This is a genomic window from Lacticaseibacillus sharpeae JCM 1186 = DSM 20505 (assembly GCF_001436225.1).
Taxonomy (GTDB): Bacteria; Bacillota; Bacilli; order Lactobacillales; family Lactobacillaceae; genus Lacticaseibacillus; species Lacticaseibacillus sharpeae.
On the sequence record NZ_AYYO01000044.1, the window covers coordinates 37,063 to 92,541 of the forward strand.

The 55,479-nt window shown below is 54.3% G+C and carries 64 protein-coding genes, 1 other RNA gene and 1 pseudogene (1 of these 66 only partly in view); 47 read left to right on the forward strand and 19 right to left on the reverse strand.

The window, feature by feature from the left end:
• The 11 genes from FC18_RS12330 to glmM form a co-directional block, all read left to right on the forward strand.
• Positions 1-415 (forward strand): DHHA1 domain-containing protein (locus FC18_RS12330; RefSeq protein WP_235804220.1); only part of this gene is annotated, 415 nt, incomplete at its 5' end.
• Between the two features lie 69 nt (positions 416-484).
• Positions 485-745: an IreB family regulatory phosphoprotein gene (locus FC18_RS08530; RefSeq protein WP_054677212.1), complete on the forward strand. Its 261-nt coding sequence runs from the start codon at positions 485-487 to the stop codon at positions 743-745.
• A complete protein-coding gene (gene ruvX / locus FC18_RS08535) occupies positions 746-1,180 on the forward strand; it encodes a Holliday junction resolvase RuvX (protein ID WP_054677214.1) in 435 nt (144 codons plus the stop codon).
• Positions 1,181-1,250: 70 nt separating this feature from the next.
• Positions 1,251-1,562: a DUF1292 domain-containing protein gene (locus FC18_RS08540; RefSeq protein ID WP_054677216.1), complete on the forward strand. Its 312-nt coding sequence runs from the start codon at positions 1,251-1,253 to the stop codon at positions 1,560-1,562.
• Positions 1,563-1,686: 124 nt separating this feature from the next.
• On the forward strand, positions 1,687-2,484 hold the full coding sequence (locus FC18_RS08545) for an alpha/beta hydrolase (RefSeq protein WP_235804222.1): 798 nt from the start codon (positions 1,687-1,689) through the stop codon (positions 2,482-2,484).
• A gap of 153 nt (positions 2,485-2,637) precedes the next feature.
• Positions 2,638-3,516 carry a UDP-N-acetylmuramate dehydrogenase gene (gene murB / locus FC18_RS08550; protein ID WP_054677430.1) on the forward strand — a complete coding sequence of 293 codons (879 nt, stop codon included), beginning with the start codon at positions 2,638-2,640 and terminating at the stop codon, positions 3,514-3,516.
• A gap of 92 nt (positions 3,517-3,608) precedes the next feature.
• On the forward strand, positions 3,609-5,672 hold the full coding sequence (locus FC18_RS08555; protein ID WP_056976079.1) for a cation:proton antiporter: 2,064 nt from the start codon (positions 3,609-3,611) through the stop codon (positions 5,670-5,672).
• Positions 5,673-5,841: 169 nt separating this feature from the next.
• Entirely contained in the window at positions 5,842-7,008 is a 1,167-nt protein-coding gene (locus FC18_RS08560) for an MFS transporter (RefSeq protein ID WP_056976081.1), read from the forward strand.
• A gap of 78 nt (positions 7,009-7,086) precedes the next feature.
• The gene (gene cdaA / locus FC18_RS08565) at positions 7,087-7,941 is read left to right on the forward strand and encodes a diadenylate cyclase CdaA (protein ID WP_056976083.1); all 855 of its coding nucleotides are present in this window, start codon (positions 7,087-7,089) and stop codon (positions 7,939-7,941) included.
• The gene (locus tag FC18_RS08570; RefSeq protein WP_054677220.1) at positions 7,938-8,996 is read left to right on the forward strand and encodes a CdaR family protein; all 1,059 of its coding nucleotides are present in this window, start codon (positions 7,938-7,940) and stop codon (positions 8,994-8,996) included. The genes cdaA and FC18_RS08570 overlap by 4 nt, the downstream gene beginning before the upstream one ends.
• Positions 8,997-9,039: 43 nt before the next feature.
• Positions 9,040-10,392: a phosphoglucosamine mutase gene (gene glmM / locus FC18_RS08575; protein WP_056976085.1), complete on the forward strand. Its 1,353-nt coding sequence runs from the start codon at positions 9,040-9,042 to the stop codon at positions 10,390-10,392.
• Between the two features lie 87 nt (positions 10,393-10,479).
• Here the strand turns inward: glmM and FC18_RS08580 are convergent, their stop codons facing one another.
• The gene (locus FC18_RS08580; protein WP_056976087.1) at positions 10,480-11,283 is read right to left on the reverse strand and encodes an HAD family hydrolase; all 804 of its coding nucleotides are present in this window, start codon (positions 11,281-11,283) and stop codon (positions 10,480-10,482) included.
• A gap of 637 nt (positions 11,284-11,920) precedes the next feature.
• Between FC18_RS08580 and FC18_RS08585 the strand changes: the two genes are divergently transcribed.
• The 13 genes and pseudogenes from FC18_RS08585 (at position 11,921) to FC18_RS08650 (ending at position 23,186) form a co-directional block, all read left to right on the forward strand.
• Positions 11,921-12,592, forward strand: coding sequence for an EAL domain-containing protein (locus FC18_RS08585; RefSeq protein ID WP_054677223.1), 672 nt, complete (start codon positions 11,921-11,923; stop codon positions 12,590-12,592).
• 314 nt (positions 12,593-12,906) lie between these two features.
• Positions 12,907-14,718, forward strand: coding sequence for a glutamine--fructose-6-phosphate transaminase (isomerizing) (glmS, locus tag FC18_RS08590; RefSeq protein WP_056976088.1), 1,812 nt, complete (start codon positions 12,907-12,909; stop codon positions 14,716-14,718).
• Between the two features lie 153 nt (positions 14,719-14,871).
• Positions 14,872-15,402 carry a VanZ family protein gene (locus FC18_RS08595; protein WP_056976089.1) on the forward strand — a complete coding sequence of 177 codons (531 nt, stop codon included), beginning with the start codon at positions 14,872-14,874 and terminating at the stop codon, positions 15,400-15,402.
• 186 nt (positions 15,403-15,588) lie between these two features.
• Positions 15,589-16,323 carry a YebC/PmpR family DNA-binding transcriptional regulator gene (locus FC18_RS08600; RefSeq protein ID WP_054677229.1) on the forward strand — a complete coding sequence of 245 codons (735 nt, stop codon included), beginning with the start codon at positions 15,589-15,591 and terminating at the stop codon, positions 16,321-16,323.
• Between the two features lie 145 nt (positions 16,324-16,468).
• Positions 16,469-17,524: pseudogene (locus FC18_RS12335) on the forward strand (ATPase, T2SS/T4P/T4SS family).
• Entirely contained in the window at positions 17,517-18,482 is a 966-nt protein-coding gene (locus FC18_RS08615) for a type II secretion system F family protein (RefSeq protein WP_054677236.1), read from the forward strand. The pseudogene FC18_RS12335 and the gene FC18_RS08615 overlap by 8 nt, the downstream one beginning before the upstream one ends.
• Positions 18,483-18,484: 2 nt before the next feature.
• On the forward strand, positions 18,485-18,823 hold the full coding sequence (locus FC18_RS08620; protein ID WP_054677238.1) for a prepilin-type N-terminal cleavage/methylation domain-containing protein: 339 nt from the start codon (positions 18,485-18,487) through the stop codon (positions 18,821-18,823).
• Entirely contained in the window at positions 18,824-19,285 is a 462-nt protein-coding gene (locus tag FC18_RS08625; RefSeq protein ID WP_054677240.1) for a type II secretion system protein, read from the forward strand. It abuts the gene before it with no gap.
• Complete coding sequence (locus tag FC18_RS08630; RefSeq protein ID WP_156300803.1) at positions 19,282-19,578, forward strand: hypothetical protein; 297 nt, start codon at positions 19,282-19,284, stop codon at positions 19,576-19,578. Before FC18_RS08625 ends, FC18_RS08630 begins: the two co-directional genes overlap by 4 nt.
• 73 nt (positions 19,579-19,651) lie before the next feature.
• Positions 19,652-19,987: a ComGF family competence protein gene (locus FC18_RS08635; RefSeq protein ID WP_225353663.1), complete on the forward strand. Its 336-nt coding sequence runs from the start codon at positions 19,652-19,654 to the stop codon at positions 19,985-19,987.
• Positions 19,988-20,526: 539 nt separating this feature from the next.
• Positions 20,527-21,537 (forward strand): class I SAM-dependent methyltransferase, encoded by a 1,011-nt coding sequence (locus FC18_RS08640; protein ID WP_056976090.1) that lies wholly within the window; start codon positions 20,527-20,529, stop codon positions 21,535-21,537.
• 9 nt (positions 21,538-21,546) lie between these two features.
• The gene (locus FC18_RS08645; protein WP_054677246.1) at positions 21,547-22,743 is read left to right on the forward strand and encodes an acetate/propionate family kinase; all 1,197 of its coding nucleotides are present in this window, start codon (positions 21,547-21,549) and stop codon (positions 22,741-22,743) included.
• On the forward strand, positions 22,743-23,186 hold the full coding sequence (locus FC18_RS08650; protein ID WP_054677248.1) for a hypothetical protein: 444 nt from the start codon (positions 22,743-22,745) through the stop codon (positions 23,184-23,186). The genes FC18_RS08645 and FC18_RS08650 overlap by 1 nt, the downstream gene beginning before the upstream one ends.
• Positions 23,187-23,276: 90 nt before the next feature.
• On the opposite strand, the gene FC18_RS08655 is transcribed toward FC18_RS08650, so the two are convergent.
• Complete coding sequence (locus FC18_RS08655) at positions 23,277-24,497, reverse strand: toxic anion resistance protein (RefSeq protein ID WP_054677250.1); 1,221 nt, start codon at positions 24,495-24,497, stop codon at positions 23,277-23,279.
• Positions 24,497-25,480, reverse strand: a complete 984-nt coding sequence (locus tag FC18_RS08660) for a 5-bromo-4-chloroindolyl phosphate hydrolysis family protein (protein ID WP_082620494.1) — start codon at positions 25,478-25,480, stop codon at positions 24,497-24,499. Before FC18_RS08660 ends, FC18_RS08655 begins: the two co-directional genes overlap by 1 nt.
• Positions 25,481-25,739: 259 nt before the next feature.
• Here FC18_RS08660 and FC18_RS08665 point away from each other — a divergent pair, with 259 nt between their 5' ends.
• From FC18_RS08665 to FC18_RS08700, 9 genes are all read left to right on the forward strand, one after another.
• Complete coding sequence (locus FC18_RS08665) at positions 25,740-25,997, forward strand: hypothetical protein (protein WP_054677253.1); 258 nt, start codon at positions 25,740-25,742, stop codon at positions 25,995-25,997.
• Between the two features lie 38 nt (positions 25,998-26,035).
• Positions 26,036-26,725 carry a 5'-methylthioadenosine/adenosylhomocysteine nucleosidase gene (locus tag FC18_RS08670; protein WP_054677255.1) on the forward strand — a complete coding sequence of 230 codons (690 nt, stop codon included), beginning with the start codon at positions 26,036-26,038 and terminating at the stop codon, positions 26,723-26,725.
• A gap of 69 nt (positions 26,726-26,794) precedes the next feature.
• A complete protein-coding gene (locus FC18_RS08675) occupies positions 26,795-27,955 on the forward strand; it encodes a cysteine desulfurase family protein (protein WP_054677257.1) in 1,161 nt (386 codons plus the stop codon).
• Between the two features lie 169 nt (positions 27,956-28,124).
• The gene (locus FC18_RS08680; RefSeq protein ID WP_054677259.1) at positions 28,125-28,469 is read left to right on the forward strand and encodes a DUF1831 domain-containing protein; all 345 of its coding nucleotides are present in this window, start codon (positions 28,125-28,127) and stop codon (positions 28,467-28,469) included.
• A 262-nt stretch (positions 28,470-28,731) separates the two neighbouring features.
• Entirely contained in the window at positions 28,732-29,346 is a 615-nt protein-coding gene (locus tag FC18_RS08685) for a DedA family protein (protein WP_054677261.1), read from the forward strand.
• Positions 29,347-29,403: 57 nt separating this feature from the next.
• Complete coding sequence (locus tag FC18_RS08690; RefSeq protein WP_054677263.1) at positions 29,404-29,988, forward strand: TetR/AcrR family transcriptional regulator; 585 nt, start codon at positions 29,404-29,406, stop codon at positions 29,986-29,988.
• 159 nt (positions 29,989-30,147) lie between these two features.
• Positions 30,148-30,276 carry a hypothetical protein gene (locus FC18_RS12405; protein WP_263849233.1) on the forward strand — a complete coding sequence of 43 codons (129 nt, stop codon included), beginning with the start codon at positions 30,148-30,150 and terminating at the stop codon, positions 30,274-30,276.
• 43 nt (positions 30,277-30,319) lie between these two features.
• Positions 30,320-32,035: an oleate hydratase gene (locus tag FC18_RS08695; protein ID WP_263849235.1), complete on the forward strand. Its 1,716-nt coding sequence runs from the start codon at positions 30,320-30,322 to the stop codon at positions 32,033-32,035.
• Positions 32,036-32,110: 75 nt separating this feature from the next.
• Positions 32,111-33,124: a serine hydrolase domain-containing protein gene (locus FC18_RS08700; protein WP_225353651.1), complete on the forward strand. Its 1,014-nt coding sequence runs from the start codon at positions 32,111-32,113 to the stop codon at positions 33,122-33,124.
• Between the two features lie 37 nt (positions 33,125-33,161).
• Here the strand turns inward: FC18_RS08700 and FC18_RS08705 are convergent, their stop codons facing one another.
• From FC18_RS08705 to comA, 6 genes are all read right to left on the reverse strand, one after another.
• On the reverse strand, positions 33,162-33,428 hold the full coding sequence (locus tag FC18_RS08705; protein WP_054677267.1) for a hypothetical protein: 267 nt from the start codon (positions 33,426-33,428) through the stop codon (positions 33,162-33,164).
• A gap of 250 nt (positions 33,429-33,678) precedes the next feature.
• Positions 33,679-35,079, reverse strand: a complete 1,401-nt coding sequence (locus tag FC18_RS08710; RefSeq protein WP_054677269.1) for a hypothetical protein — start codon at positions 35,077-35,079, stop codon at positions 33,679-33,681.
• A gap of 204 nt (positions 35,080-35,283) precedes the next feature.
• Positions 35,284-36,156 carry a DNA/RNA non-specific endonuclease gene (locus tag FC18_RS08715; RefSeq protein ID WP_054677271.1) on the reverse strand — a complete coding sequence of 291 codons (873 nt, stop codon included), beginning with the start codon at positions 36,154-36,156 and terminating at the stop codon, positions 35,284-35,286.
• Position 36,157: 1 nt separating this feature from the next.
• A complete protein-coding gene (locus tag FC18_RS08720; protein WP_054677273.1) occupies positions 36,158-36,829 on the reverse strand; it encodes a sunset domain-containing protein in 672 nt (223 codons plus the stop codon).
• A gap of 174 nt (positions 36,830-37,003) precedes the next feature.
• On the reverse strand, positions 37,004-37,654 hold the full coding sequence (locus tag FC18_RS08725; RefSeq protein ID WP_056976092.1) for a histidine phosphatase family protein: 651 nt from the start codon (positions 37,652-37,654) through the stop codon (positions 37,004-37,006).
• Positions 37,654-38,409 carry a phosphosulfolactate synthase gene (comA, locus tag FC18_RS08730; RefSeq protein WP_056976093.1) on the reverse strand — a complete coding sequence of 252 codons (756 nt, stop codon included), beginning with the start codon at positions 38,407-38,409 and terminating at the stop codon, positions 37,654-37,656. Before comA ends, FC18_RS08725 begins: the two co-directional genes overlap by 1 nt.
• A 283-nt stretch (positions 38,410-38,692) precedes the next feature.
• Between comA and FC18_RS08735 the strand changes: the two genes are divergently transcribed.
• Positions 38,693-39,955 (forward strand): helix-turn-helix domain-containing protein, encoded by a 1,263-nt coding sequence (locus FC18_RS08735; protein ID WP_056976094.1) that lies wholly within the window; start codon positions 38,693-38,695, stop codon positions 39,953-39,955.
• 97 nt (positions 39,956-40,052) lie between these two features.
• Here the strand turns inward: FC18_RS08735 and FC18_RS08740 are convergent, their stop codons facing one another.
• The gene (locus FC18_RS08740) at positions 40,053-40,544 is read right to left on the reverse strand and encodes a universal stress protein (protein ID WP_054677280.1); all 492 of its coding nucleotides are present in this window, start codon (positions 40,542-40,544) and stop codon (positions 40,053-40,055) included.
• Between the two features lie 129 nt (positions 40,545-40,673).
• Positions 40,674-40,949, reverse strand: a complete 276-nt coding sequence (locus FC18_RS08745; RefSeq protein ID WP_054677282.1) for a hypothetical protein — start codon at positions 40,947-40,949, stop codon at positions 40,674-40,676.
• Between the two features lie 400 nt (positions 40,950-41,349).
• On the opposite strand from FC18_RS08745, the gene FC18_RS08750 reads away from it, so the two are divergent.
• Complete coding sequence (locus tag FC18_RS08750; RefSeq protein ID WP_054677284.1) at positions 41,350-43,128, forward strand: hypothetical protein; 1,779 nt, start codon at positions 41,350-41,352, stop codon at positions 43,126-43,128.
• Between the two features lie 53 nt (positions 43,129-43,181).
• Here the strand turns inward: FC18_RS08750 and FC18_RS08755 are convergent, their stop codons facing one another.
• Entirely contained in the window at positions 43,182-43,619 is a 438-nt protein-coding gene (locus FC18_RS08755; RefSeq protein WP_054677286.1) for a YueI family protein, read from the reverse strand.
• Between the two features lie 115 nt (positions 43,620-43,734).
• Positions 43,735-44,235: a phosphatidylglycerophosphatase A family protein gene (locus FC18_RS08760; protein WP_054677288.1), complete on the reverse strand. Its 501-nt coding sequence runs from the start codon at positions 44,233-44,235 to the stop codon at positions 43,735-43,737.
• A 140-nt stretch (positions 44,236-44,375) separates the two neighbouring features.
• On the opposite strand from FC18_RS08760, the gene FC18_RS08765 reads away from it, so the two are divergent.
• Entirely contained in the window at positions 44,376-46,553 is a 2,178-nt protein-coding gene (locus FC18_RS08765) for a Tex family protein (RefSeq protein WP_056976096.1), read from the forward strand.
• Positions 46,554-46,603: 50 nt separating this feature from the next.
• On the opposite strand, the gene FC18_RS08770 is transcribed toward FC18_RS08765, so the two are convergent.
• Both FC18_RS08770 and FC18_RS08775 read right to left on the reverse strand, forming a co-directional pair.
• On the reverse strand, positions 46,604-48,034 hold the full coding sequence (locus FC18_RS08770; protein ID WP_056976097.1) for a sensor histidine kinase: 1,431 nt from the start codon (positions 48,032-48,034) through the stop codon (positions 46,604-46,606).
• Positions 48,031-48,756: a response regulator transcription factor gene (locus FC18_RS08775; protein WP_054677290.1), complete on the reverse strand. Its 726-nt coding sequence runs from the start codon at positions 48,754-48,756 to the stop codon at positions 48,031-48,033. The genes FC18_RS08770 and FC18_RS08775 overlap by 4 nt, the downstream gene beginning before the upstream one ends.
• A 228-nt stretch (positions 48,757-48,984) precedes the next feature.
• Here FC18_RS08775 and ssrA point away from each other — a divergent pair.
• Positions 48,985-49,349: a transfer-messenger RNA gene (ssrA, locus tag FC18_RS11965) on the forward strand.
• A gap of 62 nt (positions 49,350-49,411) precedes the next feature.
• Here the strand turns inward: ssrA and FC18_RS08780 are convergent.
• The 3 genes from FC18_RS08780 to FC18_RS08790 form a co-directional block, all read right to left on the reverse strand.
• Complete coding sequence (locus FC18_RS08780; RefSeq protein WP_054677292.1) at positions 49,412-50,593, reverse strand: site-specific integrase; 1,182 nt, start codon at positions 50,591-50,593, stop codon at positions 49,412-49,414.
• Positions 50,594-50,706: 113 nt separating this feature from the next.
• Positions 50,707-51,366: a DUF485 domain-containing protein gene (locus FC18_RS08785; protein ID WP_056976099.1), complete on the reverse strand. Its 660-nt coding sequence runs from the start codon at positions 51,364-51,366 to the stop codon at positions 50,707-50,709.
• A gap of 73 nt (positions 51,367-51,439) precedes the next feature.
• The gene (locus tag FC18_RS08790) at positions 51,440-52,156 is read right to left on the reverse strand and encodes a S24 family peptidase (RefSeq protein ID WP_054677298.1); all 717 of its coding nucleotides are present in this window, start codon (positions 52,154-52,156) and stop codon (positions 51,440-51,442) included.
• Between the two features lie 166 nt (positions 52,157-52,322).
• On the opposite strand from FC18_RS08790, the gene FC18_RS08795 reads away from it, so the two are divergent.
• From FC18_RS08795 to FC18_RS08805, 3 genes are read left to right on the forward strand one after another with little or no spacing between them, the layout of a single operon-like run.
• The gene (locus tag FC18_RS08795) at positions 52,323-52,559 is read left to right on the forward strand and encodes a DUF739 family protein (protein ID WP_054677300.1); all 237 of its coding nucleotides are present in this window, start codon (positions 52,323-52,325) and stop codon (positions 52,557-52,559) included.
• 50 nt (positions 52,560-52,609) lie between these two features.
• Complete coding sequence (locus FC18_RS08800) at positions 52,610-53,323, forward strand: phage antirepressor (protein WP_225353653.1); 714 nt, start codon at positions 52,610-52,612, stop codon at positions 53,321-53,323.
• A gap of 51 nt (positions 53,324-53,374) precedes the next feature.
• Positions 53,375-53,557: a helix-turn-helix domain-containing protein gene (locus FC18_RS08805; protein WP_162207891.1), complete on the forward strand. Its 183-nt coding sequence runs from the start codon at positions 53,375-53,377 to the stop codon at positions 53,555-53,557.
• Between the two features lie 106 nt (positions 53,558-53,663).
• Here FC18_RS08805 and FC18_RS08810 read toward each other — a convergent pair whose 3' ends face one another.
• Positions 53,664-53,912, reverse strand: a complete 249-nt coding sequence (locus FC18_RS08810; RefSeq protein WP_156300807.1) for a hypothetical protein — start codon at positions 53,910-53,912, stop codon at positions 53,664-53,666.
• Between the two features lie 126 nt (positions 53,913-54,038).
• Here FC18_RS08810 and FC18_RS08815 point away from each other — a divergent pair, with 126 nt between their 5' ends.
• The 7 genes from FC18_RS08815 to FC18_RS08835 form a co-directional block, all read left to right on the forward strand.
• On the forward strand, positions 54,039-54,242 hold the full coding sequence (locus FC18_RS08815; protein ID WP_054677307.1) for a helix-turn-helix domain-containing protein: 204 nt from the start codon (positions 54,039-54,041) through the stop codon (positions 54,240-54,242).
• A complete protein-coding gene (locus FC18_RS08820; protein ID WP_054677309.1) occupies positions 54,243-54,560 on the forward strand; it encodes a hypothetical protein in 318 nt (105 codons plus the stop codon). It abuts the gene before it with no gap.
• Positions 54,560-54,694: a hypothetical protein gene (locus FC18_RS12410; RefSeq protein ID WP_263849237.1), complete on the forward strand. Its 135-nt coding sequence runs from the start codon at positions 54,560-54,562 to the stop codon at positions 54,692-54,694. Before FC18_RS08820 ends, FC18_RS12410 begins: the two co-directional genes overlap by 1 nt.
• Positions 54,681-54,917 (forward strand): hypothetical protein, encoded by a 237-nt coding sequence (locus tag FC18_RS08825; protein WP_056976102.1) that lies wholly within the window; start codon positions 54,681-54,683, stop codon positions 54,915-54,917. Before FC18_RS12410 ends, FC18_RS08825 begins: the two co-directional genes overlap by 14 nt.
• A 65-nt stretch (positions 54,918-54,982) precedes the next feature.
• On the forward strand, positions 54,983-55,129 hold the full coding sequence (locus tag FC18_RS12460; protein ID WP_082620495.1) for a helix-turn-helix domain-containing protein: 147 nt from the start codon (positions 54,983-54,985) through the stop codon (positions 55,127-55,129).
• Positions 55,130-55,134: 5 nt separating this feature from the next.
• Positions 55,135-55,359, forward strand: coding sequence for a hypothetical protein (locus FC18_RS08830; RefSeq protein ID WP_054677311.1), 225 nt, complete (start codon positions 55,135-55,137; stop codon positions 55,357-55,359).
• 34 nt (positions 55,360-55,393) lie between these two features.
• Positions 55,394-55,479, forward strand: partial view of a siphovirus Gp157 family protein gene (locus FC18_RS08835; protein ID WP_054677313.1) — the 5' portion only. The gene runs 409 nt beyond the window's last position; only the first 86 of its 495 coding nucleotides appear in the window; it begins with the start codon at positions 55,394-55,396; its stop codon lies off the right edge, out of view.

The following is a 55,479-nucleotide window of genomic DNA, read 5'->3' on the forward strand; positions in this document are numbered from 1 at the left end:
ACTGCGCGACAGCCAGAAGCAAGTTGCTGCCCTCCAGAGCAAGATTGCCAGCCAGGCCGCAGCCAACATCTTCGACAGCGCCGAGAAGGCCGGAAACTTCACACTCATCGCCGCTTCCGTACAGGTAGCGGGGATGAACGAACTGCGCCAGCTCGCTGACCAGTGGAAGACCAAGGGCAGTTCCGACGTGCTCGTGCTCGCCACGGCCAACGACGGCAAGGTCAGCCTGCTGGTTGGTGCCAGCAAGGATGCCATTGCCAGCGGCGTGAAGGCCGGGAACCTGATCAAGCAGATTGCCCCACTTGTCGGTGGCGGCGGTGGTGGTCGGCCTGACATGGCCCAGGCCGGTGGTAAGCGTGCCGACGGAATTCCAGCTGCATTAGCAGAAGCAAAGAAATTACTAGAAAACGCTTAACTGAAGTTTGTACTTTTGCCGTCTTTACAGTAGAATAGGCGGTGAACTGAAAGAATAGAGGTGCATAGCATGAGTTCATTGGATGAAACTGTCCACTTTAATTTTCGCGATAACTCGCCAAAGAATGTCCGCGAATCACTGACTACGGTCTATGACGCGCTGAAGGAAAAGGGTTACGACCCGATTACCCAGCTCGTTGGCTACCTGCTGTCCGGAGATCCTGCATACATTCCGCGTTATAACGATGCCCGTAACATCATCCGGAAGCACGAGCGGGACGAGATCATTGAAGAACTCGTCCGCAATTACCTCGGAACCGAGAACAAGTAGATGCGTTTACTTGGCTTAGATATCGGAACCAAGACGGTTGGGGTAGCGATTTCCGATCCGTTCGGGTGGACTGCGCAGGGGCTTGAGATTATCCCCATTGATTCCGAGAAGGGCAACTTGGGGTTAGGCCGGGTCAAGAAGTTGGTTGCTGAACACGAGGTAACCGGCTTCGTTCTTGGCTTGCCCAAGAACATGAACAACACTGAAGGTCCGCGCGTGGCCGCATGTCGCGACTACGCAGAGCGACTGAAGGCGAAGTTCGGCCTGCCCGTTGATTTTATTGATGAACGCCTGACCACCGTGTCCGCGTACCGCATCCTAATCGACGAGGCTGACGTTTCCCGGAAGCAGCAGAAGAAGGTTATCGACAAGATGGCCGCGCAGTTTATTTTGCAGAACTACCTGGATAGTAAGGGTAAGTTAACCCAAGAATAGATAATGTGTGCCGCAACTTGGTGCGCGATTAAACAGCCCCGCTCTGGCGTGTGGCGAAGGGAGATACACAATGGCAAACGAAGAAAAGATTCACCCAGGCGAAAACGACCAGCAGATTACGCTGATTGACGACAAGGGTAACGAGGAATTGTACAACGTGCTGTTCACGTTCGATTCCGAAGACTACGGCAAGTCCTACGTCCTGCTTTACCCAGAAGGTGCAGCCGATGATGACGATGTCGAAATCGAAGCCTTCGCGTACACACCAGACGAGAACGGCGATGCCAGCTCCGGCGACCTCTTCCCAATCGAAGACGACGACGAATGGGCAATGGTTGAGGAAGTACTGAACACCTTCCTTGCTGACGACGACATGCAGTAAGAATGAAAAGGCCGGGCGTTAATGCCAGGCCTTTTTGTTTGCGCCCGCGCAAGGTGCTAGCGGGACCGTTCTACTTTTTGCCATGTGCAGTATAATGTGGCCAAGAGCAGAATGTTTGGTCAAGATGAAAGTGGTGGTGCAAATGCTGGAACAGGATATTCAATACGGCACGGATGCAATGCAGAAGCTCGATCTCTACACGCCAGCCAGCAGTAACGGTCGCAGCCTGGTGCTCATTCACGGCGGCGGCTGGTGGCAGGGCGATAAGCATAAGGAGATGAGCACCGCAGCCAGGTTTGTGGACATGGGTTACACGGTGGCGGCGATTAACTACCGGCTGGCCCTGGCGGCGACAAACCTGTTTCCGACGCAAAATAGAGACGTCCTGGCCGCGTATCAGTGGTTAATTGCCCATGAACCAAGCTTTACGGCGCAGAACATCGCCTTTATCGGCGGTTCCACCGGCGGCCATCTCGCGGCGTACCTGGGCTTAACCCTGGGCCGACCGTTTGTGAGCCTGTCCGGACTGTTTGATTTGGCCGGATTTTACGCGGCGCACCCAGACGTGACGCCGGTGCAGCGCATTTTTAGCAAGCACACCGCCAGCAGTGCCATTGACCAAGATGGCAGCGACGACGGCTATTACAAGTGGATTATTGAAAATCTGCTGCCAGAAATCACGCCGGCACAGCTTGATGCCGCGTCGATTTGGCGTTGGGTGCGGGCCACTAGCGGCCCGGGGTTGCTCATCAATTCACTGCACGAACTGGTGCCGGCTAGTGAGCCCTTGCAACTAGCGGGCTTGCTGCAAGCCAAGAGTGTGCCGGTTGAGACCATCTTGCTGCCGGGGACGCGTCACGGGGAGGCTTATTTGCCCGACGTAATCGGCAGCGTGCAGCAGTTCCTTGACCGCTATTTTTAACGTTGGCGTGAAGATTATGCGGAGGCACGCGTGAAGTGAACGGTTTGTGCTAGAATGATTATATTATAGATTGGGCTATACAGGATGTAGCCTATAGAACAGGATGTGTAAATAGTGGCAAGCACGCAGAAGACGATTGCTGGGGTGCCGGCAATGGTGAACGAACCGTTGTCGAACTATACGTTTACGAAAACTGGGGGTCCAGCCGACTTACTGACGTTCCCCGAAACCATTGCGCAAGTGCACGATTTGGTGGACTACGCCAAGGATAATGACACGCCACTGACCATCATTGGTAACGCCAGCAACCTGATTGTCCGCGATGGCGGAATTCGCGGCCTCGTCGTGATTTTGACGCACATGCACACAATCACGGTGCACGGCAACGAGGTCACGGCTGCGGCTGGGGCCCGGATTATCGACACTTCCGATGCTGCTGGTGCGGCGGGTTTGTCCGGCTTGGAATTTGCTGCCGGGATTCCCGGTTCTGTCGGGGGGGCGGTGTTCATGAACGCCGGTGCTTACGGCGGTGAGGTCAAGGATTGTGTGGCCAGTGTCGAGGTGATTACCCGCAGCGGTGAACTGCACACGTACACGAGTGATGACATGCACTTTTCCTACCGCCACTCCGTCGTCCAGGAGACGGGCGAAATTGTGCTCGGGGCAACCTTCAAGCTTGTGCCCGGGGACGCCAAGGCGATTCGGGCCGAGATGGACCACCTGAACGATCTGCGCCGTTCCAAGCAGCCACTGGAATACCCATCTTGCGGGAGTGTGTTCAAGCGGCCAACGGGGCATTACGTTGGCCCGATGATTCAGCAGGCCGGACTGCAGGGCCACATCATCGGTGGCGCGCAGATTTCGATGAAGCACGCCGGCTTCATCGTCAACATCAACCACGCGACAGCGACCGATTACCTGGACATGATTCATTACGTTCAGGTGCACGTGAAGGCCAAGTTCGACGTTGATCTAGAACCCGAAGTGCGGATTATCGGCGAACCAGTTGCGACGCCGGTAGCAGACAAATAACAAAATACTTGGAGGTTCTTTCAGAAATGAGGGAATCTCCTTTTGCGTTTTGGGTATAATGTTATTAGTATTTTGATTATGGAGGTGGGAAAATGACGATTGTTCAAGGGGTATTAATGATGGTGGCACTAGTACTGGTAGCCAACATTATTAGTCATTTCTTGCCGTTTGTGCCCGATGCGATTATCCAAATCGTCTTGGGGCTGATTATTGCGCTGGTGATTAACGTGCAGGTGCCGGTTGCGACCGACTGGTTCATGCTGCTGTTCATCGCGCCACTACTGTACAATGACGGGCGCCACTTCTCCCACCGCGCGCTCTGGGCATTGCGGGGACAAATCGTCAGTAACGCCGTCGTGCTCGTGTTCGCGACGATGTTCCTCATTGGCCTCCTCATCCACATTCTGGTGCCACCGATTCCACTGGCTGCCGCGGTGGCCCTGGCGGCACTGCTGGCGCCAACGGACGCGATTGCGGTTGAAGGTATTGCCGAACACTTACCGATGCCGAAAAAAGTGCTGCACTTGGTCGCCGGTGAAAGTTTGATTAACGACGCGAGCGGCCTGATTGGCTTCAAGTACGGGATTGCCGTGGCCCTGACCGGTGAGTTCGCGGCTGGGCACGCGGCACTTGATTTTCTGTATGTCAGTTTGGTCGGCGCTCTGGCCGGAGCGGTGCTCATGGGCATCATCAACTGGGTGCGCAAACTGCTGTTTAGCCAGGGGATTGGGGACGTGACGCTGCACACGGTGTTGCAGCTGATCACGCCGTTCATCATTTACCTGCTAGTAGATGAGGGCTTGCACGCTTCCGGGGTCATCGCCGTGGTCATCGCGGGGCTGCTCAGTAACAGCCGACGCAACAACTACGGCGCCGTGCTGCCGGAACTGAAGCTGGTCAGCGAACACGCCTGGTCGATTATGGTGTACGTGCTCAATGGCCTGATTTTCGTGCTGCTCGGGATTGAACTGCCCGTGGCGATGCGCGCGACGATTGCGAACCACGATGTCAGCACGTTGCAGGCGCTGGGCATTGTGGTCGTCGTGTTCGCGGCACTGCTGGCACTGCGCACCGCGTGGGTGTACAGCAGCAACCTGCTGACCGCTAAGCGCCGCAAGAAGCGGGCACCGAGCTTTGCCTCCGCGCTGCTCACCGGGATTGCCGGGGTCCGCGGGGCGATTACCGTCATTGGGGTGCTCGCAATTCCCGTGGTGACAACGACCGGCCAGCTTTTCCCCGAACGCAGCTTAATGCTGTTCATCGCGGCGGGCGTGACGCTTATGAGCCTGCTGGTAGCCACAATTGGCCTGCCCATTATGGCCCACCTGGCGCCCCAGCCGGATATTGCAGAGCACGTGGCGCCAGGCAAGCACCTCACCTGGAGTCAGGCGCAGGCATACGTTCTCAAGGTAGCCGTGCAGCGGCTGGAGACGGAGAAGAAGGAGGACAACCAGAAACCCGCGCTGGATCTCATCAGTGACTACCAGCGGCGCCAGCGCAAATTGCGGCTGGCGGCGGATACTAGCGACGGGATGCCCGTCATGTTGCGTGATGAACTCGAATTGAAAATCATGGGGACGACGGGGGAGCTGCAAGCCCTGAACGAACTACATGCAGCTGGCAAAATTCCGGAATCTTTGTACCGCAAATTGCACCACCGGCTGACGCTGAAGGTCCAGGACATGCGGTTGCTCATCGAACGCGACGGGCACCGGACGGTCGGGATGCGCTGGCGCCAGTTTGCCGGCAAGATGCGCCACCGCCTCGATTTTGTCCACGTGATTGGCCGGATGCGGCGGAATAATAATGAGTATCTCTTTGTGCTGAAGGCGACGGCCAAGGGCGCGCTGGCGAATATCAGCGCCACGCTCAAGAGTGACGAGTACAAGAACCGCAAGTTTGCCCGTTCGGTAATTAAGACGCAGATGACGCACTACCGCAGCCGGATTGCGACTGTCCACGCGGTGCACAACAACAAGTACGAGCAGTACCAGGCCGAGATGCAGCGGCTGCGGATGGTGGGCTTCACGGCCGAACGCGCCGCCGTGCACCAGCTGATGGAACAAGGGTACATCACGCCGCTAGTGGCCCAGAAGCTAAGCACCGACATTTCGTACAGCGAAAGTGCGATTACGTTATCGGCGCAGGAAGATTAATTGATTAATGCCAAATGCCTTACACCTGGGCACTTGGCTTTTTTTGTGGCCACGGCCGGCACGATGCGATTGGGCTCGCAATGCCCGCACGCACGGCATATAATAATTCAGGATAATACATAACATCCGTGCCCGATGTGGACCGGATTGAATCAGTGCGAGGAATAGTATGAAAGATTTTAAATTAGTTTGGTTACTGCTGGGCTCGCTGATCACGAACCTCGGGGGTAGCTTTATTTGGCCGCTCACCACGATTTACGTGCATGAGTATCTGAAAATGCCGCTGACAATGGCCGGTGTGGTGATTTTCCTGAACTGCATAGCCTCCTTGTGCGGCAACACCATTGGCGGCAATCTGTTCGACCGTTGGCAACCCATTGGCACGCTCATGGTCGGCATTAGTATCGACGTGCTGGCCGCCAGTGCGCTGATTTTCTTCCACGGCTGGCCAATTTACCCGGTGCTCTTGACGCTGATGGGCCTGGGCAGCGGGATGACCTTTACGTCAATTAACGGCCTCGCCACGAAGGTGCCGGGTCACGCAGCGAGTTACGCCTTTAACTTCCTGTACTTCACCAGCTCGCTCGGGGTGGCGGCGGGGACGCTCGTGGTCGGCAACGTGCTGGCTGCTGGTATCGGTTGGGTGTTCGCGTGTGCGGCGGTAATTTACCTCTTTTTTGCAATCATTGTGTTTACGATGTATCGGGGCCATAGGTTGCGGCAAAACGATGCGGAAGAAGCACCTGCAGAGCACGGCAAGTCTCGGGTTCGGCCAGAAGTGCTTGCCGTCCTGGTAGTCGTGTTTGTCGTCTGGTTCTTCTATGAGCAGTGGGATAGTAATTTGTCGTCGTACATGCTCAGCAAAAGCTTGTCGGTGCGTGAATACAGTTCGGTGTGGACGGTCAATGCCATTGTGATTTTGCTCGTGCAGCCCGTGGTCACGCGGATGGACACCTGGCTAACTAAGCACATCACGTTGCGGTTGTGCACGGGTCTTACCTTATTCACGCTCAGCTTCATCTGGTTGCTTGGCGCCCACACGTACTTGAGCTTTGTGCTCGCAATGGTGATTCTGTCACTTGGTGAAGTGCTGGCGATGCCGGCGATTTCTACCTACATCAACCTCTTCGCTACTGCCCACACGCGCGGACAGTACCAGGGGCTGGTGCAAGCGGGGGCATCCGCGGGGCGGGCAGTGGGCCCACTCTTTGGCGCCATGATTATCGAGGGCTTTTCCTACCACATTCTCTTCTTGCTTGCGATTGGCGGGTTAGCCGCCGTCATGGTTCTGTTCGCGGCGGTGAGTGCCCGGGCGCGCGCCAAAGCGCAGATGTAGGCAAAGTCTGCAATGCGCGGACAAATGGGCGCGAACCCTGTGGTATAATCGGGACATGAATTAAATGGGAGGTTACGCATGACACAAATCTTCGAAAGCCTCTGGAGTTGGTCGACCCTGGCTGATCTCGTTGACATTCTGGTCGTCTGGTACGCGGTGTACCGGTTGATTATGTTGGTGCGCGGGACCAAGGCCGTTCAACTGTTCCGGGGCATATTGGTCATTGCCGTCATCCGGATTCTGGCGTGGTACCTGGGCCTGAAGACGGTTGGCTGGATTGTGGACCAGGTAATTGGTTGGGCAGTCATCGCGATTGTGATTATTTTTCAACCAGAAATTCGGCGCGGCTTGGAACACCTGGGTCGAAGTGGCTTGTTCAACCGCTCATCCAGCAACGCGCGGGAGCAGCAATTGCGCATGGTGGACGAGATTGACAAGGCCGTGCAGTACATGAGTAAGCGCCGCATTGGGGCCCTCATCACCATTCAGCGCAACACCGGGCTGGAAGATTACATCGAGACTGGGATTAAGATGGACGCCGAGATTACGGGCGCGCTGCTCATCAACACGTTCATCCCCAACACCCCCCTGCATGATGGGGCGGTCATCATTCGCGAAAATCGCATCGCCGTGGCCGCGGCGTACCTGCCATTGTCCGAGTCGAGTGCGATTCCGAAGTCACTCGGGACGCGGCACCGTGCCGCCGTCGGGATTTCCGAAGTGACGGACGCGGTCACCGTGGTTGTGTCTGAAGAAACCGGGGGCGTGACGCTCACCTGCAACAACAACCTGATGATCGACATGACGCGTGACGATTACCTGAAGTTCCTGACCGCACAGCTCGTACCGGAAGAGGAAGAAGACAAGCACAAACCCGTGCAAGAATTCTTCCTCGGCCTGATTGCCGGTTTCGGCAAGAAGGGGGGCAAATGATGAATAAATTTTGGGATAGCCCATGGGTATACCGCGTGCTCTCACTGTTCATCGCCGTTGCCCTGTTCGCATACGTGAATGCGGAGAAGATTGATAACTCAATCCACACCAATAAGACGACGGACAGCGCGGTGCTGGCGACCAAGACAGTTAGCATTAGTGCCCCGCTTGAAATCAACGCTGACCTCGACAAGTATTACGTCACCGGCTTCCCCGAGAAGGTTAAGGTGAAGGTCGAAGGGAACGCTGCACTGGTGACGACGCTACAAAACACGCAGAACTTCCGCGTGGTGGCGAACTTGCGTAAGCTGTCGGTGGGTAGCCACACCGTGCGCCTGCAAGTGCAGGGGTTGAGCAACAACTTGACGTACAAAGTGGACCCGGCGACAATAAAAGTTAACATCCAGAACCGAATTAGCAAGACAATGGCGGTCCAAGTGGATTACAATAAGAGCGCGATTGCTGATGGTTACACGGCCGGTTCGCCGGTACTGTCCACCGCCAACGTGCAAGTTACGGGGGCGCGGAGTGAGATTGAACGGATTTACGAGGTTTCTGCCAGCTTGGCATTAGCCCGGAATACGCACAAGAACATCACCCAGACCGTGACACTCCAGGCACTGGATAGTAACGGGCACACGCTGGACGTCATGATTACGCCGCAGACCGTGCGGGTGAAGTTGCCAATCAGCATGCCAAGCAAGAAGGTGCCGCTTACCTTCAAGCAGACAGGCAAGGCGGCAACTGGCCGGTCCTACGCGTTCGAATCGAACACGGAATCCGTGATGATTTACGGCAAGAAGTCTGTGCTGCAGGATCTCGACAGTCTGGAAGTGCCAATCGATGTTGGCGGGATTGATACGACCACCAAGAAAACCATCGATTTGACCGCGATTGACTCTGACTTAGCATCCGTCAAGCCCGGTTCGGCGAAGGTGACCATCAAGGTGACGAATTCGAAGTCACTGGTACCGGAAGCTGATTCGAGCGCGACGACGAAGAGTTCCAGTAGCGCCGCCTCGAGTAGCGACAGTGACAGCAGTAGCAGCAAGTAGTTTTAACTAAACGTGATTAATCGATGAATGGGAGAATCAGATAATGACTAAATATTTTGGTACAGATGGTGTTCGTGGGGTTGCAAACGAAGATTTGAGCCCTGAACTTGCTTTCCGCCTCGGCCGTGCAGGGGGCTATGTCCTCACCAAGCACCAGCAGGGCGACAAGGCCCCACTTGTACTCGTGTCCCGCGACACCCGGATTTCCGGGCAGATGCTCGGGGACGCGTTGATTTCCGGCCTTTTGTCTGTCGGGATTGAAGTGCTGAACCTCGGTGTGATTACCACCCCCGCCGTTGCCTACCTGATTAAGGTGCAGGGCGCCGCTGCCGGGATTCAGATTTCTGCCTCCCACAACCCCGCACAGGACAACGGGATTAAGTTCTTCGGCCCTGATGGCTACAAGCTGGCTGATGAGACGGAAGAGGAAATCGAGAAGTACCTCGATGCCCCTGAAGACACGTTGCCACGGCCAAGCGCCAAGGGTCTGGGGACCGCAGCGGATTACCCAGAAGGTACGCAGAAGTACGTGCAGTTCCTGGAACAGACCGTGACCGAAGACATTTCCGGCATTCGCGTGGTGCTGGATGCGGCCAACGGGGCCAGCAGCGGCATTGTGAGCCGGCTGTTCGGTGACCTCGATACCGACTTTGACACCATGGCCACCACACCAGATGGCATTAACATCAACGCCGGCGTCGGCTCCACCCACCCCGAGGCTTTGGCCAAGATGGTTGTGGAGAAGGGCGCACAGGTTGGTTTGGCCTTCGATGGGGATGCAGACCGCTGCATCGCCGTGGATGAACAGGGCAACATTGTCGATGGTGACAAGATTATGTTCATCCTGGGTAGCTACATGAAGTCTCAGGGCCGCCTGAAGAAGGACACGATTGTCACCACCGTAATGAGTAACCTCGGACTGTACAAGGCGATTGAAGCTAACGGCATGAAATCCGTCCAGACCGCCGTTGGGGACCGCCACGTGGTCGAAGAAATGCGTAAGGAAGGTTACAACATCGGTGGGGAACAGAGTGGTCACGTAATTCTCTTTGATCACCACAACACCGGTGACGGGATGCTGACCGGGATTCAGCTGCTGTCCGTCATGGCCGCAACCGGCAAGACCCTGTCCGAACTGGCCGCACCCGTGCAGACCTACCCCCAGAAGCTCGTGAACGTGCCCGTAACGGACAAGAACTCCTGGAAGAACTACCCCGCAATCACCGATGCCATCGCCAAGGTGGAAGCAAAGATGGCCGGGGATGGCCGCGTGCTCGTCCGTCCTTCCGGTACCGAAGCCCTGCTGCGGGTAATGGCTGAAGCGAAGACTGAAGAACTGGTTAACGCCTACGTTGACGAAATCGTCGCGGTGGTTGTTGCCGAAATGGGTAAGTAATTCGCCCAATTACAAAAGGCCCGGAAGCGTGAGTTCACGCTTCCGGACCTTTTTTGGTATCTGTCCAATTGCACGAAGCAGCGCGGATTATTCCGCCTGTGCGAGTACCCGTTTGATGACCTTCAGCACCCCGAATTCCTGGTTGCTGGCCGTGCGGAAGTCCGCATACGGAGCCATCTGCGGCCGGGCGTTGGCCACCAGGTAACTGTATTTGACGTACTGCAGCATTTCCTTATCGTTGAAGTTATCGCCAAACGCCATCATGGCAGTGGCATCAATCTGCAGCAGCTGACTCATCTGCATCATCGCGTTGCCCTTGTTAATGTGCATAGGCATGATGTCAATCCAGCAGTCCGCCGTGACGGCCACGGAGTACCGGTCGCCGAAGCGGGGGTTAAGTTGGTTGGCAAAGACGGCCTCGGCGTCGTGGTGTGGCAGGTACAGGGTCAGCTTATCCGCCTGCCCGGCCCAAGCCAGAGGGTCAGTGCGATAGTTCAGGGTGGTGTAAAAAGCGCGAAATTCGGCGTCGTATGCGGTGTCGGCGCGGTCGGCAACCGCGCCATCCAGACCACAGATGAGTGGGTGGCCATCGGTGTGCTCCTGCACGTAGCGGAACATTTCGCGCAAGTCCGCGTTGGGGAGCAATGTCTGGGCAATGATTTTGCCGTGGTGCTTAATCACCGCGCCGTTGTCGCAGATGAGGATGAGCTGATCCTTGTACTGGGGGAACATCGCTTCAAGTGTGTAGAGCGGGCGGCAAGAAGCCACCGCAAACTGAATGTTCGCGCGCTGCATTTGCTCTATGTACGCGTCAAAGTGGGGCGGTAATTCACCGGCTTCGGTGAGTAATGTGTGGTCCATATCGGTTGCAATTAATTTGATTTCAGGCATGGTAATTCCTCGTGATTATTATTTTTGTCAGTAGTGGGAACTTCCACGCTGGTTGACGCGATTATTATGACATGACCTAATATTACGGTCAATGTGACATAACGAGGTTAGGTTAGGGAATATGCGCCGGTGGCGGGCACCAACTACTGGCTAAAATTAAAACATTACGGTCGTCAGTGGTATGGGTACCAGCATTAGTTGCCGGCCGCTGGTGCCGCCTATTCAGTAGTTGTGTATGAATATTAAGCTTCAACCCCATTTGCCGGGGCTTTTAGTGTAAATATCGAACTGCTGGGGGCGGATAAGGGTGTCAATATTGAGACCATAAATGCAGTTTTACTGAAAATTACAGTACCACCGGTTTAGACAAAAAAGCGTGGCAAACATAACAAAACGAATGCGTTTTGCCAAGGTTGCCTAGCTAATAGGCTTCATAAATAAATATATGCGTTTTCAACAATACCTAAATCTGTGTAACTTAAAAAGAAAAAATAAGGGTAAATATAATTTTTTCGCTTTGCTTTATGCACAAAACCTGTATAATAAGTACAGATAAAGCGCGAACATTAATGCACGTCGTTAGTAGCGGCCGGCGATGTGCAGTCCAAATTGCGCGACGTGAGTGGGTGTTGTGGAGATGTATCGATTTTTTGGCCAGCCGAAGTTTGACCCGGAGCACATTGCTGCCGGGCCAATTGGATACGAGCTGTTTATCCGTGAAAATATTAATGGCGAGTGGGTTTTGCCCCATGATTTCATCAGTATTCCGAGCGCCATTTTCGGAGACCTGTTGCGGCAGACGGTCAGTGCCTTGCCGCAGACGATTGACCTGATTTCGTTCAATTTGGAGCAGGAACACTTTGTTCAGGAGCAATACCTGCAACTGGTGCAGGCCGTGCAGCGGTGCACGCGCGTGGTGCTCTATACGGAGCTAACTGAGCGCAACGCGGAGTCCGTGACGGTGCCGCAGCTTGTAGATGCTGCCAAGCATTTCCACGAATATGGCCTGCGTGTCGTGCTCGATGACGTGGGGACAGAGCAAAACAACGAGCAGTTGGCCAGTGCGATGGACGATTACGTGGATGAATACAAGTTTGCGTTGCAGAACCTGCGTCCATTTAGCAGTATTGCGCAGATCAAGCCTGAACTCGCGCACTGGTGGCAGCTGGCCAAGCAACACGAGAAGACCCTTGCCATCGAGGGGATTGAGAGTGCCGAGGAGCTGGCCTTGATTCGCGCTGAATTTCCAAGTGAGATTGTCCAGGGCTACTTCTTGGGCAAACCAGCCTTGTTACCGATTAAAGAATAAGTGAAGCGGATGCCCATGGGTACGCCGCTTTTTTAGTGGCCCAATGATGGCCTTAAGAAAATATTTAACAAGTTGAATTGGTATACCTTAATTTGAAGCAGCGGTATAGGCCATAATCGCCTAAGCCCATGGTGGCGGGAATGGCAGATATACTGACAAAAACGTTCACAATAGTATCTATACCAATCCGTGACGATGGCGATTATTTAATCCGTTACAGTCTTGACAAAAGCCGTCATACAAACTATTCTACAAACATCAACAGCGATGAATTATCTAAATTCATCTAGTCCAATTATTCGGAGGAACATCGTATGTGTGGAATTGTCGGCGTCGTCGGGAAGCTTAATGCAACCAAGGTATTGCTGAATGGTCTAGCCAAATTGGAATACCGTGGTTACGATTCAGCGGGGATTTTTGTGAATGATCAGGGCCATGAAGCCGTACTGATTAAGCGCGTGGGCCGGATTAAAAACCTGCAGGCAGCGGTACCGGATACGTTAACCGGTACACTGGGTATTGGCCACACACGTTGGGCAACTAACGGCAAGCCCACTGAAGCCAACGCACACCCCCACGTTTCTAACGATGGACGCTTCTACCTCGTGCACAACGGGGTGCTGACCAACGCGGCGGAACTCAAGGACGAATACCTGAGCGACGTGCAGTTTGCCAGCGACACCGATACCGAAGTTGCCGTACAGCTGGTGGCGAAGTTCGTGCGCGACGGGGCCACAACCAAGGATGCTCTGCGGCACGTGATGCAGCTGGTGCAGGGCTCTTACGCCTTCGCTCTTGCCGACAAGGAAGACAGCGACACGCTGTACGTAGCGAAGAACAAGTCGCCACTGCTGGTGGGCTTAGGGGACGGCTTTAACGCCGTTGGTAGTGATGCGCTGGCACTACTCGACCAGACCGATACCTTCCTCGAACTGCACGACGAAGAACTCGTGGTCTTGACTGCGGATGGCGTACGGGTGGAAAATCTGGCCGGTGAGGTGCAAAAGCGCGCCAGCTACAAGGTCGACGTGTCTGAAGGCGCCGGCGAACTGGGTGCTTACCCATTCTACATGCTCAAAGAAATCGATGAGCAACCCGTAGTTTTGCGCCGCCTGCTTTCGAACTACACTGATGCTGACGGTCAGGTTAACATGCCCGAAGAACTGCTGGCAGCAATGCAGCAGGCCGACCGGCTGTACTTCGTGGCCGCCGGTACCAGTTACCACGCGAGCCTCGTTGCGGCCCCACTGTTTGAACAGCTTGCGGGCGTCCCCGTCACCGTGGCCTTTGCTTCCGAGTTTGGCTACCACATGCCACTGCTGTCCAAGAAGCCGCTGTTTGTCTTCCTGACTCAAAGTGGGGAAACGGCCGACATTCGCCAGGTGCTGGTCAAGGTGAAGGCGCTTGGGCTGCCAAGTCTGACCATCACCAATGTGCCAACTTCGACGCTGGCACGGGAAGCCGATTTCGCGCTCAGCCTGCACGCTGGTCCTGAAATCGCGGTGGCTTCCACCAAGGCGTACACCGCCCAGGTTGCAACTTGCGCGCTGCTCGCCCAGGCGCTGGGCATTTACCTGAACAACGATGCAGCTAAGCAGTTCGACGTGGCGCACAAGCTGACCATGATTGCGACCGCCCAGCAGCAGCTGGTGGACGAAAAAGACCAGATTCACGAATTCGCCCAGAAGATGTTCAAGACCACCCGCAACGCCTTTTACATTGGCCGTGGGAGTGATTACTACTTGTCTCTAGAAGCGGCGCTGAAGCTGAAGGAAATCTCCTACATTCAGGCGGAAGGCTTCGCGGCTGGCGAACTCAAGCACGGGACCATTGCCCTGATTGAAGAGAACACGCCGGTCGTGGCCATTGTGTCGGACCCCGTGACCGCGGCCCACACCCGTGCTAACGCCACCGAAGTGCAAGCGCGGGGTGCCGCGGTGATGCGGATTGCAACGGAAAGTCTGGCTCAGCCTGGTGACGAGCTGGTAGTACCAGACACGGATCCACTACTGACGCCACTGGTGACCATCGTGCCTTGCCAGCTGCTGGCATACTATGCGAGCCTCGACCGCGGATACGACGTGGACCGGCCCCGCAACCTGGCGAAGTCCGTGACGGTTGAATAGTAAATTAAGTTAATAGTTAGTGAAGGTGGGTCTGCACGCATGCGGGCCCACTTTTTACCGCTGCGGCAAAGATTTCAATCTTATCAAGTTTTCTGAAAACGTGAATTTTACGCGGCCAGTTGTGGTAAGCTACAAGCACACAGGGGGAGAATCATGCGTAAAATTTGGCGTTATAAATGGTGGTTACTGGCACTGCTGGTGCTCTTAGTACTCTTTGGCAGCAGCTCCATGACCTACAAGGAGCAGACCAGTGTGCCGTTTCTGGAACGCGTACTGGCCAACGAGCCACTGAAGGATGTGGTGGCGCGCATCCACATCAATTATGGGCAAGGGGACATTATCGCGATGCCCGGCCACACGTATTTTCAGGTGATTGAATTCATTGTGCGCAAGATTGCCCACTTCGGCAGTTACTTCCTACTCGGCTGGTTCCTGACGTCTGCGTTGCGGGAAAAAATCCAGCCGGCGTGGTTCCGCCTCTGGATGGTCCCGATGATGGCCGGCGGGTTCGCCGCGCTGGATGAGCTGCACCAGATGTTCACGGGTGATCGCTCACCGATGGTCCAGGACGTGGTGCTCGACATGACGGGCGCGCTGACCGCGACAATTATTATTCTATTGGTTGAGCAGCTGTGGCGGCGGCACGTGGCTAAGCGCGACCGGCTTTCATTACTTAAGCATTAACCGGCGGAATTCATGCGCACCCTTACATTATTATTAGAAATGAACGACGCCATCTTTAAATACGAACGATATTTGTGTATAATTGCGAGTGTTTGAGAATTGCATCGGGCAAGTATGCTTTTGTGTTCCCAAAAAATAAACTACATTAAGCGCGAAAGAATCGCGTGAACGGAGGCTGAGTTAGAAATGTCAGGACATTCCAAATGGCATAACATCCAGGGGCGTAAGAACGCTCAGGACGCTAAGCGAGGAAAGATCTTCCAAAAAATCTCCCGTGAACTTTTCATGGCAGCAAAAGCAGGTGGTCCCGACCCTAGTGGTAACCCTGGCCTCCGTTTGATGATTGACAAGGCACGTGCTGCTAACATGCCTAAGGACGTCATGAACCGTGCCATCAAGAAGGCTGAAGACGGCGACAAGACCAGTTACGACGAAATCATGTACGAAGGTTACGGTCCTAACGGGATTGGGATCCTCGTTTCCGCTCTGACCGACAACAAGAACCGGACCAACTCCGATGTTCGTGTTGCCATCACCCGTCATGGTGGGACCATGGCCGGTGCCGGTGCCGTTTCCTTCATGTTCGATCGCAAGGGTAAGATTGTGATCAGCCGTGAAGACCTCGACATGGACGAAGACGACATGCTCGAAGCTGCTCTTGAAGCTGGTGCTGAAGACCTGCAGACCGATGACGATGAATTCACTATCCTCACCGACGCTAAGGAATTCGCCCAGGTGCGTGACGCACTCACCGAAGCTGGCTTCAAGTTCGAATCTGCCGACTTGGCAATGATTCCGCAGAACACCATTCCTGTTCCGGCAGAAAAGGAAGAAACCTTCCAGAACCTGCTCGACGCACTCGACGCACTGGATGACGTTACCGACGTCTACACCAGTGCTGAATGGGCTGACGAAGATTAATTAACAATTACACCCCGCACACGTTGCGGGGTGTTTTTTTGTCACTAAATAGCGGCTAAAACATGACCCCCGAAAAAATTTGGTGAAAAGCAAATTTTTTTCGGGGGTTTTTGGCTAACTTGCGCAATCTATATATGTGGAGGTGATGACGACGGATATTGAATCGATTTTACGTTCCGCCGCAAAAGACGGAGCAAGTGATGTGTACCTTTTTCCCGGCCGCGGGGATTACCAAGTGCGGGTGCGGACGCCAAATGGAGTCAGTGCACCACGCCGGGTGCAACCGGCTGACGCCCAGAAGTGGATTAACTACCTGAAGTACCAGGCGGGGATGAACTTATCGGAGCACCGCCGCGTGCAGCAGGGCGCGTTGTGGTATGCGGCCAGCGAACGGTTTTTGCGGCTCAGTGCTGCGGGTGATTACCGGGACCGCGAATCGATGGTTATTCGGCTCATTGCCCCCATCCCGGAAGTGACGCCGGAGACCCGCCCCGTTTTGACGGACTTAGCGCAACGGGTGCGGGGGCGCGGTTTGCTTACGGTGTGCGGGCCAACGGGCTCAGGCAAAACGACGCTACTGTACCAGCTTGCCCGCGAACTGGCCGCGGACGGCGGGGTGGTGATGACGATTTAGGACCCAGTGGAAGTTAGCGAGCCGCAGTTCTTGCAGCTACAGGTTAACCAGGTTGCTGGCCAAACGTACGCGAGCCTGCTGAAAGCGTCGCTACGGCACCGGCCCGACGTGGTCATCATTGGCGAACTGCGCGATGCGGAAACTGCGCGGGCTGCCTGTGAGGCGGCGCTGGCCGGGCATATTGTACTCGCGACGGTGCACACGCGTTCGCCCGCGGACGTACCGCTGCGGCTAGTCAGCCTCGGGGTACCGCAAGCGCTGGTCAATGGTGCTTTGCGGGTGTCCGCGCAGTGCGAGCTGCTACCCCTGGAGCCCGTGCGGCCGGCCGTTGAAGTGTGGAGCTGGCGCGATGGCGCTGGCCAGCGGGTCAGCAAGACGCTCGCGGTGCAAAAAGCGTTCGCCACGGCGAGTGCAGCAAACGTAGCGGCCAGCAGTGCTAGTGCCGCGCTGCATGCGTACCAGCCGCCCGTTGATCCCGGGCCAATTGCCGACGTGGATGTCGCGGTGAATGGTAGCTGGAACGAGGATGGGGTCGTTGAGGCAGAGGAGGTGCATACGGGTGACTAAGAAATTGGCCTTAGCCGCGCAGGCGGATTGCTGCACCACCATTAGCACGCTGCTCCAGTCGGGTTTTCGGCTGGGGGACGCGCTGGATTTCATCGGCGTCCAGTTTCCTAAGCTCAAGGCGCGTGTGACTGGCGTGCAAGACGACCTCGCTGACGGCACCATGATTGATACCGCGTTTGCCCGGGGCGGATTCTCGCCCGTCGTGTGCACCCAGATTGGCTTAGCGGGCGCTCACGGTGATTTGGACGGAGCCCTGGCCGAGGTTGCGCAGTATTTGAAGTTGCTGCAAAATTCGCGGTCTAAGGTGTGGCAGTTGCTGGCGTACCCGCTGACACTCCTGGCACTGCTCACCGTGATGCAATTCGGCATTGTCTACTGGGTATTGCCCCAGCTCAGTGCTGATCCCGACCAGGCGATGGGTCCACAGCTATTCATCTGCCTGAGTTTTGTGCTGACCGTGCTGCTCATTACGGTCTTCGTGAAGGGGATGACACCGCAAAAACGCTATGACGTGCTGCACCGGGTTCCTGTCATCGGGCGGATTCTGACGGAGTACTACCAGTACGAATTCATGATTGGTGCGGCCAGCTTCCTCGGCGTGGGCCGGGACCTCGGTACGTATTGCGCCTACCTGGCTGAGCAAGCGCCCGGACCCCTCACACAGGTGGGCCGACGCGTGACCAACGAATTGTTGACGGGGGTGAGCCTGCAGACGGCGCTCAAGGATGACTTGGTGCCGGCGAGTCTGGTGCACCTGATGGCAATGGGCCAAGAGCCGCGCCTGTTTGCCCAATCGACCGCGGCCCTAGCGCGCGGATTATTCAAAAATTTGGAACTGCGGATGAACCGCTTGTTAGCGTTCGTCCAACCCTTGATGTTTCTGATTCTGGGTGTGCAAATTGTGGTGATGTACGCACACCTGCTATTGCCACTGTACTCAGTGGTGGAAAGGTACTGATAATGAAAAAAATGATCAAACGGCGCAAGGGCTTCACCTTGATTGAAGTGCTCGCGGCCCTCGCAATTATTGTGGTTTTGACCCTCGCCCTCATCCTGATGGTTAAGGGACAGGTGGACCAGGCAAACAAGAAGGACAACCGGCTGCTGGAACAGACCGTGAACGCACAGATTGAGGTGCAGATGGATGATACTGGCACGAGCGACAAGGTAACGATTACCAATATTGGTGATTTACGCGATGAAGGTTTCATCAGCGCAAAGCAGTACGAGCAGCTCAGCGACAAGCACGCTAAATTTAAGACGAGCTCTGATGGCGTGCCGCAAGTGGACATTCCGTAATTGCGCCGCCGGGGTTTCACGCTGATTGAGGTGCTCGCCGCACTGGTGGTGATTACCGTCACGCTGATGCTCGGCGTGGTGGTTGGGCGTAAGTGGGTGCAGGAGCAGCGCGAAATGGCGTTTTGTCAGCGCGTAGTGACCGAGTGGAATGCGATGATGGTGAACGCGGAGAATTCGAAGGACAATTATACCATGGAGTTTAAACAAGCTTCCAAACAGCCCTGCACAGCCAATTTTATGCATGATCTGCCTAATGGAGAACATGTAATTTCAGTCATTGCGCCACTTAGTTTGCAGATTATGAATAATAGTTCGTTCACGGTACGGCGCAAAACAGGACAAAACTTCACGCAACCGTTGACAATCATGATAGAAAGCCAAAGTGGTGCAGTATACAAAATGGTATTAGAACTGGGGTGGGGACGATTAAAGCTCTTGAAAAACGGCGTGCTGGTGGAATGATGGTCGAGCATATTGCCGCGCTGGCGGTGATTGGCTGTTGCTGCGTGACCGTGGCGACAGTGAGCGCCGCCCACCATGAGCTGGTGCTGCCCGCACGCGAAGAAGCGTACGCTGCCCAGGCAGCGCTCAATGCTATTCGTATCACTAATGCTAACCCTACTGGAGGAATGCAGGTCAAGACCCCATTAGCATTTGATAAGTATGCCGCAACCGTGGTGGGGGATAAAATTGAGGTGAAAAAGGTTGGCACTGATAAAAAGTGGACGTTCACGCGCAGGCTTCACACTCATTGAATGTATGGCGGCACTAGTGGTATTTGTGGTTATTATACTAATGTGGCAGCCACTAACTCAGGTTAGTAAGTCGATGCAACGGACTGATGAAGAAATGACCGGAATGCTTGCAGGTGCACGTGAATTGGAGGAAATGACGCGTGGAGGAAAAGTAAATAGTTCGGCTTTGAAGGGTGAGCTGTTGCTTGAGACAAGAAGAAATCAGCATTACACACTTAAACTAATGTCAACCCCAGCCAATCCAAACACCCTAGTAATTACTGCAAAAGGAGGTGGATATATGCCGATTGTTCGTCATGTGAAGCAATTTGACGTTTCAACTATTAAGCCAAATGTACTCGAATACATCGTAACTATGGAGTCAGGTAAGATTTTTGTTGGGGTGTTGACCGACAATGGGGGTGAGTAATTCGCGAAGGAGAAACGGTAGTGCATTGATAACCGCATTAATGTTGTTGATAGTGGTAAGTGTATTGTGTGGGATTATCACAATTCAATTTGTAAGGTGGCGTCAAAGTTACCGTACGGAGACTCAATACACAATTAGCCGAATTAAGGCTAATGTTTCGGTTCCAGAAGGAGTTAAAGCACATTAACAATGAGTGCAATCTAACCTATAATCGTGAAACGTTTTTACATTGTGGCTTGTTTTGACTTGAAAAGTCATGAATTTTCCGTCGTTTTTTTAAGCGTTCATTAGATTGCGCTTACTGAAAGAAAAAGCTCTTGATTTGCATTTAAATCCTCGTTACACTGTAATCAGCTAAGTGTTTTAATGAGGGTCGTGTCTGGCCCACCTGCGGCAGTAGGTGGGTTTTAGCATGCGCAAACAAACCCGGTTGCTTGTGATTTTTAACCCGGGATTATCCACGAAAAATGATACGAATGCAGAACTGAGGATTGCGGGTTTTCTGAAACTATTTCAGTGACCCCAAGGAGGGAACAGTCTTGGCTAACGAGCACATGGAAAAGCTGTACGACGTCTTGAATCAGGCGACTGGTTTACTGCAGAAGAATTTGAAGTCCAGCATGATTTCGGCCCTAGTTGAGGTCGGCGAGGATTTCGCTAGCAACGAAATCACCCAGGAAGATGGCCTGCCTGATGCCAACACCACGGCCAAGCTCACCGACTTACTGCACCAAGTGAATCTGGCGGAATACTCTGCGGAGGAAATTCGGCAGGCCCTGCAGTTGGTGCTGGTGCGCACGATTGCCGCCGACCAGATCGAACCCAATAAGCAGGTGACACCGGACGCTCTGGCCAGTTTGGTTAGCTTCATGGTCACCACGATGATGCCCAAGTTGCCGGCTGAGCTCAAGATTGCTGACATTGCGGCGGGCACGGGGAATTTACTGTACGCCGTGATGAACCAGTTGCACGCGGCGAAGAACGTCGCTGTCCACGGATACGCGGTGGACAACGACGAGGACCAACTCGCCGTTGCCAGCATGAGTGCGGGCCTCCAGAAGGCGGACGTGGAATTGTTCCACCAAGACGCCATTGAGCCGCTGCAGTTCAACAACATCGACGTGGCGGTTTCGGACCTGCCCGTTGGTTACTACCCCGTAGATGAACGGGCCAAGGCCTTTGCCACCGCGGCAAAAGAAGGTCATTCCTACGCCCACCACTTGCTACTCGAACAGGCGATTAACGTGCTGGCCCCCGGTGGTTTGGGCTTGTTCTACGTGCCAAGCAGCGTGTTCAGCACGGACGAAGCCAAGGGCCTGACCGAATGGCTGGCTAAGACCGCCTACTTCCAGGGGTTGCTGGCACTGCCCGAGAACTTCTTTGCCACCAAGTCCGCCCAGAAATCGCTGCTTGTGCTGCAGAAGCCGGGTAACGGGGCAAAGCAGGCCACCCAGGTGCTGCTCGGGACGTTCCCAGATTTGAACGATACGGCTGCCTTCAAGCAGTTTATCGCTGACGTAGCAAGCTGGCACCGCGACAACATGGAGTGAGGTAAAACCGTGGCCAAAATTCTAGCAGTTAACACCGGTAGTTCAACCCTGAAGTGGAAACTTTTTCAAATGCCCGAGGAAACCGTCATCGCGGGGGGCATGGTCGACCGTCTTGGTCTGCCGGGCTCCAAGGTGAAGATTAAGTACGGCGATGGGCAGGAATTCAAGCTCGACTGTGAAATTAAGACCGCCGATGAAGCTGTTGAGTTACTCTTAGACAAGCTTCTCGAACTAAAAATTATTAGTGACTACCATGAGATCAACGGGGTCGGGCACCGCGTCGTTGCCGGGGGTGAAGTGTTCAAGCACTCCACGCTGATTGACCGGCACGGATTGCAGCAGATTATGGATCTTGCTGAACTGGCTCCACTGCACAACCCGGCGGAGGCACGCGGGATTGCGGCGTTTATGCACGCCCTGCCTGATGTGCCGGAAGTGGGCGTGTTTGACACGTCTTTCCACACGTCTCTGCCGGCGATGAATTACCTGTACAGCATCCCCACCAAGTACTACAAACAGTTTGGCTTGCGTAAATATGGCGCGCACGGGACTTCGGTGCGCTTTGTGGCCAGCCGCACTGCGGAAATTTTGCACAAGCCACTGGCAGATTTACGCCTCGTGGTAATGCACATGGGTAGCGGGGTGTCCGTGACGGCGGTCCAAAACGGCGTTAGTTTTGACACCTCCATGGGTTACACGCCCGTTTCCGGGGTGACCATGAGCACGCGCAGTGGGGACATTGACCCCTCGCTGGTGGCGATGCTGATGAAGAAGCTGAATATCACGGATCCCGACCGGATTATTACGCTCCTCAACAACAAGTCTGGGGTCTACGGGCTGTCCGGCTTGTCCCCCGACATGCGTGAAATTGAAGCAACCATCGACACGCGGCCGGAATCCAAGCTCGCTATCGACGTCTTCGTTAACCGCATGATTAAGTATGTCGCTGGTTACATCGCCGAAATGGGCGGGGTCGATGCGATTGTCTTCACTGCGGGGATGGGTGAAGCAGATGCGGCGATGCGCAAGCGGATTGTCGACAAACTGGCAGTCTTCGGGCTGAAAATGGATGAAGCGGTCAACGACAACGTGAAGGGAGAAGCAGACATCACGGCAAGCGGCAGTTCGGCGCAGGTACTAGTGGTACCAACCAACGAAGAATTGATGATTGCCCGGGACGTCTGCATTGTGGGCGAATGTCTTTAATGGATTGGATCTATATTGCCACCGCAATCGTGGCGGTCATCGTGACCGGGATTGCGGCGTTCATGGTGCAGGTACCATCTAAGATTCGCTGGTTCCGCCGCGGGTTCTTCCTGCTAGTGGCGGCGGCGTTTCTAATCGCTTCGATTGCCATGCCCCTGAATACCCACGCGAAAGTGACGGGGTACTTCATCGCCGTGCTCATGGCATGTTTCGGACTCTGGCGTCAGGGCCTCACGAACTGGGGCATCATCGCGGGACTCGGGGCGACGCGCGTTTGGGGTACCATCACCACCGTTGAACTAACCCACGATGACAAGCATGATTTCACGGTCCTCGAAGCCTTCGTCGGCAGCATTCGGGTGAGCCGGCTACGTTTTGGTCAGTCGCAAGCCGCTTTGGGTGAGTTCATCAAGAACAAAGCACCGAACACTAAATTACAGTAAATGACATTAGAGCCGCCGCGTGCGGTTCTTTTTTTGCACTTGGGCACAAAAATAGGGACTGAACGGTGATGTTCAGTCCCTGTTGTGCAGTTAGTAGGTTTCTTTGCGTTGCCGCTGGGCGTCTTGCATCGCGCCAGAGGTGTATTCGAGCAGGCTGGACTTGAGGTTGTCCTCCATGTTCGCCAGTTCCTTCTCGGCGGCTTGGCGCTTGGCCCGCCCGTCTTGTTGGATCTGCAGGGTTTCCTTCAGGGTATCAATCAAATCACCCTGAGTTTGGGTGAGGGTCTCGATGTCAACCACACCACGCTCGTTTTCCTTCGCCGTTTCGATGCTCGAAATCTTCAGCATCTGGCTGTTCTTCTTGAGCAGGTCGTTGGTGGTTTCGGATACTTCGCGCTGGGCAGTGACGGCTTCCTTCTGGCGCAGCAGGGTGAGGGCGATGGCCACCTGGTTCTTCCAGAGCGGAATGGCCGTATTGATGCTGGCCTGAATCTTTTCCGCCAGGGCCTGGTTCGTGTTTTGAATCAGCCGAATCTGGGGTGCTTGCTGCAATGTGATTTGGCGAGCGAGCTGCAAGTCGTACGTCCGCTTTTCCAGGCGCGTCACGAACTGCTGCAGGTCGTTGACCGTCTGGACGTCCATCTGGTCACCGCTAGCTTCGGCCTTCGCCTGGGCTTCGGGAATGGTCTTCGTGTTCAGCTCATCCTGCTTCATCTTGGCGGCGGCAATGTAGATGTTCAGCGCCTCGAAGTAGGACTTGTTTTGACTATAGAGTTCCTCGAGCAGCTTGTTGTCGGTGATTAGGCCGTTCTTTTCCTTATCCAGATGCACAGCGATGGTGTCGATTTGCGCGCCAATCTTCTGGTACTTGGCCGTGATTTCGAAGATGCTGCGCTTAACCTTGCCGAAGACGCGGCTGAAAATATTGCTGTTCTCAGGCCGCAGTTCGTCGGGGTCAGTTTCGTTCAGCCGGGTCATGAGGGAGGTCAAAGCATCCCCAATCGCGCCGGTGTCGGAGCTGGAAACCTTGTTTAACATGTTCTGGGAAAAGGCGGACAGCTTCTGCTGGGCGCCGGCACCATAGGAAAGCACCGCGGTCTGGTCGGTTGGATCAATCTTGCTGGCTAATTCGTGCGCCGCCTGGACGTCTGCGGCGGACATGTTGGCCGTGGCGTCGGGGCTCTGAGCTGTAGGTGCCGCATCCGGTTTAGCCGCCGGGGCAGCCATGGAGGTGGCAAATGGGTCATTCAAGAGGTCAGCAGTCAGATCCTTGACTGAGGCCTGCTTTGCTTCAGGGTTTTCGTTGTTCATTACTTATCTTCCTTTTCTTCTGGCGCGGCGTCAGGCTGCGCGTTTGCGGCGGTCTGCGCATCGTGCATGCTTGCATGGCGGGCGAGCTGCTGCTTAGTCAACGTGACGGTGGTGTCGAGGTCTTCAATGTCGTCGTGGACGAACGCGGCATACTCGTCGCGGATGGTCGCGGCAAGCTTGGCCAGCGCGTCCTTGGCCTGGTTCAGGACCAGGTAGGTGTCAGCGGTCTTGACTTCGTGGCGCGTAATGATCACGTACTTGCGCGTGAGGTCCGCCATGTTGGGCAGCTGTTCGTAGAGGAACGGCGCCGATTCGGTCATCCGCTTGGGTTCATTCACGATTGCCTTGAAGTACGCGTGAATCACGTTCATGGTGTCGAATTCGCGGAGGATATCCTGCAGCTCGACACTACTGTTGACCGTTGTTTCGAGGCTGTGGATGTTCTTGCTGGCCCCAGCCATGGTTTCGCGAAAGACGGCAATTTCACTGTCGGACAGGCCGGCTTCTTCGTAATGGTTTGCCAGCTTCTGACTCATGGGGTGGTCAATCACAGCGGGTTCAACTGGCCGCTTACGTTTTTGCCAAGCAATCGTTAAGCCAGCAACGATCGCGGCGAACAGCGGGATGTTGAGGCCAAACAGTGCGGACACGTAACCGCCTTGGAAAACCATGCCGTTGGTGGCGGTGGCAATCAGGTAGCCGACGAAACTGAGGCCTACCACTTGGTATTCGCGCACGCGTTCTTCCTTGGGCTTTTCCGGCCGGCGCATGATGTGCTGTTCGATGAAAAAGCGGGTGAGCCCGAAGATGAGGGCAATCAGCTCAGCGCCAAGGAACCAGATACCATCAATGGTGGTGCTCATCCCGAGGCCCGTGACAGCGTACATGTAGCCCAGGAAGGTCCACATGATAACCCGCCACCACCGGAATCGCCGGGGACGAGCTTCACGATTTTGTTTTGTGTGTTTTGTCTTTTTGGACATTATTCGTCACTCCTTCAGGGACACTACTGCCGCTTGTATGCACTAAGTTTAGCATATGCGCCGTGCCTGCTTATCCGCCCTTAGTCTGAATTTACGAACGAATCAAAACCGCGGCATGCTCGTGCCACTTCCTATTGTAACGATTCTGAACGATTTTCTAAATGAAACAGAAAGATTAATTTGTGCTTTTGTGCAATTGGCCAAATACGTGTATCATAATGAAAGACTAACTAAAAATATGTAGACAGGAGGCGAGCACATGGCAGAGCAGATGACCCGGAAGCAGTACCGAATGCAGCAGGAACAAGCTGAGCAAGAAGCGGCCGCGCGGGACAAGAAGCGCGTGGCGGTGGAACGGGAGTACGCACGGGAAACCGCGAAGCACCCCGAGAAGACGCAACGGTTCGATGAAGTCAGCTATCGCAAAGTTAGCGGCTTGAAGTCGAAGCTGAACTGGGCTATCGGCATTGAGGTGATTCTCCTCATTATTGTCGCGCTCGTCTTGTTTTTACTATAGCTAATTACCTGCCGTTAAGGCGTGAAAGGATGTATGAAATGACTATTGGTGTTGTCTGTGCAATGGAAGAAGAAATCCGCGAGCTGCTCGCTGTTCTTGACGAACGTCAGGAAACCGTGATTGCGGGTCAACCATACTACAGTGGTAAAATCGAGGGCGTTGACGTGGCGCTCGTGCAATGTGGTATTGGTAAGGTGCAAGCCGGCATGAACACCGCCGTTTTGCTTGAACGGTTCAAACCAGATGTTGTCATCAACACCGGTAGTGCTGGTGGGATTGGCGACGGCCTCAAGGTGGGCGATGTGGTGATCAGTTCCGGCGTGGCGTACCACGACGTTAACTCAACCGCATTCGGCTACAAACCAGGGCAATTGCCAGACCAGCCCCAGATTTTCAAGGCAGACGAAGAATACGTGGGTAAGATTCAGCAGGCAGCGGCGGCTACCAACCTGACAACCCACGTGGGCCTCATCGTTACTGGTGACCAGTTCATCAGCAGCACGCCCGCAATTGAGAAGATTAAGTCCATCTACTCTGATGCGCTCGCTAGCGAAATGGAAGGCGGCGCAATCGGGCAGGTTGCAACGCAGTTCAAGACGCCATTCGTGGTCATTCGCGCGATGAGTGATACCGGGGATGAGAACGCTAGCGTTTCCTTCGACGAGTTCATCGTTGAAGCCGGGAAGCGCAGCGCCGCAATGCTGCTGGCTTTCCTCAAGGCACTTTAATTTAAATATCGGTGGCCGCCAAGTATTTTTGGTGGCCATTTTTTTGACGAAAGGATAATTAGCGTAATTATGAACCATGTATATCTAGATAACGCGGCCACAACGCCGATGCATCCAGCCGTGGTGCAGGCAATGACTGACCAGATGATGAATGACTTCGGTAACGCCAGCTCGACTCATTTCTTCGGGCGCACCGCGCACGCTGCCCTGGATAAGGCACGCGGGCAATTGGCGAGCACGCTGCACACCAAGCCCGACCACATCGTCTTCACCGGGGGTGCGACGGAAAGCAACAACACGGCCATCATGCAGACGGCGCGGGCCAATGCGGGCCGTGGTAAGCACATTATTACCACCGCCATCGAGCACCTTTCCGTGCTCAAGCCGATGCGCACGCTGGAAGCAGAAGGGTTCACCGTGACCTACCTGCCAGTGGACGAGAACGGCGAGATTAGTTTGGCGGATTTCAAGGCCGCCCTTGATGACGAGACCATCCTCGTATCCATTATGTACGGGAACAACGAGGTGGGGAGTGTGATGCCGATTGCAGAAATCGGTGCGTTGCTGGCTGACCACCAGGCGCTGTTCCACGTCGACGCGACGCAGGCGTTCGGACTGATTGACCTTGACCCCGCTAAGCTCGGCATCGACCTGTTGTCGGCGTCCGCCCACAAGCTGAACGGGCCTAAGGGAGTGGGGTTGCTCTACCGCAGCGACAACGTCCACATCAAGCCGCTGCTGCAGGGTGGCGAGCAGGAAAGCAAGCGCCGGGCTGGGACGGAGAACATTCCGGGTATCGTCGGGTTCGGCACCGCCGTTGCCCTGCTGAATCAGGACGCCAAGGCGCAAAAGCAGGCTGACTTCCTGCAGTTCAGCCACCAGATTACGGCGGCACTCACGGCTGCCGACGTTGAATTCCACGTCAACGGGAACCTAGAACACCAGCGGTTGCAGCACGTGCTGAACCTTTGGCTGCCAGGCGCGTCGACCTACGCGTTGCAGACCAACCTTGATTTGGCCGGTTTTGCGATTTCTGGCGGCTCAGCCTGCACCGCGGGGAGCCTCGAGCCTTCGCACGTATTGACCGCGATGTACGGTGAGGATTCACCACGCATCAGCGAGTCCATCCGGATTTCCTTTGGGACGACCACCACTGCCGAAGATGTCGATGCCTTTGCCCAGGCACTCATCAAGATTGTTCGGCGGCTGCTGGCCCGGAAACAGAAATAGAATCATTTATGAGCGGACCGCGCAATGCAAATTTGCGCGGTCTTTGCGTTTTCTCGACCCACAAGTGCCATCTAACCGCTTGCATGTGATAAAATGTAAGCATGAACAAAATGACGCGGCGCGCGGAATGCCTGATTTTTCCCGCGCCGAGTGATAGGAGTGGATAATTATGGCACTGACAGAGACAGTTAAGGTTCTGGGCGACTCCAAGACCTACAAGCTCAGCCCGAACGTTAAGCGGTACACGCTGATGGACACGGGTTTCATGCGCACGAAGAACGGCGGGTTCCAGATGGAGCGGGCATTGGATCCGAACAGCCCGTTCACCAGTGCAAACAAGCTGCGGATTACCGTCAGCAAGGATCTTGATAAGTTCTCCATGAGCGTCACGACAGCTAACGGGTTGCGGGCAGTGGACATCTTCAAGTCCGACAAGACGGCAGCGAACGTGGAACAGTACAACTACGTGCTGGAGAACCTGCTTGAACGCCAGGTACTCGCGGTCGTTGACTAAAAATGATTTAACTGCTAGCGGTTAGGATAATGATGTCCGAGCCGCTTTTTGATGCCACTGATAATTAAGAATTTCCAATTAACCGGCACTGGCAGGCCATAATCATGTTCGGTTTGGTATATTAATATTAATAAGCCGGCAGCCACGGCAGCAGTTGAAGCAAACAGGGGCATCATCCCGAGACGAGTACTCGCCTAGACCTGGCGACCGTCCGCGGCCGCTTTTTTTGCGTCAAGGTCGGCATCAAACCTGGAGAAAAAATATGCAAGAATTCATCATTAACGCCATCGAGAGCTTCGGTTATCTGGGCATTATGTTATTAATCACGCTGGAAAACGTGTTCCCGCCAATTCCGTCCGAAGTGGTGCTCAGTTTTGCCGGCTTCATGACTAAGCACAGTGAATTGAACGTCAGCTGGGTGGTTGTGTACGCCACCATCGGCTCGGTGTTGGGTGCGGCGATTCTGTATTGGGTCGGCCGCTTGCTCAGCACCGAACGTTTAGAACGAATGGTTGCCGGGCGCCTTGGCCGTATTCTCCACTTTGAACCCGCCGACATCGTGAAGGCGGAGGGCTGGTTCAAGAAGCGGGGGAACATCGCGGTATTCTTCTGTCGCTTCATCCCCATCATCCGCAGCCTCATCTCCATTCCGGCGGGCACAACCAAGATGCCTTTCGGCCACTTCCTGCTGTTGACCACGGCGGGCACAGCGGTCTGGAACCTCGTCCTCGTCTTCCTCGGCCGGGCGGCGGGTCACGCCTGGAGTCAGGTGGCAGGTTACGTTGATTCGTACGCGCACATTGCCCTCGTCATCCTGGTCGTATTAGCGGGCGGTCTATTTGCGATATTTTACCAAAAGCGTCGCACGTCAAAGTAACGTGAATGCTTGCGCCGGCGCTTTTGGCCTTTTAAAATTAAGGCCAGAGGTGGGAAAATGACTGTTTGTGCAACCAAAACATTACTGGCAACGACGTTAAAGGACATGATGCAAACCATGGACTTAGATCACGTCACGATTGAAGAGCTAACGCGGCGGGCAGGGGTGACGCGGAACACGTTCTATTACCATTTCGATGACATCTATTCCCTCCTCAAGTGGATTTATGATCAAGAAGTGGTTGCGGAACTGCGCGCCCACGCCCAGTTCGATGAGTGGCAACAGGCCTACCGGGTGCTGCTGGATTATATCAGCGACAACCAGGCTTTTTGCATTGCCTCATTTCATTCAGTCGCCCGGGATTTGCTCGAAAAGCTGCTGGTGGCGGTGTCCGAAGAGATGGTGCAACGCGTGATTCACGATGCGGATGCGGACGTGCCGCCTAAGATTGCAAAAGACATCACGGACTTTTACGGTCTCGCAATCGTGGCGCAGGTCATCAAGTGGCTCATGGATGGGCTGACTGAGGACAAGGAAAGCTTGATTCAACGGGCCGACATCATGCTGCGGGGCGGGATTGCCAACGCCATCAAGAACGGCCGCGAACAGTACGGCTTCTACGCGGTGCCGCGGGCGAAGTAGGCTAGGATTTAGGAATTATTTAAATGATCTTTGGGCAAAGCCAGTACTTTGCCCATTTTTTTTGCACTAAATGGCCCCTAAACTAGACTTGTAAGCAAAAAGAAACCGCATTCATGATTGGCGGTACGGATTTCCGTAGCGCCGGCGAAGGAGGACATTATGAGTAAAAAGCACGTATTCTTCGGGATTATCTTCGGTCTGACTCTGGCGGGAACGGCATTCATCGTTAACCGGCTCGACCTGCTGCACGATGACGCCGAGGACTATAAGGAATTCGAAGGGCGCTAAACCGCGTAGTTGAACAATCGCGTTGACTGGATGCGCATCTAGCATGCAGTCAGGAAAGGAAGCAACAATGAAGACAAAAGCAATTATGATTGGTGCCGGACTTGCCAACATGGCGTCCGCCGTTTACCTGATTCAAGAAGCACATTGGGACGGCTCCCAGATTACGTTCTATTCCCTGGACGACCACGGTTCAAACGACGGTTCAACCACCGATGACCAGGTCGACGAATATTGGAACAAGAACCACCCACTGACCAACACTAAGGGATTCGTTGCTCGTGGTGGACGCATGCTCAACTACCGGACCTACGTTGACCTGATGGACCTGCTGTCCCGCGTCCAGTCAGTTACCGAACCGGGGATGACGGCCGCCGAAGACACTTACGACTTTGACGCCAAGCATCGGACGTACGACAAGGCGCGCCTGCTCCAGGGTGGTAAGGGCATCATTGATGGCGGCAAGATGGGCCTGAACAATCAGGACCGGCTGCTGCTGACCAAACTGATTATGACGCCGGACAAGGAAGAAACGAAGCTCGACAACGTCTCCATCGCCGAGTACTTCAAGGACGACCCACACATGTTCCAGACCAACTTCTGGTACATGTGGGAGACCACCTTTGCCTTCCGCACCAAGAGTTCGGCCCAGGAGCTGCGGCGCTACATGCACCAGATGATTTATGAATTTACGCAGATTGAACACCTGGTCGGCGTTAACCGTACCCGTTACAACCAGTACGAGAGCATCATGCTGCCACTGATCAACTACCTGAAGGAACAGGGGTGCCAGATTGTGCTTAACCGGCGCGTTACGGACTGGGACTTCAAGGACAGTAAGATGACCGACGAAATCACCGTGACGGGTTTGACCATGACCAACACCGAAACCGGCGAGGAAGAGCACGTGGATGTGGACGACGACACCGCCGTGATCTTCACGAACGGTTCCATCACCGACTCGGCGACGATGGGCGACCTGGACACACCAGCACCTGAGAACATGGATTATGGTGCCGCTGCCGGTCTGTGGAAGAAGGCGACCGAGCGGTTCTACAACTTGGGTAACCCCGACAAGTTCTTCGCCGACCGTGACGCTAGTGAGTGGGTCAGCTTCACCTTGACCACCAAGGACCACACGTTGCTCAACGAAATCAGTCGGATTACGACGCAGGAACCAGGGAACGCGCTGAATTCCTTCCTGTCGACATCGCCAATTACGCCATTGGGTCAAGTTGACGTCAACATGTCCATTGTTGTCCACCACCAGCCACACTTCACGGAACAAAAACCAAACGAATCTGTTATCTGGGGTTACTTCCTCTACCCACGGCGTCGCGGCGAATTCGTGCAGAAGCCGTACATCGAGATGACCGGGAAGGAAATGCTGCAAGAACTTATCGGGCAGCTGTCCAAGGTTGACCCTGGCCCCGTGAACATCCGCGAACACGAAGATGCCATCATGGACTCAGTTATCAACTGCATCCCCGTCTACATGCCATACGCATCCGCACTGTTCAACAACCGCGCCAAGACCGACCGGCCTAAGGTAATCCCGGCCCACTCCACGAACCTTGCCTTTACCGGTGAATTCGTTGAGCAGCCATACCAGATGATTTTCACCGAGCAGTCCGCGGTTCGTTCCGGCGAAATTGCCGCGTACCACTTTGCTGGTATCCCGATGAGTCACCTGGTGGACACACCACGTTACGACAAGGATATCCCAACGCTCATGCGCGCAACCAAGAAGATGTTCAGCTAAACCGCACTACACTAAAGGACGCCGACAAATGTTGGCATCCTTTTCGGTGTTATAATGGGCTTCGAGGTGAACCAGATGAATGAACTTGAGCAGATTAACCGCATGGCTGCCATGGTGGACGGACCGCTGCGGCACATGGTTAGTAGCGGGGTAACGCCCGGCGTGAGCTATGCCGTTATCGCCGGCAAGCGCAGTTACAGTGAATATTTCGGGAACGCGCAGATTAAACCGACCACCGTGCCGCTGACCGCGAACATGTACTACGACCTTGCTTCACTGACGAAGGTCATCGGCACCACGCCGCTGTTATTGCAGGCGGTCCGTGCGGGGCTGCTGCAGCTTGATCAAGAAGTGCGCACGGTGTTGCCCACCTTCTCGGGCGGCGATTTGACCTTTCGCGAGCTCATGACGCACACATCGGGGCTGGAAGGTTATATTCCGCACCGCGATGAATTGCCGCCAGACCAGCTGCAACGGGCGCTGACCACGCAGCTGCACGTGGGCGCGGACCGCGGGCACGTGGCCGTCTACCGCGACTTTAACCTGCTGCTGACGGGTTGGGCACTGGAGAAGGTCTACGGGAACGTGCCAATCCAGCAGATCATCACGCAGCGGGTGCTCACACCGTGGGGAATTCAGGCCACTTTCGCGCCGGATGCTGCTGCCAGCGTGCCGACCAGCTACACGCCGGCAGCTGGGCTGCGACGCGGCGTGGTGCACGACCCCAAGAGCGCGATTTTGGGCGCCCATTCAGGCGCGGCCGGCATGTTCGCGACGTTGCCGGGATTGGTGCGGTATGTGCAGATTGCATTTGGCAACATTGCGCAAACCGCGCTGGCACCGGACTGGTCCCGGCAGTTGCAGCGCGATTATACCGCCGGTCAGCACCGCAGCATCGGCTATAACCTGCGCTACCAGGCGGGGAACCCGCGGCCATGGTTGTACCACACCGGCTACACGGGAACGTTTATTTTATTTGATCCGACCCAGCAGCTCGGTCTCATTGTGCTCAGCAACCGGGTGCACCCGTATGTCCACGAAGGCTTTCTGGCGCAGCGCGATGCGTTAATCGCCAAGTTCTTGAACTAAAATGAGCGAACTACACACGATGTGTAGTCCGCTCATTTTAGTTTGCTTTCGCTTCTGGTGTGCGCGTCAGTCTGCGCGTACGTACCTGTGCCGGATAGCCCAACGTGAGTAGAATCGTGCTCCACTGCATGTTGTGCTTGCGGTACATGTACGCAATCAGCTGCTTGAGGGGAATCTCGTCCGTTGAGCGGCGATTGGCAGCGGTCATGGAGGGCTTTGCGGCCATGTCCAGTTCTTTGATATAGCTGTCTACCACCGTCAATAGTTCGTGTTGCGTCATTGATTGCCATTCGCGTCGGGTCATTTTCGTCACTCCTTATTTCATTGATTAGTTATAGCATACCGGAACGCGAAGTGAATGTCACGCGAAATGACTGATTTCTTATTTTAAAATTTAGATAAAAGTTATATCTAATTGTTTGATAACGCAACAGGCGGGGTTGACGCCCGCTGCAGTCGGCAATTACGCGAAATGGTGGATATGCGCCGGTCATGGGCCCAGAGTGCAGTGGTGCGTGCCAGCCTTATTTTATTATTGACTGGCCGTCCGCACTTTATAACGGGAATTCTGGTTCCTGAAAAAGCTGGTGGTAGGCATCCCGCGCAGTCAGGCTGTTGCGTGCGGCCACCCGTTCAACCTGGGCCAGGGATGGGTGCCGGCGCCGATTGTAGGCCCGGTCGTATTCGGCAGCATTCTTAGCGCCCGTTTCGCGCAGGCCATCGTGGAACGCGGTGAGGACGTATTCGAGCGGGTACGTCGCGAAGTTGCGCGGGGCTTCGGTAAAGTGGTTTTCGAGTTGGCCGAAGAACCGGTTGCGCAGCTGGCGGTAATCGAGGTTTTGTTCCTGACACAACGTGCGAACGATGATTGTGCTGGGTGCTAGCTCCGGTCGGCGCCGCGAGTTGTAGGCAAATTCGGAGGACAGGTGCAGTGTCTGCGCCTCGTCGTGCATCCGCTTGAAGACTTCCTCGATGGGCAGGGCGCGCCAGTTACGCTCAGTGCTGGTTTTAGGCACTGCGTTTGCGCCATACTTAGCGATGTATGCGTCCTGGGTTTTAAACCAGAAGTCACTGCCGAAAGCTCGCGCCACTTCATTGGGCTGCGGACCGACATCAAAATTCACTGCCTGCTGATAATCGGTGGGACCGAAGACCTGATGTGCATGCATTAGCTGAATGATTGCGGCCTGGATGGTCGCGGCGGTACGGTCAGTCTGTTGCTGAAACCAACTTCTAGGGGCAGGTTTAGTTGACACGGGCGGTTCCGGGGCCGGCGTTTTGGCAATTGCGGCTTTGATGCGCAGCGCGTCTGGATTCGGTTTGGGTGCCAGAAGTTTGGTGCGCGTTGGCGACTGCGCCTTACGTTGCGTCTTCGCTTCTGTTTGGCTCGGTTTGGCCAAATCGTTGAACGCACCGGACCGGATTGCAGTTGCTGTTTGGTCGATGCCGTGCGTGGCCTTGGCAACCGCAGCTTCAGGAATTACCGCTTCTGCTTCAGGCTTGGTGGAACTCTGTGTTGCGTGATATTCCTGGTATTCATAGCGCGACTGCACCGCGCGCCAGGTGATTCGGTGCATGGCGAGGGTCACCAGTGACGGCGCCGAACGGGAGCGCATGCGCCGGTATTCTGCGGGGGTCGGGAAGTCTGTCAGGTTGCTCGTTGCGATTTCGGTGACGACCATGGCGATGAGGGTGCGTGGATCCGCGTGCGCAAACCGGCTTGCTTCCTGGCGTAAAGTCTCACCGTCCGTATCCGGCAGGTCGAGCACGCGCAATGCGTCGCCCCAGCTGATATTCCGTTCAGCTAGTTTGACCAGCGCCGGGATTACCCATTCAGGGCACTGGGGGTTAGCGATGAGACGCTCCAGGTTCGGTTCGCTTTGACCGGCGTGTTTAAGTTCGCTACCGAGCATGGCAATGAGTGCAATTGAGGGGGTGGCTTGAGCTGAAGTCATAATTGTGCCTCCTTTAGTTGTCCTGGCATTTAGCCGCAGTTAATGTCGATTTAAATTCATTGCTTATAATATTAATTGTACAGGATTGGTGGTAGCGTTGTCATATATATTTGGTAAATGTTTAGCAAATTTATGCACATACGCAAAAAAACGTCCGCCAATGTTAGGCAGACGCTTATCTATGCATAATATAGAACTTAGTTGTTACTCCTTGGTACTGTACCCCGTGTTGTAGTCAATCTTATAGCCAGCTTCGACGTTGAAGATGTACACGTTGAAGGCGATGGTGTTACTGCCAACGGACTGGGCACGCAGCTGGACGCCACGCGCGACGAGCTCGTTGCCGCGGAAGATTGGCCGTACCTGGTAACGGACAAGGTGCTGGCTGCTAGCCTTGATGTAGGCAGCGAGGTCATCTTCGTGCACGAGCATTAGCGGGTTGTTCAGACTCATGGTCCCGGTCATCAGGTTCTTCGGGTTGTTGTTCTCACCAGAAAGTTGAAACCCGATGAGGTGACTGCGATTGTACAGCCAGCCGTGGGCGGTCCGCTTATTGTGCCAGCCCGTGGGGTCCCAGGTGAGCGCGGTCCGGTCGCTCGTTGGCATCAGCTTTTGGCTGAGCATGGCGTTGGCGGTCGTCACGCGGTTTTGCCCGTCAAGGTTGCCGTAACTTTCCCAAGCACCGCGACTGGTGCTCATTTCGGCCGCAGAAAATCCCGGTTTGTTGCCGTTAATGGTGATTTCTTGTTCACCGGTGTAATTCAGACTGGCCAGGTTCGCGGGACTTCCGGCATTACTGCTGGTTGGCACCGACTTTTTAGTCTGCTTGGCCAATGCGTCCTTCATGGTTGCGGTTTCCTGCGCGAGTTTGTCCAGCCGTTGCCGCTCGCGCTTGTTTTTGGCTTCGAGTTTGACGGCCTTTTTTTCGTCCGTGCGGTCCTTTTTGGTGACGGTTTTGGTGCGCGCTGTCACTTTGACCTTATCGCTTGCACTGGCGCTGCAACCGGTGAGGGTGGCAATGGTGGTGCTCATGGCGATAACGGCGACAAATGTGGTGATGATGCGATTTGGTTTCATCTTAACGCAACGCCTTTCTGTAACCTGCGGCCTTGGCTGCCGCTTCGGAGGCGAAGTAGACGGCGTTGGCACTGTTCATCCGGTATCCGGCTTGACCGGGAACGTGGTAAATTTTGGAATTCTTGTTCCCGACGATGCGCTTGCTGTTACCGGTGTTCATGTCGCCGCGGTTGGTGACCGCCCGGCCGGTGGTGGCTGCGGCGCGGTGGGTGCTGGATTGACGCGTGGCGGCAGACTTGCGCGCACTAGCGGACTTGCTGGCTGCCGCGCGGGCACGGGCTACGGAACTGCTAGCGGCGCGTTTTGCGCTTGCAGCACTTGCAGCAGAGGAGCTAGCGGCGCGTTTGCTGGCAGCAGTAGCACTACTGCTGGCACTCTTGACTGATGCGTACTCGGCGTCCTGCTTGGTGGCCCGGTCCGCGAGTGTTTTGGACTCAAGTTTCGCCGCCGCGAGTCGACTGGCACCGACGCGCACCGTTTTATGCTTAATTTTGTAGCTAATACTGGTCTTGGCTGTCGTGTCGGCCTTGCCCGCGGTGCTGGAACAACCGATAATGCCAATGCTCAAAACGGCAATGCCGATGACCAGCAGTCCGGCCGGCCACCGCTTGCGGCGCATGCTGACAATGCCGATCCAGACGGCGATTGCCGCGGCAAATATTGCAATAATCATCAATGAAATCTCCCAAAATGCTGAGCGTGTGCGCCCAGTTTCTCCCTTTTTAGCCAAGTAACCTTGGCTATATATTTAATTATTAATATAGAGGGTGGGGGAAAGCAATGTCACCTAGATTAAAAAACACGGCGATTGCGGGCAAGCAATCGCCGTGCTGCTATTTAACCAGGATCAAATCGAAACGTTGCCTTCGTTCAGGTCAACATGCTTGAGGTAGGCCGTTTGGTTGTACGTGTCCACGAAGAACTCGCCGTTTTGCACAGCCAGGATTGAGGTGGACAGATTTTTCAACCCCAGCAGGTGTTCGTTACCCGTCAGCTCCTTGATGCCTAGCTGGGTGGCGCCACCGTGGGCAAAGATGAGGATGTTGGCGTCAGGGGCCTGACGCGCACTAATTGCCCGGATTGCGGCGGCAAACCGCTGACGGACGGCGGTGAAGTCTTCAACCCCTAGTGCCGCCAGTGCCGGATCATTTTGGCGCGCCGACAACTTGGCGAACAGCTCGTGATGGTTCGCAATCAGTTCATCACGGGTGTGGCCCTCCCATTGACCGAAACTGATTTCGGTGAGACCCGGCGCAATTTGCAGGGCTGGCACGGTGTTCTGGTTTAATTTGGCTAAGATAATTTCACCAGTCTGACGTGCCCGGAGCAGGGGACTGCTGTAAGCCGCCGCATAGGAATATTGATTGAGATAACGTGCCAAATCGGCGTATTGCTGCGCGTAATCTGTGCGCAGCGGACTGTCGGCGCCGGCGCCTTGTAGCCGCTTAGCCAGGTTCCATTCGGTTTTGCCGTGGCGGATGATAAAAATTCTTTGCATTACTCGATTTTCCCCACTGTGTCGCCCCGAAGTCCGCGGCGCAGCGTTTCAAGGGCTGTGACTTCATCCCAAGCGATGTTGCCCAAGTTGATGTTGGGCCCGTATTTAAGAATTAATGCGACCTGCTGGCTCTTAAGGGGTGCTTCGATGATTAATTTATCCACGCCGATAGCTGCTAATGCATCCAGTTCGGAGCCGATGATGTTACCGTCCGCATCGTAAATCCCGATGTTCTTCCCGGCTTCTCTGGCCTCCAAAATGACGTAGTGGGCGCCATTATCGAGGTCGGCTTGGATCATCTTGCGCCGTTCGGCCGTCGAGAGGTCATGGTCGAGTTCGGGATTCTTCTTGCCGACTTCGGAAATAACGTAGAAGCCGGCCGCGCGGGCTTGCTGAATTACGTTCGCCCGCGTTGTGGGCCCAACCTGCGTGGACCCGTCGCTCACTTCGATGCCGGTGAAGCCCAATTCCTTGGCTTCAGCGAAAAATTCAGGCAGTTTGCCGGCTGCGGTCGCAACCTCGAGCAAGGTGCCGCCAGGGTAGGGAATGATGCCGGCGGCCCGGTATTTGGCCGTCTTGGCCTTGATGAGTTCCGCGTCCATCGTTGCGGCAGTTCCCCAGCCGAATTTGGCAAAGCTGATGTGGGTACCCGCTGTTGCCAGCAAGTCGTCCACGGCGTGCAGACCTAAGCCCTTATCCAGCATCATAGTTTTGCCCGTGGCGGGCTTGGCACCAAGAAAATTAAATGCGTTCATGATTATGCTCCGTTCGTATCCACTAATTTATTCGTTACCACCCCATCATGAATGCTAAGCCCAACAAAACTGTGCACAATCAATGAAATTTTTGTGAATAGGTCACAATGTCACACGACTGGCGCAGATTGTGTACAGGCGAGCAAATTTATGGATAAATAATTTCTTATAGGTATCAAAATTTGTCTGGTGCACAAATATTTTTTTAGGTCCAGACCAGTTATAATTTTATTGAAGGGAGTTGTTTTGTTACGTTGACGCGTGATGAGCGCAGGGAGGCAATATGGGAAAACAGAAACATGTGGACGCGGAATTCTTGCAGGACATGCTGCCCGAGCAGCAAGCGGGCGAAAATTCTGTAACTGGGGCGAAGCAAATTCAGGGGGATGGGTTAAATTCGCCGGCGGCAGAATCTTTGCAGCCGAATGCGGACCAAGCATCAGTGGCTGCACCAAAAAGTCGCCGAACCGACCGAAAGCGTGCGCGAAAAGTGCCTGCGGGGGTAACCACAAGTGCCACCGCAAAGAACAAAAAACGCGTTGGGCAACCGAAAAACCAGTCGGTGGCCCAAAAACGGGCGGTGCAGAACTCAGCGGTTACCGAGAAAACCGCCCCTACTGAGGAGAAGAAAAAGCGCAAGAAGCGCAAGATTAAGTCCGACGCCGAACTGGTGAAGGATAACGGGCCACGGGTGCGGGAACTGCGGCTAAGTCTGGGCCTATCCCAGGCGGGCCTAGCTGATGGCATTTGCACCCAGGCCACGATTAGTTTGGTGGAAAAGCAAAATAAGATGCCGAGCATGGACACCATGATTAAGGTGGCCGAACGCTTGCACGAGCAGGTGAGTGATCTAATCATGCGCCAGGACAGTTACGCGCACTCACGGCTGCAGTTCATCGAGGACCAGATGCACCATTACAAGTTCAAGCAGGCATTCAACGCACTACTCACGATTGAAGAAAGCCGCATCGAAAGCAACGCGCTGGTCCGGCAGTACCACAGTATGATGGGGGCGCTCGAACTGCTGACGCGGGACAATCCCGTGGAAGCAGGGGGCCATTTTGCGCGCGTTTTGGCAACAACCAAGCAGAACACGAACGCCATTGCGAACGTGGTGGCGAAACTCGGTCTGGGCCTGGCCTATGCAGATCTCGGTAAGCTCGAAAAAACGCAGGTGCTAGTTAAGGACGCCACGAAGGTCCTCGGCGGCATTGACACCAACAATGCGAACCTCGCGGATGATGGCGTGGCGCTGTATTGGTACCTGACCATGTGCTACCAGGCACTGAGCGAACGCGCACTCGCGGTGGAAACGTCCAAGCAGGCGATTACCCAGGCACTGAAGAACGGGAACTTGTACCTGCTCGACGAAATTTATGCCACCACGGCTGAGTGCCTCGAATCCTTGGGTGGGGCGCGCAACCGGAACAAGGCAATCACGGCCACGCAGCGGGCTCTTTCGCTGGCCCGCATCGTTGGTAATCAAGATTTAGTTAACAAGCTAGTTGCAAAAAGTGACGAATCTGTTATCGTAAATTGCAAATAAAGAACGTCCACATTGTTAAGACACAAAATTCGTGTCAGCAATGTGGACGTTTTTGGTTAATCAAATTCTTATTGGTAGTGGAACTAAGTGAAGTGAATCACTTAGTTGCTTGTGGTTTGCGCGTCGTTGCTAGCGCAGGCTTGTTCTCGAGGTCCGTCCGCACAACCAGCACGTCGCATGGTGCTTGGCGGGTCACGTATTCGGTCACGGAGCCGATGAGCAGCCGTTCAACCGCGTTGAGCCCGGTTGCCCCAATCATAATCAGGTCAATGTTGCGCTGCTTCGGCACATCGCGCGCGATGATGGTCTTCGGCGCCCCGTATTCGATTGAGTAGTTAATCTTCTTGACGCCGTTGTCCAGAGCGGTTTGCTTGTATTCTTCCATGGTCTTCTTCGCACTGGCGGTTACCTGTTCAACCATCGCGGAGTCGAAGCTGGAAACGTTCTGGAACGCGCGTGTGTCGACGATGTGGACAAGGTAGAGTTCCGCATCGTTACGTTTTGCCACGGCAATGGCTTTCTTGAAAGCAAGCTCGGCCTCGTATGATCCATCAATTGCGACAAGAATGTGTTGGTATTGTTGCAGCATATAAAACACCTTCCTTTTCCTTCGTCTAATGGAGAATGTTTGGTTTGGTTCTTCTCCTTAATTCAATTTTACCATCTCGTGAAAGCTATTTCAAAACTCTTTGGTAATTGAATTGCAGACGCAAGGCAGTTAGTTCATCGCGCTCAAGATGGAAAAGCCGAAGATGCCGACGAAGATTACGGACACGGTGATGGCAATCAGCGCGAGCATCTTGGAGACGATGATGCCGGCCACGATGCAGACGATGGCGCAGACGATGATGAGAATGGAGGTGAGCAGCATGTTCGAAGCTAGCTCAGGGGTGGGCACACTCATCGTGAGGAAGGGCCGGTTGCGGTGGGTGAGCAAGAACGCGGCCAGTCCGACCAGAACGAGGGCGTACACGATCATAGCAATTAATAACATTTTTTAACTCCTTCAATTCGGTTGTAAATGAATGCATCCATCATACCATAATTGGCAACAAAGAACCGCCCCGGCGATTGCCGAGGCGGTTAATGAAGAACTTTGGGTGCCGTGTAACTTCCTTAATCGTGTGAACCCGCTATTAGGCAGGTGGGACCTAGCCGGATTAATCTGAGTCCTACGTGAAATAGGTCATTCGTCAATGCGGTCTTGTGGTCCCAATGTATTGAGAATGTTCGGTCAACTGATATTCAGGAATGGCGAACACTTAAGTAACTTCTACTATCATATTAGCATCACGCCCGGGTGCGTGCAAGCGGATACGCCACTTTCTGCCGGTCAGGCCCGTTTCTCGTGGTAGAATATTCCTAGACGATTTACGCTCAGAGAGGGGATCAACATGAATTACGAAGATGTACGCCGGCTTCACCTAGACCAATTGCGCACGGGGCTACAAGTGCGGCTCTTGCAGCAAGTTCGTTTTGTCGATGCGGCGGGCACGGGGGTTGCCGCACCGGCAGCACCAGCTACCAGCCCGTTTTTCTTTGCGGCGGGGGCCAGTGAACTCATTGTGGCGTCCAAAACTACGGCGGAATTAGCCGATGCCCAGTCGGAGCTAGCGGCTGCACGTTCTGTGGCGCAAACGGCGACGACCAGCCAAATGCGCGTCGTTAATCCCGGTATTCGCATTCAGCTGTTCTTCCCGGAAACACTGTTTAGCATGCTGTACACGGATGCAGAGCCTAAGCAAAGTTACATCGACTACCGCAACCAAATATATTTAACCGTCGCTACCCAATTGCAGGCGCGGGGGGCGCAGTTGCTTGAGGCCCTGGGTGCGTTTGTAAAAAGCACGCCGCAGCTGGACTTTACGCGCCTGAGCGCCTACAACGTGAGCGTGCGGCGGGCGGGCGCTTCCGGGATTGGCGCGCAGCTTGGTCGGGTTGGCCTGCTGGGGCAGCAGATGGCTGAGCGCGGCATTATGGGGCTGGAAATTGATTTGCCCCAGATTGTTGGCATTGATGCAGCGGCACTGCGCTTGGTGCATGATACCGCCTGGTACGCACAGCTGCCACTAAAAGGCGCCGGCAGCCTAACTGACTTTTTACAGACGGCCATGAATGCCGATCACGTGGCCGCGGCGGCCCAAGCCTGGACGCTGTCTGGCCAGTCGGAACAGTCCAGCGCAATCCTGCCTGGTTTTACCGACCAACCGCGCACCGTGCAGTTGCGGCTACGGGCGGCGCTCACCGCCGGCGCGGATGTGACTATTCTAGACCGGCAGCACGGCATGTGGGTGGTCAAAAATGGCGCGCACACGAGCCTAATTGCGGGGCAAAATAGCAGTCTGAACTCTGCGACCGCGGTGGCGCTCACCGATGACGTGACCGCACGCAAGGCCTTGCTAGGTGCGGCTAAATTGCCGGTGCCAGCGGGGATGAGCTACACGGATTTGGCGGTGGCCCAGGGCGATTTCGCCCGCAGTTTTGCGCACAAGAGCTTGGCCGTTAAGGGGCCGCGTCTGGGCCAGACGACGCTCTTTCCAATCCCAGCCACAGAGGCGGCCTTCACGAACGCAATCAGTGCGCGGCTAACCCAATTCGGGCAGGCGGACGTCGAGATGTTCGTGCCCGGCGACCAGTTCAACCTGCTAGTGCTGGACGGCAAGGTTTGCGCTGTCTCCATGCGCGATTTTGCCTACGTGGTTGGTGACGGCCGCGCCAGTCTGGAGCAACTGGTCCAGCGGCGTAATGCCCAGCGAACAAATGCGGGACTACCAACCATTGACCTGACTGCGGTGGCAAAGCAGGACCTAGATGATCAGGGCGTGAATGCGGCCACGATTGTCAGTCGCGGCGGCCAGGTATACCTCGGCCGCAACAGTCTGGCCGCGGCGGCGGGTTCTTGGCAGGATGGCCGCGAGCTTCTCGATGCAACTTACGACCAGCTGGCAATCGCGGCGGCCAAGGCCCTGAATTTGCGCCTGGGCAGCGTGCAATTGGTGGTCGCGAACGGTTATGTGCCGTACGCTTCCGGTGCGCAGAGTCACGGTGGTCAGCTCGCCACCATTGTCGGCGTGGATGCCCGGCCAGATCTGAGTGAGTACGAACGGCCAACGTATGGGGCCGGAGTGCCGGTGCTCGACCAAGTATTGGCGGCAGAGGCGCAACAAGAATAATCAAAAACACCCACCTGTGTATTCATGCAGGTGGGTGTTGCTTTAGTCAATATTTAGAATAGGCCGAAGAACCCGCGCTTTTTGGGCTCAGCTTGTTTCTGGACCGGCAGGGAGATGTTTTCCTGATTGATTGCCTGTTTGGCCACAATCAGGAGCCCGGCTGCATCGTCTTCCACGTGGGCGGAATCATCGGAAATCAACGTGAACGGCAGGTCGTTTTGGGCACAGAGTTTGACGAACGGACTGGTGGTGCCCGTGCCTAACTTACCGTTAATCAGGACACTCAGGTCGCGGTGCTGGTAGTCCTTAATGACCGCCTTGAAGCTCGTAACCGTGTGGGGGTTACGCAGCGACTGGTTATCGATGTAGAGGGCAACCCGCTCGCGCAGTGACCCGAGATACTTACGCCGCTCGTCTGGATTCGTTTTGCGGGGACCAAAGATTGCAGTGGTCAGGTGATCATCCAGTTGATCAGTGTTCTTCTCGCTCATGCTTATCCCCCCTTTGTGCGTGTTTTGCGGACAAAATAATTAATGTGCAGGTTTTTGTCCTGTAAACATTAATTATATCAGTATTAGCAAATTCACGCAAAGTGGGCTGGCGGCGTTAAGCGTACTTGTGTGCCATTTTGCCAGCAACCGCGGAGGCGAGGGCGCCAACCAGATCGTCAATGAAGGTGTTGACCTTGCCCGGAGCGTTGTCTAACTGGTTGATGATGCCGGGTTTGGTGCGGTCGAGGAAGCCGTAGTTGGTAATCCCAATCGAACCAGACAACTGCGAGACCCCGAGGGCGATGGTTTCGTCCACGCCGAAGACACCGACGTCATTGGTGATGATGTCATTGAGCGGTTGGGGCAGCGCGTCGGCCGCGGCCAGATTGTCCAGCGCGAGGCCGACCATGGCGTTGTTCAGGAATTCACGCTTGTGCATTGTGTCGAGCACTTCTGCCTTGTATTCGTCGACGGTGACGTCCGGCAGAAACTTGTGCTGCAGTCCGTAGACAACCTCAGCGATGGCGTCGGGGGTGACGTTTTTCTTCGTGAACTCCCCAATGACGTACTTGTACGCGGCAGTATCAGGATATTTGTAATTAGGATTGTAGACCATGATTATCAACTTCCTTTCGCTAATAGTTTACACCCAATAGACTGGTAAACCGCAACGGCGCGAAAAATAATCAGCCTGGTTTGGTACAATGGTAGGTGATTAGTGACGGTGAACTGATAGAAAACGCGAGGAAATAAGCAGTGATTGAAGCACAAACAGTAAGCTTAGTGGCGCAGAACGTGACGGGGATGACCAAGCGGCAGGTACAGGCAGTCCTGAACTTGATGGATGACGGCAACACTGTGCCCTTCATCGCGCGCTACCGCAAAGAAATGACGGGCAGTCTGGATGAAGTCCAGATTCAAGCCGTCGAAGATGAGTATCAACGGGCAACTGCACTGGCAAGTCGCAAGCAGGCAGTCATCAAGGCCTTGACGGAGCAGGGCAAATTGTCGCCCGCACTGCAGCAGGCCGTTTTGGCCAGCACCAAGCTGCAAGACGTCGAAGATATTTACCTACCCTACAAGCAAAAGCGGCAAACTAAGGCCATGGTGGCCCGTAAGCAGGGGCTGGAGCCGTTCGCGCGGTGGCTAATGACCTTTCCGAGTGGGGTGCTAGAAACTGAGGCCCGCAAATACGTCCGGCCAGACCAAGAAGTGCACACGACCGCAGATGTACTCGCTGGGGCCCACGAAATCTTGGCGGAAACCTTCAGTGAGGTTGCCACCATCCGCAACTGGATCCGCAGCTACACCAACCGGACGGGCAAGATTGTGACCAGCGTCAAGAAAAAGGGCAAGGAACTGGACGAGAAGGGTGTCTACCAGCAGTTTTATGCCTTCACCGCGCCCATCACGAAGATGAGTGCGACCCGCACGCTGGCCATCAACCGCGGAGAGAAGGAAAAGGTGCTCACGGTGGGTGTTGATGTGGATACGACTGCCATCATGAACTATTTTCACTTCCGCATCATTGGGCGCAGGCCCGAAACGGCAGCAACGGCGTTCATCACGACGGCGTATGTTGATGCCTATAAGCGGTTCGTGGGGCCGGCCATCGAACGTGAAGTCCGCAACGCGCTCACCGACGAGGCTGCCGCGCAGTCCATCAAGGTATTCGGCCAGAACTTGTACAATCTGCTCATGCAGGCGCCGATTAAGGGCAAGGTCGTCCTCGGCTTTGACCCCGCCTACCGTACTGGCTGCAAGCTCGCGGTGGTGGACAAAAACGGGAAGTTCCTCACGAAGGCCGTAATCTATCCGCACAAGCCGGCTCCCGAAGCCAAACGCCAGGCGGCTGCGGGCGAATTGCTCGCGCTGATCAACCAATACCACGTGGAAATGATTGCGATTGGTAACGGTACGGCTAGCCGCGAGTCGGAGCAGTTCGTGGATGCGACCTTGCGCAAAATCACGCGCCCAGTGTATTACGTCATCGTGAACGAGGCGGGGGCATCCGTGTACTCTGCCAGTCAGGAGGCGCGTGACGAATTCCCCGACCTGCACGTTGAGCAGCGCAGTGCGATTAGCATCGCCCGGCGGTTGCAAGATCCACTAGCCGAACTGGTCAAGATTGACCCGGAAGCAGTCGGTGTGGGTCAGTACCAGCACGATTTACCCGCGAAGGACTTAGCGACCGAAGTGGACGTGGTGGTGGAGCGGGCGGTTAACCGTGTGGGCGTCAACTTGAACACGGCGAGCTATGCGCTGCTCCAGCACATTTCTGGCCTGTCCAAGACGATTGCCATGAACATTGTGGCTTATCGGGACGAACACGGCCGCTATGACAGCCGCGCCGAATTGAAGCACGTGCCCCGGCTGGGACCTAAGGCCTTCGAGCAGTCGGTCGGCTTCTTGCGCATTATCGGGGGTAAGCACGGGCTGGATAATACTGACATTCACCCGGAAAGTTACGCAGCGGCCAAAACAATCATGGCGGCAGCAGGCGTTAAGGAAAGCGAAATTGGCACGCCGCAAGCCATCACCAAGGTGGCGCAGGTGAACGTTCAACCGCTCATTGACGGGGGCATCGGCGCGGAGACCGCCCGCGACATCGTCACCAGCTTGCAGCATCCTGGCCGTGACCTGCGCGACAACATGGCGGCGCCGCTTTTGCGCACGGACGTTTTGACCATGGCGGATTTGCAAGTGGGGATGAAGCTGGAAGGAACCGTCCGTAATGTGGTCGATTTTGGCGCCTTCGTGGATATTGGCGTTAAGCATGACGGGCTTGTCCACGTGTCGCGCATGACCAAGCAGTTCGTGTCCGACCCGAAAACCGTGGTGGCGATTGGTGACATCGTGACTGTCTGGATTGAGTCCGTCGACCTGCAGCGGGAACGGATTCAGCTGACGATGATTGATCCGCAAACCAAATAGTTGGCGGTACACAAATAGGGTAGGACAGCCGTCCTACCCTATTTGCGTGGTTATTGTTCATCGGTTGCGTCGGGGAAAGTCAGGGTGAAGGTTGTCCCTACGTCGGGCGTGGAATCAACCTTAATCGTGCCGCCATGCTGGGCAACCAGCTGGTGCACAATCGCCAGGCCCAGGCCGGACTCACCGTACTTGGTGTTCTTGCGGGATGGGTCCGCCTTGTAGTAGCGTTCCCAGATGTTCTTCACCTGGTCTTCGGTCATCCCGATACCTGTATCGCTGATGACGAATTCTGACTGGTGGAAGCCGCGTTTGCCGGTGACCTTAATCGTCCCGTTCTGGGTGAACTGAATGGCATTTTGCATGATGTTAAAGATGACCTGGACGAAGCGGTCGTAATCGGCGAAGACGGTGAGGTCCTCAGGGGCATCAACGGTGAGTGAATCGCCCGCCTCGGCCGCCTTCTTATCCAGCTGGCTCGTGATGTTCGTCAGCACCTGCTTGGCGTCGAAAGTCTTCTTCTTCAGGATGATTTGACCCGTGCGAATCTTCTCGTAGTCGAGGTTTTCGTTGACCAGCCGGATTAGGCGGTTGGTTTCGTTGCGCATCAGGTCAATACTTTGGGCCTTCATCTCTTCGGGAATGGCATCGTACGCCAAGCCTTCGAGTAGCCCGTTGATAGTGGTCAGTGGCGTCCGCATCTCGTGGGCCGCATCGGCCATGAACTGGCGCCGGCGGTCCTCTTGGCGCTCGATTTCCTTTTCACTTTCTTGCAGTGAATTGGTCATGTCGCCAAAATCGGCGGCGAGCTCGCTGATTTCGTCGCGTCCGTGGGTATCCAGGGCCACGTCGTAGTTGCCCTGCGCAATCTCGTGGGTCGCATTCCGCAGCCGGTTGATGCGTTCAACCTGGCGCCGGGCAATGAAGTAACTCACGATAATCGCTGCGAGGGCGGAGATCACGAAGGCGATGAAGACACTCTTTTGCGTCTTATTAATCGCTGACTGAATGGTTTCAATGGGCTCGAGGGCCTCGATGACGTAGAGCAACTTGCCGGAATAAAAGACCGGCCGGTAGTAAATTGACGAGTTCTGTGTGCGGTAGGTGCCGTTGCGCGTCACAATCTTGGCCGTCGCCCGAATGCTGATGCTCTCGCCTTGCTTCAGGCGCTTCCAGTACTTGGTGGGAATGGTACCTTGCGTTGCCTGGAAGGGGTACCGCTGCTGGTTGCTCGAGTTATAGATGAAGAACTGGACGTGCTGGCCGCTCAGTAGGTGTTCGTTGTTGGTGAGGAAGGCCGTGTTGATGGTCATATCGCTCAAAACGGCATTTTCTTCCAGCATTTCGGTGTAGCTAGCGAGCTGCCGCGAGTTGGTTTCCCAGGCGTTGTTGGTGGTGATGCTGATGAACATCAACGACACGACCGTTAGCGCGACAATGATCAGGGAAAGAAACCCAAGCATTTGCTGGTAGATTAGTTTCATTTAGCATCCAGCCCCGAATCGTCGAATTTGTAACCCACGCCCCAGACCGTCTGGATGACCTGGGCGCCGACCTTTTCAATCTTCTGGCGCAGCTTCTTGATGTGGGCATCGACCGTCCGCTCATCGCCGTAGTATTCGTATTCCCAAACCAGTTGGAGCAGCTGTTCGCGGGAGAACACCTGCTTGGGACTCTGCGCGAGGGTCCGCAAGAGGTCGAATTCCTTCGGCGTGAGGCCGACAATCTGCTGGTCGTCGAGGTAGGCTTCACGCGTTTTGGTGCTGAGCTTGAAGTGGTTGGTCACAACGTCGAAGTCGGCGCTGGCTTCGACCGCCGCGGGCTCAGGCTCGCCGCTGATATCCGCGCGCCGGTGCAGAGCCTTGATGCGTGCGATGAGGGTGATGGGGGAGAAGGGCTTGGTGACGTAATCGTCGGCCCCGATATCAAGCCCAAGCACCTGGTCGCTTTCCGTATCACGCGCTGTCAGCATAATCAGTGGAATGCTAGTGCTGATTTCACGAATGTGGGTGGCAACTTCCATCCCGTCCATCTTGGGCAAGTTGAGGTCCAAGGTGATGAGATCGAAACTGTTCGGGTCGTCCTTGAACATCGCTAGGCCTTCCTCACCATCGTACGCGTTGGCATATTCCCACTGTTCTTTTTGGAAAAACATCCCCATCATCTGGGCAACTGATTGGTTATCTTCAATCATCAAAATTTTCATTTTACTAACCTTCCTTACCTTGCTGTGCCCGCACGCGGACACACTCCCAAGTACAGTGATTCGACGCGCTGTACAAACTCAGCTTTATTTTACAATGAACTTAATTGATTTGAAACTATTTAGGCTGGAAACTATCCGGATGCGGACAAAGTGTGATGTTTGGCCTGCCAGCTAGTTAACGTGCCATCTTTACAACCCCCACCGGTGATGATAAGCTTGATGTATATCGGGGATGTAATGGTCTCGACATTGGTTTTCGCGCATGTGGCGCACTCCGGAGGGCTCGGCTCCGTCATCAACGGCACAGTTTATTAACTGCAAAGAACAACAATTCTTACGCTCTCGCTGCCTAGTAAGTAGCCTAGCGTGATCTGTCCGGGTTCGTCCAAGGCTCGGAGCCAGGTCTCAAATTATTGGACTACGGTTAACGTTGCGACCCGAGGCGTTGACAAGAGATAGTGGGTGCGCATTTGGGGGTTAGCCAGGCTGACCGGCGCTCCCCATTTGTTTAATCCAAGTAGGTCAACTATGAGTGTAGACCTGCGTGTGGGCGGGGCTGATGGACAGGGGTTCGATTCCCCTCATCTCCATTTTTTAGTTCTGCGGGGTTCCGCGGGGTTGCGAGAAACGTTGATATATCAGCGTTTCTCTTTTTTTAGTTCTGCTCAATTCTGCCCGTTTTTGCAAAGTTGTGAACCTTTTGTGAACCTATTTTGCTCAGCGCGAGCATCGCTTTTTCAGTCTGGGCAGTCCGCTGGGCGTCGAGAAGATGACTGTATGTCGACATGGTAATCTGGATACCCGCATGGCCTAAACGCTTGCTAATATAATAGATGTCGACTCCGCTACTTAGCAGGTAGGAGACGTGGGTGTGACGCAGACCGTGAAAAGTGATTTGCTTTTTTTCGGGGATTTTCACGGCTGATTCCATTTTTTTGAGAACCTTGTTAACCGCTGCGCCTGTCAAAATGCCACTCTGCTTTGAAAAAAAGACCCCGTTATAGGCATTTGCCACTCCTGACTTCCTAATCCAGTCTACCTGCTGTTTGTGAATATTCTGTAAAAGCTCGATGACTTCTGGTAGAACTTCAATGACGCGATTGCTGGATTCGTTCTTCGTCGGAATCATGCCAGTACCGTGAACGTGGTCCCATGACTTATTAATAGTGAGCTGGTTGTTGACCTCATCCACGCAGTCCCATGTAAGGCCCAATACCTCAGCCACCCGCATACCTGTCTGTGCGCCAACGTAGACGGCCACCGTGGACAGATGGTTAAAGTCGGCACGCTCATACGCCAGGTTGGTGAGGGCAAAGAACTGGGGCAATTGGAGGTACTTGAGTGCCTCTGACTTAGACTTAGCACCAGACGCCTCAGCAGTGAAGGTAAAGTCGGTGTGCAGCACCTGGTCATTTATGGCAGTGCGCACCATGGCACGGATATAACCGTTGACCTTGACCGACGTTGATCGCGCATGTGTTTTACCATAGTCGTTGAGGAATTTCTGCCACAGCTCGGGTGTGACCTTACCAATTGGCATGGTGCCAAACTGCTCGCGAATGGTCTCCTCAACAATAGGGTAAAACTTTTCTGTGGCAATGGTGCGCTTACCTTGCTTGTAGGTAGTCCACCAGGAGTGCCAGTAGTCGGCGAGTGGGATGTCGGCCTTAGAAATGTTCGCACCGTCGCCTACTTGCAACTCGATTAGCCGGGCCGCCTGCATAGCATCCTTCTTGGTGCGGAATCCTTGCTTAGATTTGACGTGCTGGACACCCTGCAAGTCGCGATAAGCGACACGGTACTTCCAGCCGGTGCCTTTTTTGGTGATTACCGCCATGTTAATTCCTCCGTAAATATGGTAAAATTGGTACACGAAAAGCGCGTACCTATGTACGTAATTTATGATTAGCTCACTCCCGATTGTCTGGCCGGACGGGGAGTGGGCTATTTTTATTCCAGTATATCAACGACCGCATTGTCTGCGTCCGTGAAAGAACTGTTGAAGTCACTGATATTCCCGGACGGAGATGTGGCGAGACGGTCAAGCTTTTTTACAGCTTTGCTCAATTTCTGATACTTGGCGAGCTTGGACTCGTTTTTCTTAGTCACATGCTTTTTCATGACTTTCATCGCTTTGTCCATGGTGGCCTCACCATCAGCAATATCAACTTGCTTTGAAGTTTCACTGTCTAGCACGGCCTGAATCGCCTCGTTGAAATCGGTGTAGTACTTACCATCAACCTTTGCGCCCTTGTCTTCCCAGATAGCATCATTCCACGCGGAACTGATTTTGTTGGCTAAGTCCTCAGCAGCACCAGCGGATTTAGCAGCACCGTTGCCAAAATCGGTGCGAGCAAATGAAAACTTTTGGTTGTCCTCTTCTGCGAGTTTGGCCCTGATTTTGCGGGCCTCCGCTTGTTGCTGCTCCACGTGGTGGTTGTAGATTCCAGCAGCACCAAATCCGATTACAAACATTGCCACCGCTACACCAACCACAATCAGTGGTGGCTTTAGCTTCTGCTTTGTGGCGTATGCAACAGCCAACAATACAATCCCGACAATTAAAACGATAATCGCCGCAATCAATGTGAATCCGACAAACAAGTCCATATAAAATCTCCCCAGTACATATTATTTTTGTAGCAACGACCCGCGTCAGGAATCGAACCTGACCGGGGCTATTTTAAAACTCAATCAAGGCCGAGACCACCCGACCGATAATCTTTACATCGCTCATGTCTTCATAGCGGAAATTGATAGGGTGGTAGCTGGAGTCTGAAGAATCTGGGGCGAAATTGATTATCTGCATGTGCTTGTCGTTGTAGAACCGTTTTACCGAGTAACTTTCGTCGTCCTCACTGAATATCACAATCTCACCGTCGTATAGATCTTGGAAGGAATCCACGTGCTTGATGATTACCAGTGAGTGGTTCGGGATGACGCGGTTCATCGACTCACCGTTGATGTTAGTGATGAACAAGTCATCGTCGCCAGCATACTTGCCCATGACTGTATCGGAGATTTGAATTTGTTCGGCGGATTTGAGACCCTCTACTGTGGTGAGAGAACCGGCCGCTATGTCGGCGTCGAAATAGGGGTAGGAATGGACTGTCGAAGTTGTGGGACTGATTTGCTCAGACTCGTTTCTATCTGCGGGAACATCATAACCCATGAGCCACGGTTCAGAAACGTTCAACGCAGCGGCCAATAGGTAAAGCTTGTCTTGGCCAGGTTCTACTTTGCCGCTTTTGTATTGGCTTAAATCTGTTTTGCTGATTTTTACGCCGAACTGCGAACTAAGTGGCTCAGTTGCTCGTATAATGTCGACCTGTTTTAAGCCCCTAGAGCTAATTATCTGATTGATACGTTGGGCGGTTGTGTATGGACGAGTTTCGCTCATGTTGGCACCTCTTTCTTAACGTTTCCTATTATAGCCCGCGTTGAACTTTCGTTCAACGCTTTTATTCAAAATAATTGAACCTTTTTATTGACAACGTTCAACGGAGGCGATATTATAATAGACGTCAAGTTCAATGAATTGAACAAGGCGGAACGGAGGCGAAAAAATGACATTTGATTACTCAAACCTAAATGGTCAGGTTGTGGCGAAGTACGGAACTCAGCTTCGCTTTGCTGAAGCAATGGAATTGTCTGAACGGTCACTGTCTTTGAAGCTCAACAATAAGGTTCAGTGGAAACAAGCAGAAATCGCTAAGGCGGCTAAGCTGCTTGGAATCAAGACTGCGGATATTCCAAAGTATTTTTTTAAGTTAAAAGTTCAACGAATTGAACGGGAGGTCTAATCATGAACGAACCACAACTATTTAATTTCCACGACCAGTAAGTACGCACGGTGCTAGTTGACGATGAACCGATGTTTGTCGGCAAGGATGTGGCGGAGGCGCTGGGGTACAAGCGCACTGCTGATGCAATCCGCGAACATGTTGATGATGACGACAAAGGGGTCTCCAATTTACCGACCCCCGGTGGAACGCAACAAACAACCGTCATCAACGAATCCGGCATGTACAGTCTAGTCTTATCCAGCAAGCTGCCAACTGCCAAGGAATTTAAGCACTGGGTAACCCACGAGGTGTTGCCGACTATCCGCAAGCACGGCGCATACATGACACCAGATACCATTAAGCAGACGCTGGCTGACCCGGACTTCATCATCGGCCTGGCGACGCAACTCAAGGAAGAGCAGGCCAAGACGGCGGCGCTCGCAGCGGATAACGAGGCGATGCGCCCCAAGGCCATCTTCGCGGATGCCGTGAGCGTTAGCCACACCACAATCCTCATCGGCGAGTTGGCGAAGCTACTTCGGCAGAACGGAGTCAACATCGGTCAGAACCGGTTGTTCGGCTGGCTGCGTGAGAACGGCTACCTGATTAACCGCAAAGGTACCGATTGGAATCAGCCAACGCAGCGGTCAGCGGACATGAAGTTGTTCAAGGTGAAAGAAACAGCCATCAACCACTCGGATGGGTCGGTGTCCATCAGCAAGACGGTGAAGGTAACCGGCAAAGGACAGCAGTATTTCATCAACAAACTGTTGGAAGCATAGAAAGAAGGTGAATTCATTCCAGAACAAGTGCTACAGCGTGCCGCTAAGGACGTGAAGGTAAGTATCAAAAATCGTCTCAACGAGCGCGGCATGACGCAGCGGGAAATCGGCAAGATGTTAGGTATCAGTGCCCAGCAAATGAGCCGCGCAGTTGCCGGTGCGTCTGGTCCGCGTGACATTGAGATTCGCGAACAGATCTACAAGATTCTCGGAATGGATGAGAAAGAGGTGTAAAGCATGGAACTGGTTATAAAAGGAACGCCGGATGAAATAAAAAAAGCACTCCAAGCCATTGCAGGTAGCGAGGAATGCATGGCGAAACTCTATGCAGATAAGTTGGCTACTTCTTTGGCGGGTTCACTAAATACCCTTCGTCAGCAAGCTCAGCGACGAGCTGGTGGGCAAATATAGACGTGTAGTCTCGAGACTCTTGCATCATCCACTTTAGTGCCATGATAAGGTCAATTTTTCCATTGTCATCGCAGTAGTCCGAAATACGTTCCTGGAGTTTCTCGGCGGTCAGATCGGTGGTGTAAATCTTTTCGTTGATTCCTCCGATGATTCGAGAAATTTCTTGTTCGTTCATCATTATCATCTCGGTTAATTGAATTTGATATGTAGCGTATTGCAAAGGTAACGCGATATATCATGTCTCTAATTGTACACACTATATAGTGTGTACACAAGCACTAGCGCAATATATTGTGGAGGAAGAATGTTCGATAACGAAAAGTTAGTAAAATTGTTGAGCGACAAGCATATGACGGTGTACCGGCTGTACAAGCTCACAGACCTTGCACAGCCAGCACTACGCAGGCTGTACAGTGGTGAGGCCACAGACCCCACGTATAAAACTGTCGCCAAAATCGCCGATGTACTCGGCGTCAGCATGGATGAATTTAGAAGGAAGGTGAATTAAATGCTACTAAATCTTGAACTCACAGACGCGCAAATCCATCAAATCGCACTGGCAGTCAAGGCCGACATGCACGAATCAAACGCAGTCAACGCCAAGTTCACCACGCTCGCCGAACTTATGCGTGCCACTGGTAAGTCACGTGAGTGGTTCGTTGGTCGCGCAGACCCGTGGCACCCACGTGAGGGTATCCTGAACCACTACCGCAATGAGCTAGAGGGAACCCTGGTTAACTATCCAAGCACACCAAGAGGGCGCTACGGTATCAACCTGTCACGGATGATTGATTGGGTCGCCGAGCACGGAATGGAGGACTACTGATGGAAATCCTGTTAATGCCATTTGTTTGGCTAGTCTGCTACCCGAAGGTCTTCGCGGCCTGGGGGTTGCTGGCAATCGTTGCGTTAGGCATCCGGTCAGCGCTGAAGGGAGGGCTGAATAATGAACAACCGTGAGATAGCTAAGTTCATGCGGGCGCGAACACTTAAAGACCGTGCAGAACAGAAAGCAATCGAAAACGCCAATGATCCATTGGCAATTACGAACTTGCTCTACGAACAGAACCTGAACGTGGAAGACATGTCGGAAGCAGCCAGCCACATTCCGCTTGAAGACATGTGCGATTGGTATGACTGGGAAGTTTACCGGCTGGAACGTAAGGCGATGGTCACGGCATGACACTAAGAATCGAGGACGTAGCACGTAAGGACATCTTCTGGGTAATGAAACAAAAGGGCTAAAACGTGTCCAAGTTGGCGGCAGTTACTGGGATAACCTCTGTGACAATCCGACGCTTTCTCCACGGTGCAAGACCGGACGCGGACACTGCAAGAAGGCTGGCCGAAATACTCGGAATCAGTGTTCATTCTATCTACCACGAAGGGAGGTGAGACACATGCACATGACGAAGGACAAGTACCTAACCGGTTCCGACGTACTGGCCTACCTATACCAGCGGCAACAAGCGTTAGCTGACGCGTTGGCACTGGCGGTCGAAGACAGGTGGGTACGCGCAGACCTTGAAACAGTCGCCGTGCAGTACCGCGAAGTCGGTAAACTCATTGACGAGATAGAAAAAAAGCCCGCAACGGAGGTAACCGATGCGGACTCAAGTAACTAACTAGGCAAAGTAAATTACAAGGAGATTATACCATATGGCCACAATGTATGAATTACAAGGCAAGTATCGTGAATTATTCGACCTTGCCGAAGACGGGACGATTGATCCCGCATTACTGCA

Bases quoted from the DNA above. Each gene is read 5' to 3' on its own strand.
- FC18_RS08530 (WP_054677212.1), top strand. From the start codon at position 485: ATGAGTTCATTGGATGAAACTGTCCACTTTAATTTTCGCGATAACTCG.
- ruvX (WP_054677214.1), top strand. From the start codon at position 746: ATGCGTTTACTTGGCTTAGATATCGGAACCAAGACGGTTGGGGTAGCG.
- FC18_RS08540 (WP_054677216.1), top strand. From the start codon at position 1,251: ATGGCAAACGAAGAAAAGATTCACCCAGGCGAAAACGACCAGCAGATT.
- FC18_RS08545 (WP_235804222.1), top strand. From the start codon at position 1,687: ATGAAAGTGGTGGTGCAAATGCTGGAACAGGATATTCAATACGGCACG.
- murB (WP_054677430.1), top strand. From the start codon at position 2,638: ATGGTGAACGAACCGTTGTCGAACTATACGTTTACGAAAACTGGGGGT.
- FC18_RS08555 (WP_056976079.1), top strand. From the start codon at position 3,609: ATGACGATTGTTCAAGGGGTATTAATGATGGTGGCACTAGTACTGGTA.
- FC18_RS08560 (WP_056976081.1), top strand. From the start codon at position 5,842: ATGAAAGATTTTAAATTAGTTTGGTTACTGCTGGGCTCGCTGATCACG.
- cdaA (WP_056976083.1), top strand. From the start codon at position 7,087: ATGACACAAATCTTCGAAAGCCTCTGGAGTTGGTCGACCCTGGCTGAT.
- FC18_RS08570 (WP_054677220.1), top strand. From the start codon at position 7,938: ATGATGAATAAATTTTGGGATAGCCCATGGGTATACCGCGTGCTCTCA.
- glmM (WP_056976085.1), top strand. From the start codon at position 9,040: ATGACTAAATATTTTGGTACAGATGGTGTTCGTGGGGTTGCAAACGAA.
- FC18_RS08580 (WP_056976087.1), bottom strand. From the start codon at position 11,283: ATGCCTGAAATCAAATTAATTGCAACCGATATGGACCACACATTACTC.
- FC18_RS08585 (WP_054677223.1), top strand. From the start codon at position 11,921: ATGTATCGATTTTTTGGCCAGCCGAAGTTTGACCCGGAGCACATTGCT.
- glmS (WP_056976088.1), top strand. From the start codon at position 12,907: ATGTGTGGAATTGTCGGCGTCGTCGGGAAGCTTAATGCAACCAAGGTA.
- FC18_RS08595 (WP_056976089.1), top strand. From the start codon at position 14,872: ATGCGTAAAATTTGGCGTTATAAATGGTGGTTACTGGCACTGCTGGTG.
- FC18_RS08600 (WP_054677229.1), top strand. From the start codon at position 15,589: ATGTCAGGACATTCCAAATGGCATAACATCCAGGGGCGTAAGAACGCT.
- FC18_RS08620 (WP_054677238.1), top strand. From the start codon at position 18,485: ATGAAAAAAATGATCAAACGGCGCAAGGGCTTCACCTTGATTGAAGTG.
- FC18_RS08630 (WP_156300803.1), top strand. From the start codon at position 19,282: ATGATGGTCGAGCATATTGCCGCGCTGGCGGTGATTGGCTGTTGCTGC.
- FC18_RS08635 (WP_225353663.1), top strand. From the start codon at position 19,652: ATGCAACGGACTGATGAAGAAATGACCGGAATGCTTGCAGGTGCACGT.
- FC18_RS08650 (WP_054677248.1), top strand. From the start codon at position 22,743: ATGGATTGGATCTATATTGCCACCGCAATCGTGGCGGTCATCGTGACC.
- FC18_RS08655 (WP_054677250.1), bottom strand. From the start codon at position 24,497: ATGAACAACGAAAACCCTGAAGCAAAGCAGGCCTCAGTCAAGGATCTG.
- FC18_RS08660 (WP_082620494.1), bottom strand. From the start codon at position 25,480: ATGTCCAAAAAGACAAAACACACAAAACAAAATCGTGAAGCTCGTCCC.
- FC18_RS08665 (WP_054677253.1), top strand. From the start codon at position 25,740: ATGGCAGAGCAGATGACCCGGAAGCAGTACCGAATGCAGCAGGAACAA.
- FC18_RS08670 (WP_054677255.1), top strand. From the start codon at position 26,036: ATGACTATTGGTGTTGTCTGTGCAATGGAAGAAGAAATCCGCGAGCTG.
- FC18_RS08675 (WP_054677257.1), top strand. From the start codon at position 26,795: ATGAACCATGTATATCTAGATAACGCGGCCACAACGCCGATGCATCCA.
- FC18_RS08680 (WP_054677259.1), top strand. From the start codon at position 28,125: ATGGCACTGACAGAGACAGTTAAGGTTCTGGGCGACTCCAAGACCTAC.
- FC18_RS08685 (WP_054677261.1), top strand. From the start codon at position 28,732: ATGCAAGAATTCATCATTAACGCCATCGAGAGCTTCGGTTATCTGGGC.
- FC18_RS08690 (WP_054677263.1), top strand. From the start codon at position 29,404: ATGACTGTTTGTGCAACCAAAACATTACTGGCAACGACGTTAAAGGAC.
- FC18_RS12405 (WP_263849233.1), top strand. From the start codon at position 30,148: ATGAGTAAAAAGCACGTATTCTTCGGGATTATCTTCGGTCTGACTCTG.
- FC18_RS08695 (WP_263849235.1), top strand. From the start codon at position 30,320: ATGCAGTCAGGAAAGGAAGCAACAATGAAGACAAAAGCAATTATGATT.
- FC18_RS08700 (WP_225353651.1), top strand. From the start codon at position 32,111: ATGAATGAACTTGAGCAGATTAACCGCATGGCTGCCATGGTGGACGGA.
- FC18_RS08705 (WP_054677267.1), bottom strand. From the start codon at position 33,428: ATGACCCGACGCGAATGGCAATCAATGACGCAACACGAACTATTGACG.
- FC18_RS08710 (WP_054677269.1), bottom strand. From the start codon at position 35,079: ATGACTTCAGCTCAAGCCACCCCCTCAATTGCACTCATTGCCATGCTC.
- FC18_RS08715 (WP_054677271.1), bottom strand. From the start codon at position 36,156: ATGAAACCAAATCGCATCATCACCACATTTGTCGCCGTTATCGCCATG.
- FC18_RS08720 (WP_054677273.1), bottom strand. From the start codon at position 36,829: ATGATTATTGCAATATTTGCCGCGGCAATCGCCGTCTGGATCGGCATT.
- FC18_RS08725 (WP_056976092.1), bottom strand. From the start codon at position 37,654: ATGCAAAGAATTTTTATCATCCGCCACGGCAAAACCGAATGGAACCTG.
- comA (WP_056976093.1), bottom strand. From the start codon at position 38,409: ATGAACGCATTTAATTTTCTTGGTGCCAAGCCCGCCACGGGCAAAACT.
- FC18_RS08735 (WP_056976094.1), top strand. From the start codon at position 38,693: ATGGGAAAACAGAAACATGTGGACGCGGAATTCTTGCAGGACATGCTG.
- FC18_RS08740 (WP_054677280.1), bottom strand. From the start codon at position 40,544: ATGCTGCAACAATACCAACACATTCTTGTCGCAATTGATGGATCATAC.
- FC18_RS08745 (WP_054677282.1), bottom strand. From the start codon at position 40,949: ATGTTATTAATTGCTATGATCGTGTACGCCCTCGTTCTGGTCGGACTG.
- FC18_RS08750 (WP_054677284.1), top strand. From the start codon at position 41,350: ATGAATTACGAAGATGTACGCCGGCTTCACCTAGACCAATTGCGCACG.
- FC18_RS08755 (WP_054677286.1), bottom strand. From the start codon at position 43,619: ATGAGCGAGAAGAACACTGATCAACTGGATGATCACCTGACCACTGCA.
- FC18_RS08760 (WP_054677288.1), bottom strand. From the start codon at position 44,235: ATGGTCTACAATCCTAATTACAAATATCCTGATACTGCCGCGTACAAG.
- FC18_RS08770 (WP_056976097.1), bottom strand. From the start codon at position 48,034: ATGAAACTAATCTACCAGCAAATGCTTGGGTTTCTTTCCCTGATCATT.
- FC18_RS08775 (WP_054677290.1), bottom strand. From the start codon at position 48,756: ATGAAAATTTTGATGATTGAAGATAACCAATCAGTTGCCCAGATGATG.
- FC18_RS08780 (WP_054677292.1), bottom strand. From the start codon at position 50,593: ATGGCGGTAATCACCAAAAAAGGCACCGGCTGGAAGTACCGTGTCGCT.
- FC18_RS08785 (WP_056976099.1), bottom strand. From the start codon at position 51,366: ATGGACTTGTTTGTCGGATTCACATTGATTGCGGCGATTATCGTTTTA.
- FC18_RS08790 (WP_054677298.1), bottom strand. From the start codon at position 52,156: ATGAGCGAAACTCGTCCATACACAACCGCCCAACGTATCAATCAGATA.
- FC18_RS08795 (WP_054677300.1), top strand. From the start codon at position 52,323: ATGACATTTGATTACTCAAACCTAAATGGTCAGGTTGTGGCGAAGTAC.
- FC18_RS08810 (WP_156300807.1), bottom strand. From the start codon at position 53,912: ATGATGAACGAACAAGAAATTTCTCGAATCATCGGAGGAATCAACGAA.
- FC18_RS08815 (WP_054677307.1), top strand. From the start codon at position 54,039: ATGTTCGATAACGAAAAGTTAGTAAAATTGTTGAGCGACAAGCATATG.
- FC18_RS08820 (WP_054677309.1), top strand. From the start codon at position 54,243: ATGCTACTAAATCTTGAACTCACAGACGCGCAAATCCATCAAATCGCA.
- FC18_RS12410 (WP_263849237.1), top strand. From the start codon at position 54,560: ATGGAAATCCTGTTAATGCCATTTGTTTGGCTAGTCTGCTACCCGAAG.
- FC18_RS08825 (WP_056976102.1), top strand. From the start codon at position 54,681: ATGAACAACCGTGAGATAGCTAAGTTCATGCGGGCGCGAACACTTAAA.
- FC18_RS08830 (WP_054677311.1), top strand. From the start codon at position 55,135: ATGCACATGACGAAGGACAAGTACCTAACCGGTTCCGACGTACTGGCC.